The organism is Bacillus sp. FSL W7-1354 (genome assembly GCF_038002405.1).
GTDB classification, from domain to species: Bacteria; Bacillota; Bacilli; order Bacillales; family Bacillaceae; genus Bacillus; species Bacillus paralicheniformis.
Genome location: NZ_JBBOCL010000001.1, coordinates 2,914,156 through 2,971,826 on the forward strand (window position 1 = coordinate 2,914,156; position 57,671 = coordinate 2,971,826).

59 protein-coding genes (2 of these 59 only partly in view) are annotated in these 57,671 nt (G+C 46.9%); 9 read left to right on the forward strand and 50 right to left on the reverse strand.

The genetic code is table 11. The features are described from left to right. The 21 genes from atpD to MKZ04_RS14975 all read right to left on the reverse strand — a co-directional run. Positions 1-925 carry the 5' portion of a F0F1 ATP synthase subunit beta gene (gene atpD / locus MKZ04_RS14875; protein WP_020453255.1) on the reverse strand. 497 nt of this gene lie to the left of the window's left edge, so 925 of the gene's 1,422 nt are visible here — the first part of the coding sequence; it begins with the start codon at positions 923-925; its stop codon lies beyond the left edge, outside the window. Positions 926-950: 25 nt separating this feature from the next. After that, positions 951-1,805, reverse strand: a complete 855-nt coding sequence (gene atpG, locus MKZ04_RS14880; protein WP_020453256.1) for an ATP synthase F1 subunit gamma — start codon at positions 1,803-1,805, stop codon at positions 951-953. Positions 1,806-1,893: 88 nt separating this feature from the next. Next, the gene (gene atpA, locus MKZ04_RS14885) at positions 1,894-3,402 is read right to left on the reverse strand and encodes a F0F1 ATP synthase subunit alpha (protein ID WP_020453257.1); all 1,509 of its coding nucleotides are present in this window, start codon (positions 3,400-3,402) and stop codon (positions 1,894-1,896) included. A gap of 7 nt (positions 3,403-3,409) precedes the next feature. Beyond that, complete coding sequence (locus MKZ04_RS14890) at positions 3,410-3,964, reverse strand: F0F1 ATP synthase subunit delta (protein ID WP_020453258.1); 555 nt, start codon at positions 3,962-3,964, stop codon at positions 3,410-3,412. Then, positions 3,961-4,479 carry a F0F1 ATP synthase subunit B gene (atpF, locus tag MKZ04_RS14895; RefSeq protein WP_020453259.1) on the reverse strand — a complete coding sequence of 173 codons (519 nt, stop codon included), beginning with the start codon at positions 4,477-4,479 and terminating at the stop codon, positions 3,961-3,963. The genes MKZ04_RS14890 and atpF overlap by 4 nt, the downstream gene beginning before the upstream one ends. Before the next feature lie 174 nt (positions 4,480-4,653). Beyond that, the gene (atpE, locus tag MKZ04_RS14900; RefSeq protein WP_243941745.1) at positions 4,654-4,866 is read right to left on the reverse strand and encodes a F0F1 ATP synthase subunit C; all 213 of its coding nucleotides are present in this window, start codon (positions 4,864-4,866) and stop codon (positions 4,654-4,656) included. A 49-nt stretch (positions 4,867-4,915) separates the two neighbouring features. Then, positions 4,916-5,647, reverse strand: coding sequence for a F0F1 ATP synthase subunit A (gene atpB, locus MKZ04_RS14905; RefSeq protein ID WP_023857083.1), 732 nt, complete (start codon positions 5,645-5,647; stop codon positions 4,916-4,918). A 7-nt stretch (positions 5,648-5,654) separates the two neighbouring features. Beyond that, complete coding sequence (locus tag MKZ04_RS14910; protein ID WP_020453262.1) at positions 5,655-6,038, reverse strand: ATP synthase subunit I; 384 nt, start codon at positions 6,036-6,038, stop codon at positions 5,655-5,657. 400 nt (positions 6,039-6,438) lie between these two features. After that, a complete protein-coding gene (gene upp, locus MKZ04_RS14915) occupies positions 6,439-7,068 on the reverse strand; it encodes a uracil phosphoribosyltransferase (protein WP_020453263.1) in 630 nt (209 codons plus the stop codon). A gap of 127 nt (positions 7,069-7,195) precedes the next feature. Then, entirely contained in the window at positions 7,196-8,443 is a 1,248-nt protein-coding gene (gene glyA, locus MKZ04_RS14920) for a serine hydroxymethyltransferase (RefSeq protein WP_025810647.1), read from the reverse strand. A gap of 226 nt (positions 8,444-8,669) precedes the next feature. Then, positions 8,670-9,212 carry a TIGR01440 family protein gene (locus MKZ04_RS14925; RefSeq protein ID WP_020453265.1) on the reverse strand — a complete coding sequence of 181 codons (543 nt, stop codon included), beginning with the start codon at positions 9,210-9,212 and terminating at the stop codon, positions 8,670-8,672. A gap of 15 nt (positions 9,213-9,227) precedes the next feature. Further along, positions 9,228-9,677 (reverse strand): ribose 5-phosphate isomerase B, encoded by a 450-nt coding sequence (gene rpiB, locus MKZ04_RS14930; protein WP_020453266.1) that lies wholly within the window; start codon positions 9,675-9,677, stop codon positions 9,228-9,230. Positions 9,678-9,814: 137 nt separating this feature from the next. Next, positions 9,815-10,270, reverse strand: coding sequence for a low molecular weight protein arginine phosphatase (locus tag MKZ04_RS14935; protein ID WP_341046235.1), 456 nt, complete (start codon positions 10,268-10,270; stop codon positions 9,815-9,817). A gap of 150 nt (positions 10,271-10,420) precedes the next feature. Then, complete coding sequence (locus MKZ04_RS14940) at positions 10,421-10,981, reverse strand: manganese efflux pump MntP (protein ID WP_020453268.1); 561 nt, start codon at positions 10,979-10,981, stop codon at positions 10,421-10,423. A gap of 74 nt (positions 10,982-11,055) precedes the next feature. Next, positions 11,056-12,099, reverse strand: a complete 1,044-nt coding sequence (locus tag MKZ04_RS14945; RefSeq protein WP_025810646.1) for an L-threonylcarbamoyladenylate synthase — start codon at positions 12,097-12,099, stop codon at positions 11,056-11,058. 157 nt (positions 12,100-12,256) lie between these two features. Continuing rightward, positions 12,257-12,700 (reverse strand): GNAT family N-acetyltransferase, encoded by a 444-nt coding sequence (locus tag MKZ04_RS14950; RefSeq protein ID WP_023857076.1) that lies wholly within the window; start codon positions 12,698-12,700, stop codon positions 12,257-12,259. 343 nt (positions 12,701-13,043) lie between these two features. Then, positions 13,044-13,703 (reverse strand): stage II sporulation protein R, encoded by a 660-nt coding sequence (gene spoIIR, locus MKZ04_RS14955; RefSeq protein WP_020453271.1) that lies wholly within the window; start codon positions 13,701-13,703, stop codon positions 13,044-13,046. 120 nt (positions 13,704-13,823) lie between these two features. Continuing rightward, the gene (locus tag MKZ04_RS14960) at positions 13,824-15,008 is read right to left on the reverse strand and encodes an MFS transporter (RefSeq protein WP_020453272.1); all 1,185 of its coding nucleotides are present in this window, start codon (positions 15,006-15,008) and stop codon (positions 13,824-13,826) included. A 74-nt stretch (positions 15,009-15,082) separates the two neighbouring features. After that, entirely contained in the window at positions 15,083-16,129 is a 1,047-nt protein-coding gene (locus MKZ04_RS14965; protein WP_341046239.1) for a Gfo/Idh/MocA family protein, read from the reverse strand. Positions 16,130-16,142: 13 nt separating this feature from the next. Then, a complete protein-coding gene (locus MKZ04_RS14970; RefSeq protein WP_025810643.1) occupies positions 16,143-16,991 on the reverse strand; it encodes an HAD-IIB family hydrolase in 849 nt (282 codons plus the stop codon). Further along, positions 16,978-18,291, reverse strand: coding sequence for a DegT/DnrJ/EryC1/StrS family aminotransferase (locus MKZ04_RS14975; RefSeq protein WP_144497868.1), 1,314 nt, complete (start codon positions 18,289-18,291; stop codon positions 16,978-16,980). The genes MKZ04_RS14970 and MKZ04_RS14975 overlap by 14 nt, the downstream gene beginning before the upstream one ends. 106 nt (positions 18,292-18,397) lie before the next feature. Between MKZ04_RS14975 and MKZ04_RS14980 the strand changes: the two genes are divergently transcribed. Next, a complete protein-coding gene (locus tag MKZ04_RS14980; protein ID WP_020453276.1) occupies positions 18,398-19,387 on the forward strand; it encodes a LacI family DNA-binding transcriptional regulator in 990 nt (329 codons plus the stop codon). 768 nt (positions 19,388-20,155) lie between these two features. On the opposite strand, the gene prmC is transcribed toward MKZ04_RS14980, so the two are convergent. Together prmC and prfA are read right to left on the reverse strand one after the other, a co-directional pair. Beyond that, the gene (gene prmC / locus MKZ04_RS14985) at positions 20,156-21,022 is read right to left on the reverse strand and encodes a peptide chain release factor N(5)-glutamine methyltransferase (protein ID WP_095291441.1); all 867 of its coding nucleotides are present in this window, start codon (positions 21,020-21,022) and stop codon (positions 20,156-20,158) included. A gap of 1 nt (position 21,023) precedes the next feature. Next, complete coding sequence (gene prfA / locus MKZ04_RS14990) at positions 21,024-22,094, reverse strand: peptide chain release factor 1 (RefSeq protein ID WP_020453279.1); 1,071 nt, start codon at positions 22,092-22,094, stop codon at positions 21,024-21,026. 135 nt (positions 22,095-22,229) lie between these two features. On the opposite strand from prfA, the gene gloA2 reads away from it, so the two are divergent. Both gloA2 and racA read left to right on the forward strand, forming a co-directional pair. Next, positions 22,230-22,613: an SMU1112c/YaeR family gloxylase I-like metalloprotein gene (gene gloA2, locus MKZ04_RS14995; RefSeq protein ID WP_341046241.1), complete on the forward strand. Its 384-nt coding sequence runs from the start codon at positions 22,230-22,232 to the stop codon at positions 22,611-22,613. A 135-nt stretch (positions 22,614-22,748) separates the two neighbouring features. Then, entirely contained in the window at positions 22,749-23,309 is a 561-nt protein-coding gene (gene racA / locus MKZ04_RS15000) for a chromosome-anchoring protein RacA (RefSeq protein WP_095291436.1), read from the forward strand. A gap of 51 nt (positions 23,310-23,360) precedes the next feature. Here racA and MKZ04_RS15005 read toward each other — a convergent pair whose 3' ends face one another. The 10 genes from MKZ04_RS15005 to MKZ04_RS15050 form a co-directional block, all read right to left on the reverse strand. Continuing rightward, positions 23,361-24,317, reverse strand: coding sequence for an AEC family transporter (locus MKZ04_RS15005; protein WP_341046242.1), 957 nt, complete (start codon positions 24,315-24,317; stop codon positions 23,361-23,363). 177 nt (positions 24,318-24,494) lie between these two features. Beyond that, positions 24,495-26,198, reverse strand: a complete 1,704-nt coding sequence (gene malS / locus MKZ04_RS15010; protein ID WP_023857066.1) for an oxaloacetate-decarboxylating malate dehydrogenase — start codon at positions 26,196-26,198, stop codon at positions 24,495-24,497. A gap of 339 nt (positions 26,199-26,537) precedes the next feature. After that, positions 26,538-27,122 (reverse strand): thymidine kinase, encoded by a 585-nt coding sequence (locus tag MKZ04_RS15015; protein ID WP_020453284.1) that lies wholly within the window; start codon positions 27,120-27,122, stop codon positions 26,538-26,540. 78 nt (positions 27,123-27,200) lie between these two features. After that, on the reverse strand, positions 27,201-27,401 hold the full coding sequence (rpmE, locus tag MKZ04_RS15020; RefSeq protein ID WP_003186051.1) for a 50S ribosomal protein L31: 201 nt from the start codon (positions 27,399-27,401) through the stop codon (positions 27,201-27,203). 127 nt (positions 27,402-27,528) lie between these two features. After that, on the reverse strand, positions 27,529-28,812 hold the full coding sequence (rho, locus tag MKZ04_RS15025; protein WP_003186053.1) for a transcription termination factor Rho: 1,284 nt from the start codon (positions 28,810-28,812) through the stop codon (positions 27,529-27,531). Positions 28,813-29,262: 450 nt separating this feature from the next. Further along, entirely contained in the window at positions 29,263-30,228 is a 966-nt protein-coding gene (glpX, locus tag MKZ04_RS15030) for a class II fructose-bisphosphatase (protein ID WP_080131527.1), read from the reverse strand. Positions 30,229-30,294: 66 nt separating this feature from the next. Beyond that, complete coding sequence (locus MKZ04_RS15035; protein ID WP_023857064.1) at positions 30,295-31,584, reverse strand: UDP-N-acetylglucosamine 1-carboxyvinyltransferase; 1,290 nt, start codon at positions 31,582-31,584, stop codon at positions 30,295-30,297. A gap of 247 nt (positions 31,585-31,831) precedes the next feature. After that, entirely contained in the window at positions 31,832-32,467 is a 636-nt protein-coding gene (gene fsa, locus MKZ04_RS15040; protein WP_020453287.1) for a fructose-6-phosphate aldolase, read from the reverse strand. 229 nt (positions 32,468-32,696) lie between these two features. Continuing rightward, positions 32,697-33,554 carry a class II fructose-bisphosphate aldolase gene (locus MKZ04_RS15045; RefSeq protein ID WP_020453288.1) on the reverse strand — a complete coding sequence of 286 codons (858 nt, stop codon included), beginning with the start codon at positions 33,552-33,554 and terminating at the stop codon, positions 32,697-32,699. 202 nt (positions 33,555-33,756) lie between these two features. Next, positions 33,757-34,134 carry a response regulator gene (locus tag MKZ04_RS15050; protein WP_094777382.1) on the reverse strand — a complete coding sequence of 126 codons (378 nt, stop codon included), beginning with the start codon at positions 34,132-34,134 and terminating at the stop codon, positions 33,757-33,759. A 173-nt stretch (positions 34,135-34,307) separates the two neighbouring features. Here MKZ04_RS15050 and MKZ04_RS15055 point away from each other — a divergent pair, with 173 nt between their 5' ends. Next, positions 34,308-34,838, forward strand: a complete 531-nt coding sequence (locus MKZ04_RS15055) for a DUF2529 domain-containing protein (protein WP_023857063.1) — start codon at positions 34,308-34,310, stop codon at positions 34,836-34,838. Between the two features lie 136 nt (positions 34,839-34,974). Here the strand turns inward: MKZ04_RS15055 and MKZ04_RS15060 are convergent, their stop codons facing one another. The 7 genes from MKZ04_RS15060 to MKZ04_RS15090 all read right to left on the reverse strand — a co-directional run bounded on the left by MKZ04_RS15060 (position 34,975) and on the right by MKZ04_RS15090 (position 44,224). Then, positions 34,975-36,582, reverse strand: coding sequence for a CTP synthase (locus MKZ04_RS15060; protein WP_020453291.1), 1,608 nt, complete (start codon positions 36,580-36,582; stop codon positions 34,975-34,977). 256 nt (positions 36,583-36,838) lie between these two features. Continuing rightward, positions 36,839-37,357: a DNA-directed RNA polymerase subunit delta gene (gene rpoE / locus MKZ04_RS15065; protein WP_023857062.1), complete on the reverse strand. Its 519-nt coding sequence runs from the start codon at positions 37,355-37,357 to the stop codon at positions 36,839-36,841. 301 nt (positions 37,358-37,658) lie between these two features. Continuing rightward, a complete protein-coding gene (locus MKZ04_RS15070; protein WP_341046247.1) occupies positions 37,659-38,798 on the reverse strand; it encodes an acyl-CoA dehydrogenase in 1,140 nt (379 codons plus the stop codon). Positions 38,799-38,810: 12 nt separating this feature from the next. After that, positions 38,811-39,941 carry an acyl-CoA dehydrogenase family protein gene (locus MKZ04_RS15075; protein ID WP_101561360.1) on the reverse strand — a complete coding sequence of 377 codons (1,131 nt, stop codon included), beginning with the start codon at positions 39,939-39,941 and terminating at the stop codon, positions 38,811-38,813. 12 nt (positions 39,942-39,953) lie between these two features. Next, on the reverse strand, positions 39,954-40,817 hold the full coding sequence (locus MKZ04_RS15080; protein ID WP_023857058.1) for a 3-hydroxybutyryl-CoA dehydrogenase: 864 nt from the start codon (positions 40,815-40,817) through the stop codon (positions 39,954-39,956). A gap of 16 nt (positions 40,818-40,833) precedes the next feature. Next, a complete protein-coding gene (locus MKZ04_RS15085; protein WP_023857057.1) occupies positions 40,834-42,012 on the reverse strand; it encodes an acetyl-CoA C-acetyltransferase in 1,179 nt (392 codons plus the stop codon). Positions 42,013-42,109: 97 nt separating this feature from the next. After that, positions 42,110-44,224, reverse strand: a complete 2,115-nt coding sequence (locus MKZ04_RS15090; RefSeq protein WP_025810633.1) for a (Fe-S)-binding protein — start codon at positions 44,222-44,224, stop codon at positions 42,110-42,112. Between the two features lie 149 nt (positions 44,225-44,373). Between MKZ04_RS15090 and cls the strand changes: the two genes are divergently transcribed. Next, on the forward strand, positions 44,374-45,564 hold the full coding sequence (gene cls / locus MKZ04_RS15095) for a cardiolipin synthase (protein WP_145929969.1): 1,191 nt from the start codon (positions 44,374-44,376) through the stop codon (positions 45,562-45,564). Positions 45,565-45,637: 73 nt separating this feature from the next. Then, positions 45,638-45,904: a hypothetical protein gene (locus MKZ04_RS15100; RefSeq protein ID WP_023857054.1), complete on the forward strand. Its 267-nt coding sequence runs from the start codon at positions 45,638-45,640 to the stop codon at positions 45,902-45,904. A gap of 85 nt (positions 45,905-45,989) precedes the next feature. Here MKZ04_RS15100 and argS read toward each other — a convergent pair whose 3' ends face one another. The 4 genes from argS to speE form a co-directional block, all read right to left on the reverse strand. Further along, complete coding sequence (gene argS, locus MKZ04_RS15105; RefSeq protein WP_023857053.1) at positions 45,990-47,660, reverse strand: arginine--tRNA ligase; 1,671 nt, start codon at positions 47,658-47,660, stop codon at positions 45,990-45,992. Further along, positions 47,657-48,085, reverse strand: coding sequence for a DUF1934 domain-containing protein (locus tag MKZ04_RS15110; protein WP_023857052.1), 429 nt, complete (start codon positions 48,083-48,085; stop codon positions 47,657-47,659). Before MKZ04_RS15110 ends, argS begins: the two co-directional genes overlap by 4 nt. Positions 48,086-48,240: 155 nt before the next feature. Then, positions 48,241-49,113, reverse strand: a complete 873-nt coding sequence (gene speB / locus MKZ04_RS15115) for an agmatinase (protein ID WP_341046253.1) — start codon at positions 49,111-49,113, stop codon at positions 48,241-48,243. 54 nt (positions 49,114-49,167) lie between these two features. Beyond that, positions 49,168-49,998 (reverse strand): spermidine synthase, encoded by an 831-nt coding sequence (speE, locus tag MKZ04_RS15120; protein ID WP_035337912.1) that lies wholly within the window; start codon positions 49,996-49,998, stop codon positions 49,168-49,170. A 368-nt stretch (positions 49,999-50,366) separates the two neighbouring features. Between speE and MKZ04_RS15125 the strand changes: the two genes are divergently transcribed. Then, complete coding sequence (locus MKZ04_RS15125; RefSeq protein WP_328066977.1) at positions 50,367-52,439, forward strand: transglycosylase domain-containing protein; 2,073 nt, start codon at positions 50,367-50,369, stop codon at positions 52,437-52,439. A gap of 60 nt (positions 52,440-52,499) precedes the next feature. Here the strand turns inward: MKZ04_RS15125 and MKZ04_RS15130 are convergent, their stop codons facing one another. Both MKZ04_RS15130 and MKZ04_RS15135 read right to left on the reverse strand, forming a co-directional pair. Beyond that, complete coding sequence (locus MKZ04_RS15130; protein ID WP_020453305.1) at positions 52,500-53,015, reverse strand: YwhD family protein; 516 nt, start codon at positions 53,013-53,015, stop codon at positions 52,500-52,502. 12 nt (positions 53,016-53,027) lie between these two features. After that, a complete protein-coding gene (locus tag MKZ04_RS15135) occupies positions 53,028-53,711 on the reverse strand; it encodes a site-2 protease family protein (protein ID WP_035400430.1) in 684 nt (227 codons plus the stop codon). A gap of 86 nt (positions 53,712-53,797) precedes the next feature. Here MKZ04_RS15135 and MKZ04_RS15140 point away from each other — a divergent pair, with 86 nt between their 5' ends. Beyond that, on the forward strand, positions 53,798-53,983 hold the full coding sequence (locus MKZ04_RS15140; RefSeq protein ID WP_025810627.1) for a 2-hydroxymuconate tautomerase: 186 nt from the start codon (positions 53,798-53,800) through the stop codon (positions 53,981-53,983). A 42-nt stretch (positions 53,984-54,025) separates the two neighbouring features. Here the strand turns inward: MKZ04_RS15140 and MKZ04_RS15145 are convergent, their stop codons facing one another. From MKZ04_RS15145 to MKZ04_RS15160, 4 genes are all read right to left on the reverse strand, one after another. Continuing rightward, positions 54,026-54,832 carry a zinc-dependent metalloprotease gene (locus MKZ04_RS15145; protein ID WP_075212891.1) on the reverse strand — a complete coding sequence of 269 codons (807 nt, stop codon included), beginning with the start codon at positions 54,830-54,832 and terminating at the stop codon, positions 54,026-54,028. A gap of 185 nt (positions 54,833-55,017) precedes the next feature. Next, the gene (locus MKZ04_RS15150) at positions 55,018-55,521 is read right to left on the reverse strand and encodes a YwgA family protein (RefSeq protein WP_023857045.1); all 504 of its coding nucleotides are present in this window, start codon (positions 55,519-55,521) and stop codon (positions 55,018-55,020) included. A gap of 30 nt (positions 55,522-55,551) precedes the next feature. Then, entirely contained in the window at positions 55,552-56,850 is a 1,299-nt protein-coding gene (locus MKZ04_RS15155; protein ID WP_023857044.1) for an HD domain-containing protein, read from the reverse strand. Positions 56,851-57,089: 239 nt separating this feature from the next. After that, positions 57,090-57,314: a DUF1450 domain-containing protein gene (locus MKZ04_RS15160; protein ID WP_003186096.1), complete on the reverse strand. Its 225-nt coding sequence runs from the start codon at positions 57,312-57,314 to the stop codon at positions 57,090-57,092. Between the two features lie 219 nt (positions 57,315-57,533). Here MKZ04_RS15160 and MKZ04_RS15165 point away from each other — a divergent pair, with 219 nt between their 5' ends. Beyond that, positions 57,534-57,671, forward strand: partial view of an RsfA family transcriptional regulator gene (locus MKZ04_RS15165; RefSeq protein WP_341046255.1) — the 5' portion only. Its footprint extends 651 nt past the window's final position; only the first 138 of its 789 coding nucleotides appear in the window; the start codon lies at positions 57,534-57,536; the stop codon falls past the right edge of the window.

Genomic DNA, 57,671 nt, shown 5'->3' on the forward strand with positions numbered 1-57,671 from the left:
GAACGTAGATCGCCTGAATCGATGTAACGGAACCGACATTTGTAGAAGTGATCCGTTCCTGAAGCTGACCCATTTCAGTTGCAAGCGTCGGCTGATAACCAACCGCAGACGGCATGCGTCCAAGAAGTGCAGATACTTCAGATCCGGCTTGAGTGAATCGGAAGATGTTATCGATAAAGAACAATACGTCCTGGCCTTCTTTATCACGGAAATGCTCTGCCATTGTAAGTCCTGTCAAGGCAACGCGCATCCGCGCACCAGGCGGCTCGTTCATCTGACCGAAGACCATTGCCGTTTTGCCGATAACGCCGGAATCTTTCATTTCATAGTAAAGGTCGTTTCCTTCACGCGTACGCTCGCCGACACCCGCGAATACAGAGATACCGCCATGCTCTTGAGCGATGTTGTTGATTAGCTCCTGAATCAGGACGGTTTTTCCAACTCCCGCCCCTCCGAAAAGACCGATCTTTCCGCCTTTAATATATGGAGCGAGCAAGTCGACGACTTTAATACCCGTCTCTAAGATTTCAACCTCTGTTGATAGCTGATCAAATGTTGGAGCTTCTCTGTGAATCGGATCTTTGGCAGCATCAGCCGGAAGCGGCTCATCCAAATCGATGTTTTCCCCGAGTACATTAAATACGCGGCCGAGTGTCACGTTTCCGACCGGAACGGAGATCGGCTCTCCCAGGTCGATGGCTTCCATTCCGCGTGTAACACCGTCAGTTGAAGCCATTGCAATCGTCCGAACTGAATCATCACCCAAGTGAAGCGCTACTTCAAGGGTAAGTTCGATATCTACTTCATTCTCGTTCTGCGCTTTATGTGTAACTTTAATCGCATTATATATTTCAGGCAAGTGACCGTCTTCAAAACGAACGTCTACGACCGGTCCCAATACCTGGCTAACGCGTCCTTTTTTCATCTCTATCCCTCCTGACAAGCTTTTTCTATTCTAAGGCAGCTGCACCGCCGACAATTTCCGTAATCTCCTGCGTAATCGCCGCCTGACGAGCACGGTTGTAAGACAGTTCGAGGTCAGCGATAAGCTCTTTCGCATTGTCCGTTGCGTTTTTCATCGCTGTCATCCGCGCAGCATGTTCACTCGCTTTACTGTCCAGAATCGCGCCGAAAATCAAGCTCTCAGCGTACTGAGGCAGAAGCACTTCCAAAATTTCTTCTTCGTCCGGTTCAAATTCATAGGAAGTTCTTTTTTTGTTTGGCGCGATATCTGATAATGGCAGCAGCTTTTTCTCCGTCACCTCTTGAGAAATCGCGCTGACAAAGTGGTTGTAGAACAAGTAAAGTTCATCAAATGTCTCATCGATAAACATTTGTATCGTACTGTTCGCCAAATCCTTAATTTCTGGAAAGGAAACTTCGTCCCTGATGCCGGTCATTTCGGAAATAACCGGGATGCCGCGTTTTTTGAAGAACTCGCGTCCCATTTTTCCGATCGCGATGACCGCATATTCGTCTTTTGACTGATGGCGCTCCTGGATTTTCTGGTACGCTTTGCGGAGAACGTTAGCGTTAAAAGCGCCGGCAAGTCCGCGGTCAGATGTGATGACCAGATAGCCGGTCCGCTTCACGGGACGGCTCGACATCATCGGATGCGTTCCGGTGTATCCAAGCGCAATATCAGCAACGACTTCCTGCATTTTCTCCATGTATGGAACGAACGATTTCGCTTTACTCTCAGCGCGGTTCAGCTTTGAGGCAGAAACCATTTGCTGAGCTTTGGTGATTTGACTCGTTTTTTTATTTGAAGTAATTCTGGATTTAATATCCCGTAATGAGGCCAAAAGGTTTCACCACCTTTTTGTTTTCAAATTCACTCCGAATTTACGTGAAAAAGAGAGAAAAAGAAGATCTTTTTCTCACTTCAAATGTTTAGTTGCTGGGTGCAAACGTACGTTTAAAGCCTTCGATCGCAGCCTTCATGTCCTCGTCGGCCGGAAGGTTTCCTGTCTGAGCAATTGAATCAAGGAGATCTTTATGGTTTTGATCAAGGTACATAAAGAACTCTTCTTCAAAGCGTCTGATGTCCTCTACAGGCACATCATCAAGGAATCCACGGGTCAGGGCATAAAGAATGGCAACCTGCTTTTCGACGCGGAGCGGCTGGTTCAGATCCTGTTTCAGAACTTCCACTGTACGGGCTCCACGGTTCAGCTTGGCCTGCGTCGCTTTATCAAGGTCAGATCCGAACTGTGCAAATGACTCAAGCTCGCGATAAGATGCCAAGTCAAGACGAAGGGTACCGGCTACTTTCTTCATCGCTTTGATTTGCGCAGATCCGCCGACACGGGATACCGATAATCCAGGGTTGACGGCAGGGCGCACGCCTGAGAAGAACAAATCAGACTGCAGGAAGATCTGTCCGTCTGTGATTGAGATGACGTTTGTCGGAATATAGGCTGAAATGTCGCCAGCCTGCGTTTCAACAAACGGCAATGCTGTTAAAGATCCTCCGCCTTTAGCGTCGCTCAGTTTCGCAGCGCGCTCAAGCAAGCGGGAGTGCAGGTAGAATACATCTCCAGGGAATGCTTCACGGCCTGGAGGACGGCGCAGAAGCAAGGAAAGTTCACGATAAGCCGTCGCTTGTTTTGAAAGGTCGTCATACACAACCAGCACGTGTTTTCCGTTGTACATGAATTCTTCACCCATCGTAACACCCGCATACGGCGCTAGATACAATAGCGGTGCAGGCTGTGAAGCGGAAGCTGTGACAACGATGGTATAGTCAAGAGCGCCTTTTTTGCGCAGCGTTTCAACGACACCGCGAACAGTCGATTCTTTCTGACCGATCGCAACATAGATACAAATCATGTCCTGATCTCTTTGGTTCAAGATCGTGTCAATCGCAATCGATGTTTTACCCGTCTGACGGTCACCGATGATCAGCTCACGCTGACCGCGGCCGATAGGAATCAGCGCATCGATCGGTTTAATTCCCGTTTGAAGCGGTTCATGAACGGATTTACGATCCATAACACCAGGTGCCGGGCTTTCGATCGGACGGGTTTTGCTTGTGAGAACCGGGCCCATTCCGTCTACAGGCTGACCGAGCGGATTGACAACGCGGCCGAGCAGCTCTTCACCGACGGGAACTTCCATGATCCGTCCGGTTCTTTTGACTTCGTCACCTTCACGGATGTCTTTGTAAGGTCCCAAAATAACGATACCTACGTTTGATTCTTCAAGGTTCTGAGCTAAGCCCAGCACACCGTTTGAAAATTCGACAAGCTCACCTGCCATACAGTTATCAAGGCCGTGCACGCGTGCGATACCGTCACCGACCTGAATTACCGTACCTACGTCGTGAACTTCTATTTCAGACTGATAATTTTCAATTTGCTGTTTAATAAGAGTGCTAATTTCTTCAGCTTTGATGCTCACTTAGGTTTCACCCCTTCTTTCGATTTTCGCCTGCTAATTGACGTTCTATCCGGTCAAGCTTTCCTCTTACACTGCCGTCATAAATACGGTTCCCGATGCGGATTTTCACTCCGCCGATCAGATCCGGATTCACTTCGTTTCTGACGCGCAGTGAAGCGGCGCCTGCTTCTTTTGCAAACACTTGAGAAAAAGAGGAAATTTCCTCTTCGCTGAGCGGTTTTACAGAGTATACGATCGCGTCTTCCGTCCCGCGGAACCGATTCGCCATTTTAACATAATCGTCCGCGAGATCCGGGACGATTGACGTGCGGCTGCGGTCAACGAGAAGATAAAGCGTATGTAAGACTGCAGTCGAAACAGATCCGAACGAGTCTTTTAAAATCTGCTTTTTCTTTTCAGCGGGCACTTTAGGATGACTCAGAACGGCATTGAGGTCTTTATGATCAATAAATATCTTCTTAACGACGGTCAGCTCTTCTTCTATTTCATTGACCTTCTTGGATTCAAGGGCAATGTCAAACAAAGCGGCTGCGTAGCGTTTGGAGACAGCTGATTGGCTCATCGGCTTTCTCCCACTTCTTTAAGATAGTCTTGGATCAATTTTTCCTGGGCTTGTTCGTCAAGCTCTTTTTCGATCACTTTCGAAGCGATCATCACAGACAGTGATGCAACCTGCTCGCGCAGCGCGCTGACAGCCTGGTCTCTTTCTTTGACAATCTCGCTTCTGGCTGATTCTTTCATGCGTTCTGCTTCCTGGCGCGCAGCCTTGATGATTTCATCCTTTTGCTGTTCTCCCAGTTTTTTCGCGTTTTCAATCAGAGAATGGGATTCTTCACGCGCTTCTTTCAAAAGCGCCTGCTGCTCTTCAATGAGCTTCTTCGCTTCTTCATTCTTTTTCTCGGCAGAGGAAATCTCTCCGGTAATGTAGTCTTCACGCTCTTTCATTATATTTAATAGCGGCCCTAAAGCGTATTTCTTCAAGAGCGCTAACAAAATCAGCATGGCAACAAGCTGGAACAGCATTGTTCCGGCATTAAACCCTACTCCTGCACCCATAACCTGTGGTAAAAAAGACATCGAATACGGCAACTCCCTTCTTGCAGATTATCTCTCCGCGGCCATCGAAAAAATGTTCTCCCTCTTTTTTCAGGAGGTTGTTTCTTCCGGCCGTTATGACAGTTCAAGCAACCATAAAGCAATGGCGAAGGCCTCTTGCAGTGATCTTCGCCATTTTACTAGTTATATAAGTTTTTAGCGGAAGAATGCTAAGAACGCGATAACAACAGCGATAATCGGAAGGGCCTCAACCAATGCTACCCCGATGAACATAAGCGTTCTTAATTCTTTACCAGCCTCAGGCTGACGTGCGATTCCTTCTACTGTACGTGATACGATAAGTCCGTTACCAATACCTGCACCAAGTGCACCTAATCCAATTGCGATTGCAGCTGCTATTAAATTCATGAAAAAGTTCCTCCTTTAAATTGTTATCCTTTTCGGATATGTCTTGTTTTTAGTGTTCATGACTTACTTTGTGAGACATGTAAACCATTGTTAACATCGTGAAGATGAATGCCTGGATTGTACCTACGAACAAGCTGAACGCCTGCCATAAGATCATCGGCACAACCGCTCCAATGGTTCCAACCAGCCCCATGAAAATGCTTTGAGAATAGAAGTTGGTTGCCATTCCGGCAAGAAGGCCGAGCAGAATTTCGCCGGCGAAAATATTACCGTAAAGACGCAATCCCAATGTTAATGTATTCGCAAATTCTTCAATAATTTTGAGCGGCACTAAATACGGAATTGGTCTGAAGAAATCTTTGGTATACTCCCCCAACCCTTTTCTTTTCACTCCGTAGTAATGAGTGAGGCCTACTACCATGACGGCGAGGGTTAAAGTAACCGCCGGATCGGCTGTCGGGGATTTCCACCATAATTCATGGCCTACTGTAATGGAAAACGGAAGGCCGAGCATGTTGGCAACAAATATGTACATCAGCAGGGTTATGCCAAGGGCGAGAAAGTCTCTGCCGACTTTAAGATCCATTGTGCTGCCGATAATATTGCGAACAAAGTCGACAATCCACTCCATAAAGTTCTGGGCTTTCGTCGGCCGGATCGCAAGTGTTCTTGTGGTCAGCACCGCTATCAGAAAGACGATGATGCTTGTCACAGTAATCATTAAGATACTTGATACATCAAAGTTAAGGCCTAAAAAGTTAACAACTCTTGATTCGTGCAAAGGGTCTTCACCTCTCTTCCATTGATGAACGTTTTAGCTGGATAAAGGAATCTATCATAATGACAGGATAAATTGTCATCAACCCCACAATGACGCCTGCCAAATGAATATATTCAGGGTATTTATAAGCAATGGCCGCCGCGATAATGGCGTTGCACAATCTGGAAGCAGTCCCGAGAGAACGGATCATTTTGCCTTTTGCCACTGCTTTATCGAAGGCCTGCATCCTTTTGGTCAGCAGCCAGAGATTGAAATAGCTGAAAACAGTGCCGGTAATCAGGCCTAAAAAAATCGCCTGAAATGGCAGAAATCCATAGCCTAACACGCAGACTGCTAAAATATATAGGACATATTTTTGTTGCCTACGGAATGAAAGACTCGCATCGGTCATCAAATACGCTCCTGATGTGAAAATTTTAAATCTATCTTACGATTACGGTAAACTAGGCGGTCTGACCATTTTACAGAACGTAGTGTTCTGTTCAAGACTTCACACACTCCGAAAATTCTCGGGCCGGTGATCTGTCTGTCGCCTGCAAATATGGGGTTTTCAAAGGATTTTAACAGAGGACTGGTCATTATGATAACCGCTATGAAAACCTTATCATAATAGCCTATTTTAGCATACAATAGCCCCCCTGAGGTGTCAATCTGTTTAAAGTTAAAAAACTATTCATAATCACAGCGTCTCTCACAAAATGTTCACAAATTCGCCCCATTTAAGACGCACACATGTTTAATTATGGTATAAAACACAAAAAAAGAAAACCCTTTTTCAGGATTTTCTTACATTATTTCGTTCCGAACATGCGGTCTCCGGCGTCGCCCAATCCGGGAACGATATATCCTTTTTCATTTAGTTTCTCATCCAAAGCGGCAATGTAAATGTCAACATCAGGATGATGCTTCTGAACTTCGTCTACACCTTCCGGAGCAGCGATCAGACACATAAAACGGATATTTTTTGCGCCGCGTTTCTTCAAGCTGTTCAGCGCCTCTACCGCCGAACCTCCGGTAGCCAGCATCGGATCGACGACGATGAATTCGCGTTCTTCAACATCGGATGGAAGCTTGACATAATATTCAACAGGCTTCAATGTTTCAGGATCACGGTAAAGCCCGACATGTCCGACTTTTGCAGCGGGAATCAGCTTCAAAATTCCGTCTACCATTCCCAGTCCCGCTCTTAGAATCGGAACAACCCCGAGTTTTTTTCCGGCGATGACGTTTGACTTTGCCATTTGCACAGGAGTTTCTACATTCACTTCCTCCAGCGGCAGGTCCCGCGTAATCTCAAATGCCATCAGCGTTGCAACCTCATCAACAAGCTCTCTGAATTCTTTTGTTCCGGTCTCTACATCCCGGATGTATGTAAGCTTATGCTGTATAAGAGGGTGGTCAAACACGTATACCTTTCCCATATCCGTTTTCAGCTCCTTTTTTTCACACACTTCTATTGATTCTACATAAAAAAACAGCTTGTTTCAACAAAAATCAGGAGACAATTTTATGAAAAAAGCCGCCCCTTTTGGGAGCGGCACAAATATCTTAGTAATCAAGCCCGGTATATAACGGGTATTTGCTTGTCAGCGCTTCTACGCGCTGTTTTGCTTCTTCCAGCTTCGCTTCGTCTTCATGGTTTTTAAGGGCAAGCGCGATGATCGCTCCCACTTCTTCGATCGCTTCCAGATCAAAACCGCGGCTTGTCACGGCTGCTGTACCTACGCGGATTCCGCTCGTTACGAAAGGTTTTTCAGGATCATAAGGAATCGCGTTTTTATTGACGGTGATGCCGACTTCATCAAGAACATTTTCAGCCACTTTTCCGGTCATGCCGAGAGAGCGCAGGTCGACCAGCACAAGATGGTTATCCGTTCCGCCTGATACGAGCTCGATGCCCTCTTTTTTCAATGTTTCAGCCAAGTGCTTCGCATTATTGATGACATTTTGGGCGTATGTTTTGAATTCGTCTTTTAAAGCTTCGCCAAAGGAAACAGCCTTTGCAGCGATCACGTGCATTAACGGTCCGCCTTGAATTCCAGGGAAGATCGACTTGTCGATTTGCTTTGCAAACTCTTCACGGCAAAGAATCATGCCGCCGCGCGGTCCGCGAAGCGTTTTATGAGTTGTCGTCGTCACAAAGTCAGAGTAAGGAACAGGATTCGGGTGAAGACCTGCTGCTACAAGTCCGGCGATATGCGCCATGTCTACCATCACATAGGCTCCGACTTCATCAGCGATTTCGCGGAACTTTTTAAAATCGATGGTGCGCGGATACGCGCTTGCCCCGGCCACGATCAGCTTAGGCTTATGTTTAAGCGCTTTTTCACGTACATCTTCGTAGTCAATATACTGCGTCTCTTTATCAACACCGTATTCAACGAAATTGTACTGAACACCGCTGAAGTTGACAGGGCTGCCGTGCGTTAAATGTCCGCCGTGAGCAAGGTTCATTCCCAATACGGTGTCACCGTGCTCTAAAATCGTGAAGTATACCGCCATGTTCGCTTGTGCGCCGGAATGCGGCTGAACGTTGACGTGCTCGGCGCCGAAAATCTGCTTGGCGCGGTCGCGCGCGATATCCTCTGCGACATCTACATGCTCACATCCGCCGTAGTAGCGTTTACCAGGATATCCTTCCGCATATTTATTTGTTAAAACCGAGCCTTGAGCTTCCATAACCGCTTCGCTTACAAAGTTTTCAGAAGCGATCAGCTCAATCTTCGACTGTTGACGTTTCCGCTCATCTTGAATGGCGCTAAAAACTTGTTCATCTTGCGCAGGTAAATGTTTCATCAGCGAGATCCTCTCCTATCTGTTTCCATTTCGTTAATTATACCATCTCATTGTACACGGTTTTTCATGCAAATGTAAGAGATTATTTTTAAAAATCGTTTTTTATTATTGGAAAAACCGAATATTAAACGAATAGACAAATCATATAGTTCGACATATCATTTGTTCAAAAAATTATTTTAATAAAGAAAAAAAGCCTGTCCGGCTCTTCCCCCCGCTTCTTCCGCTACTCCGCTTCATAGACGGCGCGGACGCCTCCAATCAGCTTCGGCCTTGTCCGCGCAAGCGTCACATGCGCTTCGCCCAGCTGTTTTTGAGAGACGCGGACAGGAACGGCCACAGGCTTTAAATGCATCCCTATAAACGTGTCGCCGATGTCGATCCCCGCATCGGCCTCTATTTGTTCAACAAGGACAGGAGCCTTCATATGTTGATAGGCATATGAAGCCATGGAACCCCCCGCTTTCGGAACAGGAACAGCAAAAACAACGGGAAGACGGTATGCTTTCGCCGTTTCTTCCTCGACAACCAACGCCCTGTTTAAATGCTCGCAGCATTGAAAAGCAAGGGCGACTCCTGTTTGATCCCTGAGCTCTTCTAAGCCTTTGTAGACCGCTTCAGCGATTTGTCCGCTTCCCGAAGTGCCGATTCGCCTTCCGGCCACCTCGCTTGTGCTGCATCCGATGACGACGATGTGGCCGTCGCGTAAATTTGCCTGCTGATGAAATTCATCTAATATAGAACGCCATGTTTGTTCGAGATTCTTCATGATTGACGACACCCTTTATTCATGCTTGTCTTCATAATCGGCGATTTTTCCGATGCGGACAGCGTGCCGCCCGGCTGAAAACTCAGTCGTAAGCCAAACCTTTGCAATCTCTCTCGCTAAACCAGGGCCGATCACCCGTTCACCCATCGCAAGAACATTCGTGTCATTGTGCTCTCTTGTCATTTTCGCGCTGAAAACGTCGTGGACAAGGGCGCAGCGGATGCCTTTTACTTTATTGGCGGAAATGCTCATGCCGATTCCTGTTCCGCATATTAAAATGCCTCTGTCAGCTTCCCCGTCCGCCACTTTTTGCGCGACCGGAAACGCATAATCCGGGTAGTCCACAGATCCTGAACCGCATTCGCAGCCGTAATCTTCGTATTCGATGTTCAATTCATCCATCAATGCCATAATTTCTTTTCTGATATTGATTCCGCCGTGATCTGAAGCAATGATTACTTTCATTGGAATGACTCCTCCTCGTTTGATGTGCCGCCAAAAGTCTCGTGCAGACCGTTAAGCAGTATACAGCCGCTATATATTTCTGATTGATCATGTCTATTGTACCCGCTGCCGCTCGATTTGCAAACGCTCCTTAGCTTCTATTCCCGAGATTTTCCCGCCAGCATTTCTGCCAATTTTTTCAGCAGCTGCTCCAGCTCATCTCTCGTTTTTTGATAGTCGCTGAGAGATCCGCCGAACGGGTCAATGATGTCCCCGCTTTCTCCTTTGACATACTCTTTCAGCGTATAGATTTTATCTCGGCTCTTTGAAAATTCATGTACTGCCACCTGTTTGTGCTGCTCCGTCATCGTCAACACGAGATCCGCCCATTCAACCTTCTCCTCGGAAAGCTGTGAAGATGTATGATTCAGAGCGATGTTTTTTTCAAAAAGCGCTTCGACTGCATTTAAAGAAGCTTTTCCGTTTTCAGGAGCAAACAACCCGGCAGATTTGACGGAGACATCCAGTTTTTTTTCGGCAGCCGCAGATTTAAAAAGCGCTTCCGCCATCGGGCTGCGGCACGTATTTCCAGTACAGACAAATAGTATGTTCAATCCTGTTCACTCCTTTGTTCATATTATAAAGGATTCAGCCGGAAAATAATAAAATCCGCTCCAGAAATCAAAAAAGAGAGGATCTCTCCCCTCTTTTTCTAAGTTTCATTATGTTATGCAAAGCGGGAAAAAGATTTTCTCCTCTTTCAATTAAATGGGCAGCAAAAGCTTCAGGCCGAAGCTCAGTAGGATGGCTCCTCCGAGCGCTTCGCTGTAAGCTCCAATCCACGTTTGAACCTTTTTTCCAAGCAGCAGACCCGCCCAAGTTAACACCATGCTGAACAAACCGAACAAAAAGATCGTTAATAGCGGTTTCGTCCCGTAGAGGCCGAGGCTGAGACCGACTGAAAAGCTGTCGAGGCTGACGCCGACGGCAAAAATGAATAAGCCGAAGCCGTGCGGAGAGATGATCTGCTCCCCGCTTTTATTAAAAGATGCGGCAATCATCTGAATGCCCAGCACCAATAAAAGCGCTCCTCCAAGATACCCCGCAAGCGCACCAAGCGCGCCCGAAAGAAACTGTCCCGCAATCATACCGCCAAGCGGCATGATGACATGGAACAATCCAATAATGACGCCGATTTGAAAGATTTGGTTCCTTTTCAGCTTGGCCATTCCCATTCCAAGACCGACTGAAAAGGCATCCATGCCGAGTGCAAAAGCCATGATCGAGAGCGTCAGGATTTCGCCTATTAACACATCAACATTCATGCAATTCCCCCTTGGACACGCCAGCTTTTCTAGCTTATGCACGTCCAAAGGCGGATAGAACAACCCTGCTTAGGCTACGCTTCGATTACGCGATGGCCTGCCGCTTTCAAGAGCCGGTTCATAATCGCCCGGCCCACCCCTTCCTCAGGGAAAGACTCAGCAAAAATAAAATCGAGCTGTTCTTCGTCAAAGCTGCGGAGAATGTCATACAAACCGGCGGCAACCGTTTCAAGACGGTCTCTTCTGCCGCAGATGCGGACGGCATCCGCCTGATAGGCACCGGCCCGTTCCTCTGTCGTAAGGACGCCGACTTTCATGCCGTCTTTCTGATATTGGCCGATCAGCCGTTGAATATCTTCAACGCTTCCGTTCACAATGGCAAGCGGGGCTTCCGGTGCATAATGCGCATATTTCATCCCGGGAGACATCGGCGCCTTTTTTTCGTCGGTGAGGCCCTGGTCAATCAAGACAGAGCCGGCCGCTTCTTCGAGCTGCTCTTTTGTGACGCCGCCCGGCCTCAAAATGACCGGAATTTCCCCGGTGCATGAAACAACTGTTGATTCAACCCCTACTCCTGTAGGACCGCCGTCAACGATACCTGCAATCCTTCCATTTAAATCGTGAACGACATGCTCGGCTTTCGTCGGACTCGGCTTCCCGGACAGATTGGCGCTCGGGGCGGCCACCGGAACGCCGGCCTGTCTAATCAGCTCAAGGGCAACAGGATGATCAGGCATTCTGACCGCGACCGTATCGAGCCCCGCCGTTACCTTTGTGGATAACACCCCGGGTCTGCAAGGCAGCACAAGGGTCAGCGGTCCGGGCCAAAAACGCTTCATCAGCATTTCGGCCTGAGGCGAATCAACCTCTGCAAATTCTCCGAGCTGTTCAATTTCAGCGATGTGGACAATGAGCGGATTGTCGCTCGGACGCCCTTTCGCTTCGTATATTTTAGCTACTGCTTCGCTGTGTTTGGCGTTTGCACCAAGACCGTAAACCGTCTCTGTCGGAAAAGCAACCGTTTCATTTTGCTTGAGCAGTCTTGCCGCTTGTGCAATTTGTGGACAGTTTGTGGACAAATCACGTTTTACATCCACAGTCCATACTTTTGTTTTCATTAACATCAAAACTCCCTTAACAAAACACTAAAAACGTTAATCATTCATGTAAATCCTGTTGAAAGTATAAAAGATGAAGAAAAAGAAAACAAGCGTTGTCCACATTTTGTGGATAACGCTTTTGAATCCGTGGATATCTCTGTGTATAAGTTAATGGCTAATTAGACGTTTTCTCCATCAAAACGGCTCCGTTTACGCTCAACGAGTCTGAAACATGCTCTGATCCATCAAGCTCTTCCGGAATTGCCGCAGCTTGTTTAAAACCGAGCACTTCAAGGAAATCCATCGATGTTCGTTTATTGGCAACTAAATACAGGGTTTGGATTCCCCGCTTTTCACACAATACCTGCATGCTTTGAAACAGGGAAACGATGTGGCCCTGGCTGAGCTTGTCAGACACGACAAGCGAGCGCAGCAGCCCTTTTTTGTTTTCAAATTCCTCCATTCCGAGGCAGGCGACGATTTCATCGGGAGGGTCTTCCATCATGATAAACTGGCTCTTCGCTTCCTCAATGCCTTTATGGCTTGTCCCCGCCTTTTTTAAAAACGCTTCGATCGCATTCATGTCTTTCATTTCCGCTAACCTCAATTGGTAGAACATCTTTTCACCCCGTTTTTTAACTTCTCTATCCAATCTATGAGGGCGACAGTAAAATATACCTTTTGATTTGGAAGAAAGCCGGCAATTCATTTTTCAATTTTGATTAGCAGGAACTAATGCTTTGAATGAGTATGCAAATGAACTCTGTACTGGTGATAAGACAGTTTCTCTTTCTACCGGGCAATGTAATTGACACATCAGAAAGGGGCAGAAGGTGTATATTCGAAAAGCAGTATTTTCCCTGAACCGTTTTGGAAAATTATATCATATTCAAAAGCGTGAATAACCATCATGAAAAAACAAACAGTAAAAAACCGCCCTGCACGAAAGCACGGCGGTTCCTTTAAGAAAAAAGCCCGGTAATCCATTCGACAAGAAAAAATTTCACTTCTTTGTCTTCTTTATCTTTGCCAGATACCGCTTCATCTGCAGCGACTGTTTTTTCTTCCCGGGCGTTTTCCCCGGCATCGGTTTGTTCGTCTTCAGGCGACTTTACGGCTTCTCCATTGGAAAAATCAAGAAAGCAAAGCGGCGGAAACAGGACACACCACCAGTTGGCTCCCTCTCCCTTGCCTAATGTAATTAAAACAGCCTCATATTCTCCGGCTGGATACACCATATTGCCGTATAGCTTTGTCGGAAATGAAACTCGATCAAAACGGACAGACACGGATTGCCGGACATTTTCGCGCTTCATAACATCCTTGGCAACCTCTTTGATTTCGGGCAGCTTCGACCTGATGACTTGTCTCGCTTCCTCAACCGAGGTCAGGTTTTCCACCCATTTCGTAATTTGTTTATTGACCTCATCTCTGATTTTACGTTTGACGCTTTGGTCGCTCCCGCTGTCGCTGTTTGCCAAAATCCGCAGCCGAATCGCTTCATCTGGAATCACGGCAGGCTTCCCGTCTGATGATTGGGCCGTCTCTTCCGTCGTGAGATTTGCAAGCGCTCCTATTAATAAAAGAAAAATATACATACAGGCAATGTTTGATTTCTTCATTTTCCCCACCGTTCCTCTCCGTTCTTCAACCTTTTCTAGCAATATTATGGTCAAAGATGGAACGGTTTAAACGGATGCTGAAAAAAATTCTACTAAGCTTGTAATCTCTTCCTAAAAGGTCTACATATCCAAATGGCTCTGCTTGTTTTTTTGCAGGCCGGATAAAAAAATCACCGCGCTGATCACGAGCAACAAGCCCCCCAATCCGCCGAACAGCAGAAACGGGAAGACAGCCGCTGCACTTGCATCAATCGCCCAGCCGATCAAAAATGAAAGAAGCGCTCCTCCCAGACTTGCGGATGAAATGAAGAGACTGGTGATTTCCTCTGTAAAAGGCTTTCCAGCCAACGAGGCCAGAGTGACGGCGCACGGAAAAATGCCGGCTGCCGAGAGCCCGATGAAAAATACGAGAAGCAGCTGTGTTTGATGAACCGGAAACCATGCCAGAATCAAAAGCAAAACAGTCAAGGCTCCGGCACTGAAGATCAGAAAGGCAACGGAAGTCAAGCGTCCGCCAAAAATACTTGTCAACAAACGCCCGCACACCATTCCCGTCCAAAAAAACGAAACGCTGATCACGCTGATTTCTTCTGCTCCTTTTTCCAGCATCAACGCCGGCAAAAAGTTTGCGAAATTGGTCTCGATACCCGCATATACAAAAGCGAATATGAGAAAGAGGAAAATGCTTTTTTCTTTCCTTCCGGTTTCAAATATGGCTGACACAGTCGGTTTTTCCTGATAAGTCATTTGACCGGAAGCAGTGTCAGGGGTTTTTCTGCATAAATACCCCCCCCACATACACGCAAGCACAAAAACGAAGATAAATAAAGCATACAAGGGGAAATGCCAGGCATATCGTTCCGTAAGGATATAAATAAGAAAAGGAAACAGCAAAGCGCCCAATCCGAAAAAAACCTCTAAAATATTCATCCCCTTCGCATTTTTATCTTGGGCAATCACATACGCTCCCATCGTCGTTTCTAAAGTACCGGCGCCAAAGCCGAGCAAAAACCCCATGATGACAAAAAAGATGAACATATCAAAAAGGAACACGCCTAAAAGCGTTACGAGAATAAGAAGAAGGCCAAACGTCAATACAGCCGCATGAGAGGTGCGCCTGACAAATATCGGCGCAAGCAGGACACCGATTAGAAAACCGGTGAATTGGAAAAAGATCAGGAAGGATAGATCATGAACATCCCGGTGATATTCTTGAATGATATAAGGTGACAGGCTCCCCAGCAGGATATGGATAACCCCTACGAGAAAATAAAACGAACAGCCGAATAGAAATATTTTTTTCATTAGACTCACTCCTTCGTTGCAGACCATAAAACCCTTGCGGCTATTGGCACGGCCGGCAAGGGCTTTTCGCAATGCTAGTTTGCTTGTTTTGAAAGGGACAGCTGCTGACCTTTATTGAAAAATTCATTTAAGTAGAACTGCGTCTTGTATCCATCATCAAAAGTGGCAAGAGGTGCGAAATTGCGATTCCGAATTCCGTTCATCCATTGAATCAGCTGAACTCTGAAGGAATCGGCCCATCCGTAAAATTCATTTTCAGGGTCTGTCAGCCACGTGTCCGGCATTGTTATCATCTGTTCCGCCAATCCGGTCCTCAGCAAAAACTGATTTTTCTGCCGTGAATGATAGTAGAATACGCCGTTTTGGCCATTGACCTCGATGCTAAAGCCGCACTCATCCGCTTTTGTGCATTTTGACGTAATCATATTGACAAACACATGATTTTCAAGCTGGCCGTATACTTCAGAATGATCATCAACATATACCTGTTTTTGTTCTTTTTCTTTGACGACCGTCATCATTTTGACTTTTAAACTGTCCAGTTTAAACGGGCTGTCGAACAAATAAAGAATGAGATCGATTAAATGCACACCCAAATCTCCTAATGCCCCGCTCGTTTTATTGCTTTTCGAATGATCGCGCCAAGTATATTTTTTTCTTCTCAAGGCGCTGTTTTTCTTAAAATGGACATTGATAGACAAGATATCTCCAAGTTCATTGCCGGATAGCATATCTTTTAGGCGCTGAACAAATGTGAGATGGCGGTAATTGAAGCCCATGATCGGAATATAAGCAGATTGAGAAGCCCTGTTTTTCATCTCCTCCGCTTCTTCCATTGAGACAGCCATCGGTTTTTCACACAATACATACTTACCTGCGGCCATCGCTTCAAGCACATGTTCTTTATGGCAAAAGTTCGGCGATGAAACGATGACTGCCGTCGACTGATTCAACAGCTCCTGCATACTGTTAAATGTGGTTCCTCCATATTCAAACGCACATTTTCGCGAGGCAAGCGAGTTGATATCAAAAAACCCGGAAAGCTCGGCACCTTTGACTGTTGAAAGAGCTTTCGCATGAGCTTTTGCAATTCCTCCGGCTCCAATAATTCCGATTTTCATCTAAGGACACTCCTTATCTTTTGATATGGGCTTTTAGCACTTCTAAAATTCCAGCCGTATAGCTGCCTTCTGTCATACGGGAATGGAGCGACTTTGCTTCTGCTGTCGCATTCCCCACCAGATAACCATGTCCGGTTTTTTTAAGCATATCCACATCGTTTCCGCTGTCGCCGAAAGCAAATGAATTCTCCCTCTCTATCGCGAATTTATTCAATATAAAATCCACAATGTACGGTTTGCCTGTCCGCAAAGGGATAAAGTCCACATCATAGCTGTTTTCCGGATCGCCTGCCAAAGGGTTGCAGCGATTGATATTTACTCCTATTTCATGCTCTCTTGCAAGCCGTCTGATGGCTTCAAGCGCCCTCTTATCTGTGTTCTCATCCGACGATCTATAGTAATAGTTGATTTTATAGCGGGAAAAACCATGCTGAGTCTGAGGCACAAGCTCAATCTCATATTTTTTAGAGAGAGTCTGCTTGATTTCTTCGACCAGATCATGGGAGAAATTCGATTCTTGCAATCGGGCTTCCCAATCTTTATCAGAGACTTGGCCTTCTTCAGAGAAATACGTGATCTCAGTGCCAAGGTCACTGGCGACAAAATGCGGAAGATATCGAAAGCCTCCCCGCTTCATTTTTGCAAGAACAGATGACAGGCTGCTCCCGGTCACCCAGCCGAGCAAAATCTTGTGATCGAGATGGTTCGAATGAATAAATGTTTCAAGGTCCATGAGCGCTTTCCTCGATTCATCGGTGATGCTGTGGGCGAAATATGTCTCATCAAAATCGCAAAATACGGCGTACTTCGGCTTGTTTACTTGCTGCAAAGTGTGAAAAGAAAGTGTTTCATGATACGACATCAATTAAGGCCTCCATTACTTTGTCTTGTTCTTCTACGGTGAGTCCCGGATAGAGAGGAAGCTGAAGCATTTGTTTATGCACTGATTCAGTGACCGGCAGCGATGTATGCTGATAATCGGCTTTTACAAGTGGTGTGTTTTGATGATGGGATAAAATCGGGTAGTATATATCTGTTTGGACATTATGAAATTTAAGCATCATATCTTTGACTTGGTCTCGATTTCCGCTTATCATTTTAATTGTAAACAAATGCCATACATGATCATCGGTCATTTGAGGCAATTGGATCAGACCTCTGTCTTCATACTGCTGCAAATGCGTAATATAACGATCTGCTAAATATAAGCGCTTCAGATTATTTAATGAAAGATGTTTCATCCTTGCCAGTCCAATAGCGGCTTGCAGATTATCAATCTTAGCGTTAAAGCCGTAATCAGCAGCCTTTTTATTTTTTTGATTCAGTTCAAAGCCGTGGTACATATATTCCATGCATGCGGATGCAAATGATGGATCATCCGTCACAATTGCGCCTGCTTTTCCGCAAGTGCCGAGATTTTTATACGGATTAAAGCTTAATATGGAGCAAAGGCTGTTTTTTCCCAGATCGGAAACGCCGATCGACTGGCAGGCGTCTTCAATAATCGGGATGCCGTATTTATCAGCGATTTTTGCAATGGCTTCCATGTCTGGCAGCTTTCCATAAAGGTGTACAGGCAAAATGCATTTCGTTTTCAAAGTGATGCATGCTTCAAGTTCAGAAGGATCCATGCAAAATGTAACAGGGTCAATATCGCAGAAAACCGGAGTGCCTCCAGCTGCAAGCACGGCGTTTTCCGTTGCAGCAAAGCTGTTTGCAGGCATAATGACTTCATCACCTTGTCCAATACCCGCAGCTTTCAGTGCGACAATCATGGCATCGGTTCCGCTGGAGGAAGCCATGACATGCTTTTTTCTCAAAAGAGCGGCTATTTCAGCTTCAAATACACCGACATAAGAACCGCTTGTAAATTGCCCGGTCGGCAGCACGCCTTTCACCGCATGAATCACGTCATCTACTTCTTCTTCTGTGATCAGTCGATGAAGCGGCATAAAATCAACTCTGGAGGGCGGAGAATCCATTCTGTTTAGCAAATTGGCGGTCAAGTCGAATTGATCCTGCTGCAATGTCTCTTTTAATTTTTGATTGGCCAGTGTGTCGTCTATACGGCATTCACCAGCGTGCTTCCCTTCCTTCAAATCATTCAGAAGGACAAATAGCTGTTTGCTTGTGCAAGTCATGTTTTCGCTTGCGGTTTTCATCAATTTCACCCCATTTTTATTATTTTGGGAAATTGTCATATTTCATGACATATCTTAAATGATGGAATCGATACCATAACAACTCTTTTTTTCAGGAAGTGACTTTATGCCTACGATTGACGAAATTGCAAAATTAAGTAATGTGTCAAAAACAACTGTTTCAAGAGTACTGAACGACCATCCTTATGTATCTGAAGAAAAAAGGAAGCGTGTTTTGGAAGTCATCGAAAAATTGGACTACATTCCGAACACCTCTGCACGAAAGCTCAGATCCAACAAAACGATGTTTCTCGCAGTGTCTGTCCCTCACGCGGACCATCCATTCTTCGCGCAGCTCATGAAGCATGTGTCCGCTGAAGCACTGAAACACCAATACAAAGTCATTGTGTTTCAGACGTTTTATCAAAAGCAGAATGAACTGAAAGTACTGGAGCTGCTCAAGAGGAAAGAAGTCGACGGGCTTATGTTATGCAGCCTTGAAAATGAGTGGGAAGACATCAAAAAATACGTCAAATACGGTCCTGTGGTCTTGGCAAATGAATTCCACGCCGAAGCGGACGTGCCGGTGATCTGCTATGACGAATTCGAAGCCGGATATAAAGGAACGGAGCTTTTTATTCAAAAAGGGCATCATTTAATGGCCTTCTGCTGTGACACGATACACAGCAAGGCCCAGATTATGAGAAAAGAAGGGTTTATGAAAGCATTGTCTGATGCGGGTTTACATTTCCAGGAGAAGTGGATGTTCAGCCACGCATTTACCATTCATGACGGCTTCCGTATTATGGACCAGATCCACAACATGTCCGAAAAGCCGACCGCCATTTTTACGGGAAACGACCAAGTGGCCGCAGGAATTATTAAAAGGGCCCGCTATTATCAATATGAAGTGCCAAAGCAGCTTGCAGTGCTTGGATATGATAATCAATCGATCTGTGAGGTGACCGATCCGGAAATCACGACAATCGATATACCTGTTGAAGAGCTGGCTCAAAAAGCCGTATGTGCAATGGTAAACCACCTAAATGGGGAAAGCGGATTACAGAGGGATGTCGTAACTCTGTCTCCTACATTAAAAATCAGACAATCTGTTTAGGGTATATATTAATCTTGAACTATTTTTTATTTTATTCAGATAAAATTTTTGTTAAAAAATGGTGAAGAAGGCCTTCTGAACGGTCATGGCTGCAGTTGCTGTTTTTCAACAAAAAAAGACCGCCGGGAATTTGAACTGCCCCTCTTTTGTTAGACACACTTAACAATTGAAGGTGCAGTTTTTAAAATTTACAGTTGAGGAAATTCGCACAGTGTCTTTCATCGGTGGATTCGCAATACCGATATCATGGAGAAGACGCGTCTAAAAAGCCTATACAAGCTATTCTGCCGAAGATAAACCAAAAGGTACTTCACTCGAAAATGGGACATCTATCCGTGAAACAGCTTGAAACCGGAGGAATAGGTACCCTAAAAAGCGGCGTTTACCTATGAAGAAGGATCAGACGAAGAGACCCAAGCGGAAATTGAACGCCTGCGGATGGAAAATGCCTGCTTAAAAAAGTTGAAAGCCTTAGTTCAAAACAACGAAACATCACATAAAGCATGTCCCGTAAAGGCAACTGTCACGACAATGCGGTGGCGGAAAGCTTCTTGTAGCATTTTAAAATCAGAATTCATTTATTTTAAAGAATTTGGAGCGTCGAACATTTCAAAAAAGGACCCGCATAGTATATTGATTCTCTACAATCACAAACGGATCAAGATCAAATTAAAAGGCATGAAACCTGGTACTATACCGGAATCATGCCAGTCAAACTGCTTCATGAGATTTTAACTTTTTAGGGTCGCTTCATTTCCGGCGGTTTCCTTAACGATGTTGCTCAATTACCGCGCAGACGATGCGGTCTTTTCCATTAAGATCCTTTTTCACCCGTACGTCAGCATCAGGAAAGAACCGGTGAAACATGTCTTTGACGGCATTCCCCTGAGTCCAGCCGATTTCAAACACCACCAGTGCCTGATCTGCGATGACAAATGGAATTTCTTTCATGAAACGCTTATAAAACTGCAATCCGTCAGCACCGTCCGTCAAAGCCCCGGCGGGTTCATGAAGACGTACGACATCTGACAGCGTCTTCATGTCTTCCTCAGATATATAAGGTGGATTTGAAACGATGACATCAGCTTTCTTCTGTCGCTTGATAAGCGGCTCAAGCAAATCGCCGCCGATGAAATCCACTTTCGCCCCAAGCCGGTCAGCGTTGTGTCTTGCCGTGCTTAAAGCTTGTTCCGAAATATCCGTCGCCGTGACGGAAAAACGCGGGCTCTCAAGCGCAAGAGTCACCGCAATCGCCCCGCTTCCTGTACCGATATCGACGGCTTTAAGGCGATCTGTTCCGTGAAAAACTCTTTCCGCTTCAGAAAGAACAGCTTCAACGACTTCCTCTGTTTCAGGACGCGGAATCAGAACGTGTTCATTTACCAAAAATCCCCGTCCGTAAAAGGATTCTTTTCCGGTGATATATTGAACAGGCACTCCTTGATGATGAAGCTCGACAGATTTTTTAAACCGCGAAAAATCAGACTCTGATATGACATCATGGAAGCTTGCCAACAGTTTGCTGCGGTCGATGTTCAGCTGATCTGTCAGCAAAATTTCCGCGGCATTCCGGTCTCTTCCCGCTTCGGCCAAATAAGAAGAAGCCCATTTAAGGGCTTCAAATACCGTCTTCATCTCAGCTTTCCGCCTCTTGCAGCTTGCTTGCCTGGTCTTCTACGATCAGCGCGTCGATGACTTCGTCAAGTTTGCCTTCAAGGATCTGGTCGAGTTTTTGGATCGTCAAGCCAATCCGGTGATCAGTGACGCGGTTTTGCGGAAAGTTATACGTGCGGATGCGCTCTGAACGGTCCCCTGTTCCGACTGCGGATTTTCGGTTTTGATCATATTCAGCCTGAGCTTCCTGCTGAAATTTGTCGTAAATTCGCGCGCGCAGAACTTTCATCGCTTTTTCTTTGTTTTTGATCTGAGATTTCTCATCTTGGCAAGACACGACAACACCTGTCGGAAGGTGGGTCAGACGGACGGCTGACATCGTCGTATTGACGCTTTGCCCTCCCGGACCGCTCGACGCGAAGGTGTCGACACGGATGTCTTTTTCATGAATATCCACTTCTACCTCTTCAGCCTCAGGAAGACAGGCTACCGTTGCCGTGGATGTATGGATGCGCCCGCCGGATTCGGTCTCTGGAACGCGCTGTACGCGGTGTGCGCCGTTCTCATACTTCAGCCTTGAGTATGCGCCGTTCCCATTGATCATAAAAATGATCTCTTTATATCCGCCTGTGCCTGTCATATTCGCTTCCATCACTTCTGTTTTCCAGCCTTGGAGCTCTGCGTAGCGGCTGTACATGCGGTACAGGTTGCCCGCAAACAAAGCAGCCTCTTCTCCGCCCGCTGCGCCGCGGATTTCCATGATAACGTTTTTGTCATCGTTCGGATCTTTCGGGATCAGCAATACCTTCAGCTGGTCTGTGAGCGACTCGATTTCTTCCTGCAGTTCGGAAATTTCCTCTTTAACCATCTCGCGCATATCGGAGTCCAGCTTTTCTTCAAGCATCGCTTTGGCATCGCTCAGCTGTTCCGACGCGCTCCGATAACGTCTGTATACTTCAACTGTTTCCTGTAAATCAGATTGTTCTTTCGAATATTCTCTAAGCTTCTTCGGATCGTTGACAACTTCCGGATCGCTTAATAGTTCATTTAATTTTTCGTACCGGTCCTCTATCGATTTTAAACGGTCTAACACGCTATTCACCTCTGTTTGCTGTGCGTAACATTCTAATTATAGTACAGGGACTCCTCCCCGTCAAAACAACTTCGCCGTTATCGGCAGCTGCCGCATCTTTTTGCTATACTTTTAAGAAAAAAGGAGCTTAACTCAATGCTGGAATCGATTCATCACATCGCTATCATATGCTCGGATTATGAAGCATCCAAAACATTCTATGTCGACAAGCTCGGACTTGAGATTCTGAGCGAAACGTACAGAAAGGACTGGGTTTCTTATAAACTGGATCTCTCATTAAACGGCCGCTATGTCATCGAGCTGTTTTCTTTTCCAGATCCGCCCGAGCGCCTTACCAGACCAGAAGCTGCCGGGCTCCGCCATTTGGCTTTCACAGTGGCCGATCTTGATCAGACCGTCAAGGAGCTCAAGCAAAAAGGCATCATTGCCGAACCGGTTCGCACCGATCCCGGAACAGGCAAGCGCTATACGTTCTTCTCCGATCCGGACGGCCTGCCTTTAGAGCTTTACGAGGCATAGCAACGCCTTCGCCATCTGTGGAAAAACCGCTTTCTTTGCCGAATCCCTTCTTCTTTTGTCTAACAGGAAGGAAGCTTTTCATTCAGGTCGAATACCCTTTTTAATGAACAGTTACAGGTTAAAAGGAGGTATCATATGAATACTGCTGATGCGGCAAATGAACTCGGGGTATCAACCAAAACGGTGCAGCGCTGGGTCAAGCAGCTGCAACTGCCCGCTTCCCGAAATGAGCTTGGCCACTACTTTTTCACGAAAGACGATATCGCCATTTTAAAAGAAGTAAAAGAGCAGTTAAAAAACGGTACGCCTATGCAGGATGTCACGGTCAAACGCCCGAAAAAAACCTTCCTCATCAAGAAAAACGAAATGGTTCAAACGGAAGAGCCGGCACCGCCGTTGAATGAGCGGCTCGAAGAAAGGCTGCAGCGTTTTTTAGAGCACGAACAGCTTGAACGCGAGCTGCTCCAAAAGAAAATCGCCGAGCTGGAAAGAAAGCTTGAACAAAAAGCGGACGATGTCGTCTCCTATCAGCTTCTGCAGCAAAGGCGCGAACTGGAAGAAGAACGGCAGCAGATCAAACATCTCGAACAGAAAATCAGTGAATTGGAAAGCATGAACCGCCACGAAAAAGATACAGCCGGCAGAAGAGAAGAAAAAAAACCGAAAAGCAAATTGAAATCGATCTTCTCTTTTTAAAGCGCAAAAAAGCTTGCAAGGCCATAAAACGGCTTCTTGCAAGCTTTTTCATTATGCTGTAATGGCAATCAATAACGGCAGTGAAATAATTGACAGCACCGCACTGATCACAAACGCGGATGCCGTTTCTGCTTCCTGGCTTTCAAAGTTTGTAGCAATCATAGCCGCCACGGCAGATCCAGGGAATGCCACAAGCAGAACCGCTTTTGTCATGTCGGCGGAAGAAAGGCCCACGACCATCGCGATCACAAACATTAAAGCAGGCTGAGCAGCGACTTTTAATAAAGCGATGCTCAAAGCAGGCATGCTGAATTTGATTTTACGGATTCCAACAGTCACCCCGACTGCGAAAAGAGCGATACCTGAAGTCGTATTTCCGAGCATATCAAGCATTTTCTGCGGCAATTCAGGAATTTGCAGACCGAATAATACAAGAATGATACTTGCAAGCGGTGCAAAAGCGAGCGGTTCAGACAAACCGTGTAAAATTGATTTTCCTGTTACCTTCCAAATGCTGTCTGTCGTTTCCGCTTGTTTTTTAGAAGAACGGCCGACAGTTCCGACGATGATCGCAAGAGGATCAAGCATCGCATTCACGACAATTCCCGTAATCGCGATCGGAATCGCAACTTCCTGCATGCCGAACAGGCTGCCCAATACCGGAATTCCCATAAAGGCGAATGTCGGCTGAGCTGAGTTTAATGAGAACATTGAAGCATCTGTTAAATCGTACTTAAATAAAAATCGTAAAAGAAGCAAAATAATTACGTAAAATCCAACGATACCGATGACCAGTGAAATCATCAGCGGAATCTGGCTGTAAAACTTATCTTTTGGCGTTGACAAAATGCTTGAAACAAAGTGGGCCGGAAGCGCGTATTTCGTAACGAGCGTACTTACCCCTTTTGCAGATTTAGCATCATAGCTTCCAAAGTGACCCGCGAACCATCCCAGCGCAATAACAAAAAATATTGGCGCAAGGAGGATTAAAATATTTAAAAAGTCCAAGACTGTTTCCTCCTCTATGCTGTCCCTTTCAGGGACGAATTAACAGCGGCTGATAAACGCGGTCGCCCTGTTACACAGCCGTCGATCCCATTTTTCATCTTTGATTGGTGCAGCCCGGTGACAAAATATCCGGACCCGGGCTGCTGTTTCTTTTTATCGTTTCCTCAGTATTGAATATTAGTCGCGTTTTGCAACAATAGTTTGATATTCCGGACGCCACATGGCTTCGCGAACCGCCTTTTCGACATCTTCAGGCTGAACTTGGGCCACGCCATCTTTAATGGCAGCTTTCACAACATCAATTGCCACTTGAACGGATACGTCTTGCAGGTCGTCAATTTTCGGCAGCAGGCCTGCACCCGGTTTTTCATGGTCAACCATGTTCGCGACCGCGTTTGCAGATGCTGCAAACATGCCGTTTGTGATGACTTTCGCCTTCGAAACGATTGTTCCCAGGCCTAATCCAGGGAATACGAAAGCATTATTGGATTGTCCGATTTCGTGTTTCACGCCATTGTACTCAACAGCTTCAAACGGGCTTCCCGTCGCCACAAGCGCTTTTCCGTCCGTCCATTTGAACAAGTCTTCAGGAACAGCTTCAGCCAGATGTGTCGGATTGGACATCGGCAGAATCACCGGACGTTCAGTATGAGCCGCCATCTCTTTGATAATTTCTTCAGTGAAGGCGCCGGCAACACCTGATGTACCAATCAGAATGGTAGGCTTCACTTGACGGATGACTTCCTCAAAGGAAATCTCTCCCTTTTCATTGCGTTTCCATTCTTTCACTTCTTCGGTATCGCGCAAATACGGTTCTTGGAAATCCAAAATTTGATCCATGCCTGTCGTTAATAATCCTCTGTAGTCGACTGTCCAGAATGCGCGGCTGGCTTCTTCTTCTGAAAGCCCTTCAAGCACCATGGTGTCACGGATTTGGTCAGCAATTCCGATACCCGCAGAACCAGGTCCGAAGATGACGACGCGGTGGTCTTTCAAAGACGTGCCGGTCTTTTTAACAGCTGCTAAAATCGCTGCCAGCGTGATAGCCCCTGTTCCTTGGATATCATCGTTAAATGTTGAAATTTTATGGTTATATTTACTCATAATATTGCGAGCGTTTTTATTTCCGAAATCTTCCCAGTGAAGAAGCGCATTAGGGAAAAACTTCAATGCTGTTTCGACATAAGCGTCGATAAATTGTTCGTAACGCTCACCTTCTACACGCGGATGACGGTTTCCGATATAAAGCGGATCGTTTAGCAGTTTTTCATTATTCGTTCCGACATCCAGTACGACTGGGATGACGCGGCTCGGATCGATTCCTGCTGCCGCCGTATATACTGCAAGCTTACCAATTGCAATGTTGATGCCTCCGACGCCCCAGTCGCCGATGCCCAAGATGCTTTCGGAATCGGTCGCAACGATCAAATCGATGTCATCAGCAGACGCCTGCAGGTTTTTAAACGCCGTTTCGATTCCGTCTATATCATCGATTGACAAGTAAACACCGTGCGGTCTGCGGTATTCGTGGCTGTATTCCTGAATCGCTTCACCGACAGTTGGCGTATAGACAACTGGAAGCATTTCACGCAGATGGTTTTGCAATAATTTATAGAAAAGCACTTCGTTTCTGTTTTGCAGATCGTTCAAATATACATTTTGACGAAGTCTGTCAGGTTGACGGGAAAATTGTTCATAAGCCCGTTCCGCCTGCTGATCAAGGCTGAGAACAGTCGGCGGCAGAAGCCCTTCAAGACCAAGGTTCTTTCTTTCTTCAAGCGAAAATGCAACACCTTTATTAAGCGTCGGAATGGAAAGAACGTCTTTTCCCCGCAAAGAAGTCTCCAAATATCCTTCCTTCGTTCTTCTCATGTTGTTCACACTAATTACCTTCTTTCTTAAAATATTAATGAAGTGAAATAAATACGGTAAACAATATAGAACATTTGCCTTTTTTACACATGTAGATTGTCAAATATGTAACGCGCGTTTTTGACAAAAAACTGAACATTTCTTAAAACCTATTTACTTTTTACTGACTACAGTAAGTCATTTTATGCCTGACTTTGTCAAAATTCAAGCGATGAAAATTAGTTAATTTTTTCGTATTCTTAATTAAGTTTTTTAATTACATTAATTCCTATAAAAAGGATTCAATAAAAAAAACACTTGTTTTTACCAAGTGTTTTTTGCGTGAAAATCTTATGTGTTTGTCCGATTTCATTTTGGCTTTCCAGGCACTTCATGATGGTGGCGGCAGCGTGCTTCATATGCTTCGGAAGCCCCCACCAAAATGACCGGATCGTCATAAGAAGCAGGTTTTCCATTGATCAGCCTCTGCGTACGGCTGGCCGGAGATCCGCAGACAGAGCACACCGCTTGCAGCTTCGTCACCGTTTCCGCTAAAGCCATAAGATCTGGCACGACACCGAAAGGCTCGCCCCGGAAGTCCAAATCAAGACCTGCTGCAATCACACGGTAGCCCTGATCAGCCAGAGAAGTTAACGTGCCGACAATCGATTCGTCAAAAAACTGGACTTCATCGACGCCGATGACATCCGTTTCTTTGCTTATGTATTGAAAAATTTCTTCCGGAGATGCGATGGCATGGCAAACAATGGATGTCCCATTATGCGAAACAACCGATTCACTGCTGTAGCGATTATCAATGGCTGGTTTAAACACTTTGACTTCCTGTCTCGCAAACGTTGCCCTTTTGATCCGGCGGATAAGCTCCTCTGACTTGCCCGAAAACATGCTTCCGCATATGAGCTCAAGCCATCCGCTTTGCTTCATGATGTACATCCGACTAACTCCTCTCCAGCGATTATTGCAAGTAAAAAAACAGGCAAGAAAAATCCTGCCTGTTTATCATATCTATTATTACTTAAGACCGTATTTTTTGTTAAAGCGATCAACACGACCATCAGCAGAAGCGAATTTTTGGCGGCCAGTGTAGAACGGATGGCATTCAGAACAAATCTCAACGCGTACCTCTTCTTTTACTGAACCTGTTTCAAATTCGTTTCCACAAGCGCATTTGACTGTTGCTTTTTTGAACTCAGGATGAATTCCTGCTTTCATATCTGTCATCTCCTTCCGCCCTGAATCCAATTCGGAAACAGAGTTATTATTCCGGGACAAAACCTCCGGAACGCACATGATGAAATTATAACAGCGATTCGGACGTTTTGCAAACTAAAGTTTTAAATCAGCGCCTTGCAGCCGACATATTCGCTTGCTTCCATTCCTGGATCAGAATATCGAAAAACTCCTGATTCGTTTTCGTCTTTTTCATTTTTCTCATGAATTTTTCGACGAAATCAGGCGTGTCAGACATCGTTTTCCGGATGGACCACAGACGGTCAAGGTGCTCTTTCGGAACGAGAAGCTCTTCTTTACGCGTACCCGAACGGCGAATATCAATGGCAGGAAAGATTCTTCTTTCCGCAAGAGAACGGTCAAGATGAAGCTCCATGTTCCCTGTCCCTTTAAATTCTTCATAAATGACGTCATCCATCCGCGAGCCCGTGTCGACAAGCGCGGTCGCCAAGATCGTTAAGCTGCCGCCCTCTTCGATGTTGCGGGCTGCTCCAAAGAAACGCTTTGGACGGTGGAAAGCGCCGGGATCGATTCCCCCTGACAACGTTCGGCCGCTCGGTGGAATGACTAGGTTATAAGCGCGGGCAAGCCTTGTAATGCTGTCCATTAAAATGATGACGTCCTTTTTATGTTCGACAAGCCTCATCGCACGTTCCAATACGAGCTCGGCCACCTTGATGTGGTTTTCAGGCACTTCGTCAAACGTGGAGCTGACGACGTCTCCTGCAACCGAACGTTCGATATCGGTCACTTCCTCAGGCCTTTCATCGATAAGAAGCACGATCAGCTCCGCCTCCGGATGGTTGGTTGTGATACTGTTCGCGATCTCTTTCAAAAGCATGGTTTTACCTGCTTTAGGCGGAGCGACGATCAGACCGCGCTGTCCAAATCCGACCGGCGCCATCATGTCCATGATCCGTGTTGACAGGTGATTCGGTTTCGTTTCAAGCACCATCTGGCGGTCTGGATAAAGAGGCGTTAATGCTGGAAAGTGCACGCGCTCTTTTGCCGATTCAGGATCGTCGCCGTTAACCGCTTCAACATGCAGAAGGCCGTAATACCGTTCGTTTTCTTTTGGAGGACGGACCTTTCCGGACACTTTGTCACCGTTTCTCAAATCAAAACGGCGGATTTGCGAAGCGGAAATATAGATATCCTCTGAACTAGGGGAGTAATTGATCGGTCTGAGAAAGCCGAACCCTTCAGACTGGATGATTTCCAATACGCCTTCCATGAACAGCAGATCTTCCTGTTCGGCGTTCGCTTTCAGAATGGCAAAAATCAGTTCCTTTTTTGTCAGTTTGCTGTAATAAGAGACTTTATAATGCCTTGCAAGCTCATACAGCTCTTTTAATTTCATATTTTCCAAAGATGAAATGGATACATCTTTCACTAAGAACACCACTCTTTTCTAATCGAATAATTTACTTTGTCTCATCAATTTCATGAAAGACGCTTGATTATACTGCCGATTCGTTTACCGGCAACGCTTCTACCCATATATATCGACGTATTGAAAAGGATTATAAGTATGAGTCGAGAAAGAAGCGAGGACTTAACAAGAGAAGATAATCGCATATCTGATAGATGCGGCAGGATTTTGGCTCTCTAAGAACCAACATGTGCAGAAAATTTCGCAGCACTCTTTAGTTTTACCTCATTTGTCGTACATATTCAACTTCATTTACGATTTGACATGAAATTGATAGAGATGACCCTGTTTTGAAAATGCCTTGACATAAAGAAGAAAAGCCGTTAGCTATTGTATCAGAGTATGAACCTTGATTCAATTTGTGAAGTGAAATACAAGGGAAAAGCGGGTCGTCTATATCCCCGCTTTTTCTTATGGCCGGATGACCAGGTTAGGTTTTTTCTTGAGACTGTGTCTTCCGTCCACAAACCGCACCGTACCGGATTTCGCTCTCATGACTATACTGTGGGTCGTTCCAACAGATCCTTTGAATTGCACGCCTTTCAAGAGCTCTCCGTCTGTGACACCGGTTGCAGCAAAAATCGCGTCGTCTCCTTTGACGAGGTCTTCCATGCGGAGCACTTTGCCCGTATCAAGCCCCATCTTTTCACAGCGTCTCAGTTCTTCTTCGTTTTGAGGAAGAAGCTTTCCGTGAATTTCTCCTCCGAGAGCTTTGAGTGCGACAGCAGACAAGACGCCTTCCGGAGCTCCTCCTGAGCCGAATAAAATATCGACGCCTGTATGATCAAAAGCGGTGTTAATGGCACCGGCCACGTCCCCGTCGTTGATCAGCTTGATTCGGGCGCCTGCTTCGCGAAGCTCATGGATGATTTTCTCGTGCCGAGGACGGTTCAAAATCGTGGCTACGACATCTTCTACATCTTTATTTTTTGCTTTTGCCACAGCTTTTAAGTTGTCAATCACAGGCGCTTCAATATCGATGCAGCCGACAGCTTCAGGACCTACAGCGATTTTATCCATATACATGTCAGGCGCATTCAGCAAGTTTCCGTGATCAGCCACAGCAATGACTGCGAGTGCGTTCCATCCGCCGCTTGCGACGATGTTCGTCCCTTCGAGAGGATCTACTGCTACGTCTACGCGAGGGCCGTAGCCGTTGCCGAGCTTTTCTCCAATATAAAGCATCGGCGCTTCGTCCATTTCCCCTTCTCCGATTACGACCGTTCCCTTCATAGGAATGGTGTCAAATACATCCCTCATGGCGCTTGTCGCAGCGTCGTCGGCCTCGTCCTTTTTACCTCTACCCATCCAGCGCGCTGACTTAAGCGCAGCCGCTTCTGTCACACGCACCAGTTCCATCGATAAGCTTCTTTCCATTCCTATCTAATCTCCCCTCACCCGTATGAAATCGTTTTATGTTTGATCTATCACAGCATTTGTCCATCAGGAATTTTGCAGCTGTTCAATTTCCTGGTCTGTCAATTTTTCGCGCCAGACAGTGGCCCCAAGCTTTGCCAGCTTTTCTTCAAGCTGGCTGTAGCCTCTGTCAAGGTGCTCCAAACCGGTGATTTCCGTGACTCCTTCCGCCATTAGACCCGCAACAACGAGACACGCTCCCGCCCGCAGATCGCTCGCTTTCACCTTGGCGCCCTGCAGAGGAACGGGACCGGTAATAATCGCCGATCTGCCTTCGACCTTCATCGACGCGCCCATGCGCCTCAGCTCGTCAATATGTTTGAAGCGGGCGGAATAAATGGTGTCAGTGACGACGCTCGTCCCGTTTGCCTTCGTTAAGAGCGATGTCATCGGCTGCTGCAGATCTGTCGGAAAACCGGGGTATACGAGCGTTTTTAAATCGACGGGTTTCAGCTCTTTCTGTCCGCCGACCATTAAAATCTGCTCGCTGCTTTCTTCGATTCGAACTCCCATTTCGCGGAGCTTGGCGATTAACGATTCCAAATGCGTCGGAATCACATTATCAATCAGCACTTCTTGTCCCATGGAAGCAGCTGCGATCATGAAAGTGCCGGCTTCGATCCGGTCCGGAATAATCGAGTGTCTGCACCCGTGAAGCGACTCAACGCCTTCGATGCGAATGACATCCGTACCGGCACCTTTTATTTTTGCTCCCATGCTCGTTAAAAGGGTCGCAACATCGATAATCTCAGGTTCTTTCGCAGCATTTTCAATTACGGTTCTGCCTTTGGCAAGCACGGCGGCAAGCATGATGTTGATCGTTGCTCCAACACTGACGACATCAAGATAAATGCGCGCGCCTTTTAATTCCTCCGCACGCAGATAGATCGCACCCTGTTCGTTCGTCACTTCGGCTCCGAGCGCCTCGAAACCTTTGATATGCTGATCAATCGGTCTCGGACCGAGGTGGCAGCCGCCTGGAAGGCCGATGACCGCTTTCTTAAAGCGTCCGAGCATCGCGCCCATTAAGTAATAAGAAGCCCGAAGCTGTTTCACTTTTCCATTCGGCAAAGGCATGCTGATCATCGGCGCAGGATCAACGACCATTTCTCCCTTTTCAAAGTGAACGTTTCCGCCGATCTCTCTCAGCAGATCGCGCAGCGTCAAAATGTCTGAAATATGGGGAAGGCCTTCAAGCGTAACCGTCGAATCAGCCAAAATCGTCGCAGGTATGAGAGCGACAGCGCTGTTTTTCGCTCCGCTTATATGTACTGTGCCATTGAGAGGATCGCCGCCGGCTATATTTAACTTTTCCATGATCGTCTCCTTCCTAGCTAATGGAGCGCTTCATAATGAGATTTCCTTCAGACTCAAAATAAATGGTTCATTTCAAAATCTATCCAATTAAAAGAGAAAGAATACAACACATTTTAAATTTATCGGGAAGAAAAGTAGCGAAGCAGACTGCGGCAAGGTTCTCTTCTGCAAAACATTCATTTCTCTTTGTAAGACAAAATGGTGACAAACGGAGGGAGCCCCTCCACTTGCCACCCACATGAAGCAATTATTTATTCCAGTCAGCTAAAAACTGTTCAATCCCTTTATCAGTCAGCGGGTGCTTTGTAAGCTGATGAATGACTTTGAGAGGCATCGTACCGATATGCGCTCCCCTTAGCGCGGCTTCAGTCACATGCTGCGCATGGCGGATGGACGCGGCGATGATTTGCGTGTCCAAACCGTGCACATCGAAAATTTGTTTAATTTCACTGATCAAATCGAGGCCGTTGTGGCCGATATCGTCAAGGCGTCCCAGGAACGGGGAAACATACGTAGCTCCTGCTCTTGCGGCAAGAAGCGCCTGGTTTGCGCTGAAGATCAGCGTGACGTTCGTTTTAATCCCGAGATCGGTTAATGCTTTAACAGCTTTCAGGCCGTCAGACGTCATCGGAATTTTCACCGTAATATTCGGCGCGATTTTCGCAAGCTCTTTTCCTTCTTCAATCATCTCTTCAGCCTTCAGAGAAATAACCTCGGCGCTGACTGACCCAGAAACCACTTCGGTAATTTCACGCAGACGGTCATGAAACGAAATGTTTTCTTTTGCTACTAAACTAGGATTTGTCGTAACTCCTGCAAGCACGCCGAGAGCGTGTGCCTCTTTGATTTCGTCTAAATTTGCAGTATCAATAAAAAACAGCATATTGATAAAACCTCCTGTCATGAAAATGTCTGAACTGTGGAACATGTTTGCGCTTTCCGGATGATATGGATAAAACCGCCTGTCGCTATCAGGCGGCTTTTTTGACTGAACGGGAAGCAAAAGAGCCTCATGCCGTCAAAGGCATGTGTTAACAGCACTTCCCTAAAACATCAGAAAAACATCCTGTTCCCCCGGCTTTGCGGGAAAACAGATGCTTTTCCAATCGTCATTATGCTTTGTTTGAAGAACCAAATTCACGCATTTTGCCGATCACTGTTTCTTTGATAGCTTCGCGTGCAGGTCCGAGGTATTTGCGCGGATCATACTCTTCAGGCTTCGCAGCAAGCGTTTCGCGAACAGCTTTCGCAGAAGCGATTTGGTTTTCAGTGTTGACGTTGATTTTTGCCGTACCTAAAGAAATAGCTTTCTTGATGTCGGCAGTCGGAATGCCTGTACCGCCGTGAAGTACGAGCGGAAGACCAGTTGTGTTTCCGATTTCTTCCATTTCTTTGAATCCAAGGTTTGGTTCGCCTTTGTAAGGGCCGTGAACAGAACCTAATGCAGGTGCAAGGCAGTCGATTCCTGTGCGCTCAACAAGTTCTTGACACTCTTTAGGGTCCGCGTAGATGACGCCTTCAGCAATTACGTCGTCTTCCTGTCCGCCTACAGTTCCAAGCTCAGCTTCAACTGATACACCGTGGAAATGAGCAAGCTCAACAACTTTTGAAGTCGTCGCAACGTTCTCCTCGAAAGGATGGTGGGAAGCGTCGATCATAACGGAAGTGAATCCCGCATGAATCGCTTTTGCACAAGATTCAAAGCTTGAGCCGTGGTCTAAATGAATCGCAACAGGTACTGTTACGTTGTATTCTTCCATCAGCGCTTTAACCATTGCCACAACGGTTTTAAATCCGCCCATATAGCGTCCTGCACCTTCTGATACACCGAGGATAACAGGAGATTTCTCTTCTTCAGCGGCTTGTAAAATCGCTTGAGTGAACTCAAGGTTATTTAAGTTAAATTGTCCGACAGCATATCCGTTTTCTTTTGCTTTATTCAACATTTCCGTCATTGATACTAAAGGCATGTCGAAAGTCCTCCTTATGTAGCCTGATTTGCTTTTGCGAAAAAAGCCTCCACACCTACCTAGCATGACCAGAAAAATCCGCCATATGTAAAATGTTTTGGTTTTTTAAAAACGTTAGATAGCTTTTCTCTACTTATATAGAATAACAATTAATCAACAAATCGGCAACATTGTGACTGTGACAACATCAAAAACTTTTCAGCTATCCGTTGGACTTTATAGGCAGATAGGTTTTAACGGCATCGCGAATTTCGTCGATGTCAAAAGGCTTCGCAAAGTGCGTCAGGGCTCCGAGCTCCTTCGATTCCTGGATCATGTCGAGCTCTCCGTAGGCCGTCATAATGATGACCCGGATCCCCTCGTCAATGACCTTCATCCTTTTCAAAATTTCAATTCCGTCCATGCCGGGGATTTTCATATCGAGCAAAACGAGGTCGGGGCGCTGGTTTTTCACAATGTCAAGCGCTTGAATCCCGTTCGCAGCCTGGAAGGTTTTGTATCCTTCTTTATTGAAAACTTCATTCAGCAGAACCCGAATCCCGTACTGGTCGTCTACGATTAAAATCTTCTCATTCATGATTTACACCTCTATATTTATAATTTTCGCCAAAATTAAGCAGTAGTTTATCTATTCTGTTTTGTTTTTCTCTTTTCCTTTAATTAAAATATTTAAGTTTGCGACATATTTAGAGGATTTTTCCCATTATTCTCTTTTGTTATATAATGATAGTCAGTAAAAAAGGAGGAGTCAGCTTGCTTAAAATTTTCACCACTCAATTGACGGGAATCTTCAACCGGATTCAAGAGGGCGAGGCCCAATCGATAGAGGACGGCGCCCGCTTGTTGGCTCAGGCGGTCATCAGTGATCATTCGGTTTATGTATACGGAAAAAATGAATTGGAAGGCATTTTGAAAGAAGCGATGTACAGTTCTGAACCGTTCCCCTCAGTCAAAGTGCTGCCGAAGAACGAAGAAAACTGGCCCGATTTTGAAATGACGGACAAAGTGCTGATGTTCTGCGCCGGTTCAGCGGATGACGAAGAGCTGAAAATGGCGGAAAAACTGTATGAAAGAGGAATCGGACTTGTTGTCGTCTCCCCTTCGGGAAAAGACGGCGCCCCGATCGCATCATTCGCCGATGTCCATATCGATTCAAAGCTGAGAATGCCGCTTCTTCCCGATGAAGACGGAACAAGGTTCGGATTTCCGTCCCTGATGGTCAGCCTCTACATTTATCATGCCCTATCCTTTACATTAAAGGAAATTCTTCAGGAATACCAATAAAACAGGGTTGCCTAAAGGAAATTAATGACGGTGGGGCCGGCCTTAATGAATATAGTACCAGTTCGGGCCGCCATTATCACCAGAAAAATCCAAAAAAGGCCTGCCGGCGTGATGTGCCGGCAGGCCTTTTTCTTTTTTACAGCTTTTCCGAAGTCTTCAGCGAAGCATGTACGAAGTCTCTGAACAGAGCCTGAGGTCTTGTCGGTCTTGACGTGAATTCAGGGTGGAACTGAGACGCGACAAACCATGGATGATCTTTAAGCTCGATAATCTCCACGAGACGGCCGTCAGGGCTTGTCCCGGAAAATACAAATCCGGCTTCTTCCATCTGCTGTCTGAATTCGTTGTTGAATTCATAGCGGTGGCGGTGGCGTTCATAGACCACTTCATTTTCATATGCCTGATACGCTTTCGACCCTTCTTGAAGCTTGCATGGATAAAGTCCGAGACGCAGTGTTCCGCCAAGGTCTTCAATGTCCTTTTGTTCAGGGAGAAGGTCGATAATCGGATACGGTGTGGAAGGATCGATTTCGGCTGAGTGCGCTCCTTCAAGACCGAGCACATTTCTTGCGTATTCAATCGATGCCACCTGCATTCCGAGGCAAATGCCGAAGAACGGAATCTTTTGTTCGCGGGCATATTTGACTGTCGTGATTTTCCCTTCAACACCGCGGTCTCCAAATCCGCCCGGCACAAGAATACCATCCGCATTCTGAACAAGATCGGCAACGTTGTCTTCCGTCACTTCTTCCGCATTGATCCATTTAACCTGAATGTCTGCGTCAAACGCATAACCCGCATGGCGAAGCGATTCCACAACTGAAATGTAGGCATCCGGGAGCTCGACGTATTTACCAACCAAAGCGATTGTCACCGTTTTGGACAGACTTTTCACCTTTTTGACAAGTTCTTTCCATTCTTCCATATCGGCTTCTCTGCAATCCAGCTTCAAGTGGCTGCAGACTAAGCTGTCCAGCCCTTGTTTTTGCAGGTCGAGAGGAATGGAGTAGAGCGTATCCGCATCGCCGGCCTCGATGACGGCTTTAGGATCGATGTCGCAGAACAGCGCGATTTTATCTTTCATGTCCTGAGAAATCGGCATTTCTGTTCTCACGACGATGACATTTGGCTGAATGCCGAGGCTGCGCAGTTCTTTTACGCTGTGCTGAGTCGGCTTTGTTTTCATTTCTCCCGCCGCTTTAAGATATGGAACTAGCGTACAGTGAATGTACATCACATTGTCGCGGCCGACATCGCTCTTGATCTGGCGGATCGCTTCAAGAAACGGCAGCGATTCGATATCACCGACGGTTCCGCCGATTTCGGTGATCACGACATCAGCGCCCGTTTCTTTTCCGGCGCGGAATACGCGGTCTTTAATTTCATTTGTGATATGAGGTATAACCTGTACGGTACCGCCTAAATAATCGCCTCTGCGCTCTTTTTTCAGCACCGTGGAATAGATTTTTCCTGTTGTCACGTTGCTGTATTTATTTAAATTGATGTCGATGAAGCGCTCATAGTGGCCGAGGTCAAGATCCGTTTCCGCACCGTCGTCGGTTACGAACACTTCACCGTGCTGATACGGGCTCATTGTCCCCGGGTCTACGTTGATATACGGGTCAAATTTTTGAATGGTGACATTCAAACCTCTGTTCTTCAGCAGGCGGCCGAGCGAAGACGCCGTAATTCCTTTTCCAAGCGAGGATACAACTCCTCCGGTTACAAAGATATATTTTGTCATTTCTGTACCCCTCTCTTCGATTAACGCTTATTCCTTAAAATGCTCTTTTTATGAAAAATCATTTAGATCTTTTCTAAATGATTTAAATGATAAGGAGGCGGAAAAACAAGAAAGCTCCCTTTCAATTTCTTGAAAGGGAGCTGATAGTCCGTATCACTCGAATCTCTTCGTTTTGAAGAGCCCAAAATACATACTACATAGTTCGCCTGTGAAAGTCAAGATCGATTTAAACATGAATTCCGTTCAGGCGGCAAAATTACTCCTCGTCTTCCTCTTCTTCAAAATCTTCATCATCATCGTCCAGGATCTCGTCTTCAAGATCATCCAGTTCATCATCGTCGGCTTCATCGATTTCTTCGAATTCATCGGCGGCAATGTCCAAGTCGTCTTCGACATCGTCAAGAAGAATATCATCCTCGTCGATTTCTTCGAATTCGTCAAGATCAAGATCTTCTTCAACCACTTTTTTCGCTTTTTTCTTTTTCGCTTTTACAGTCGGTTGTGTTTCTTCATCAAGCTGATCATACGGATACCAGCTGCGCAGGCCCCACGTTTGGTCTGACAGCGCCAAAAAGCGTCCGTCGATATTTAAATCTGTGTAGAACTGGGCGATGCGGTCTTCCAGCTCTTCTTTCCCCATTCCAAGCAAGGAAGCCACTTGATCTGTTAGCTCCTGGAATGTAATCGGTTTTTTGTGTTCCGAAAAAATTTCGTATGCGATTTCAACTAAAGCCATTTCCTTTAGCTGTTCCTCTGAGTATTGTTTCAAACTCATCGCCAGACACTCCCTTTCTATCTTCATGTATGTATCTACTATCTCTGTCATAGAAAATAAGCATGTAATCCCTGTCTTTACGACAAACCATACCTCTCATTATAAACAAAAGAAATCACTTTATGCCACCTTTATTCCCGTTAATTCAATAATTTTTACCTGTTGCATTGGAAATCGGCGGCAAGCGGGATTGAAACATAGAACAGCCGGGAGCGTCCGGCCCCTTGAAAACGAAAAAACTGCGTCGGCGGCCTGTCCGCCGGCAGCAGTCCAAACCGTGCCAGACGGCTGTTTTTCGCCCTTATTTCATCAGCATTCGCGAAATGACGAGCTTCTGTATTTCCTGCGTTCCTTCATAGATTTGAGTGATTTTTGCATCGCGCATAAAGCGCTCGACCGGATAATCCTTTGTGTAGCCGTATCCGCCGAATATTTGCACGGCCTCCGTCGTCACTTTCATAGCCGTATCCCCTGCATATAGCTTCGACATCGCGGAAGCTTTTCCATAAGGCAGCCCCTCTGATTCCAGCCATGCCGCCTGGTAGGTTAAAAGCCTTGAAGCTTCAATCTCCGTCGCCATATCAGCCAGTTTAAAAGCGATGCCCTGCTGCTCGGCGATCGGCCTGCCGAATTGCTTCCGCTCTTTCGCATACGCCTTCGCCGCCTCAAATGCACCCTGGGCAATCCCGACGGCTTGAGCGGCAATTCCGTTTCTTCCTCCATCAAGCGTCTGCATTGCGATTTTAAAGCCTTCACCTTCCCCGCCAAGGCGGTTTTTTAAAGGCACGCGGCAGTCCTGAAAGATAATTTCGGTTGTCGGCGATGAACGGATGCCCAGCTTCCTTTCTTTTTTCCCGACAGAAAAACCGGGAAAATCCTTTTCAACGATAAAAGCGGTTGTGCCTTTGTGCTTCTGTTCCGGCGCAAGGTTGGCAAACACGATGTAGATGTCTGCAATTCCGCCGTTTGTGATAAAGATCTTCGTTCCATTTAAAATATAATCATCACCATTTCTGACCGCGGTCGTTTTCATGCCGCCGGCATCAGAGCCTGAACCGGGCTCCGTCAATCCGTAGGCGCCTATCTTTTCACCGCGGGCCATCGGCTTTAAGTATTCCTGCTTCTGTTCTTCCGTTCCAAATGCATAAATCGGCCAGCCTGCAAGCGAAGTATGGGCTGACAAGGTGACGCCCGTTGAGGCGCAGACTTTCGAAAGCTCTTCTACTGCGATGACATAGGCGAGGTAGTCACTGTCGATCCCCCCGTATTCCTCAGGCCACGGTATTCCCGTCAACCCCAATTCCGCCATTTTGGAAAACAGTTCCATGTCAAACCGCTCTTCCTCATCCCGCTCCTTTGCAGTCGGCTCCACCTCTTGACGGGCAAAGTCGCGCACCATCTTCTGTATCATTTGGTGCTCTTCACTCAGCCTAAAGATCATTCTTTTCCCCCCTTATAAATGCTTACCGATGACGATCCGCTGGATCTCGCTTGTGCCCTCATAAATTTCACACACTTTCGCATCCCTGAAATATCGTTCAGCGCTGAAATCCTTTGTATATCCAAAATCTCCGAGCAGCTGCACGGCCTCTCCGGCGACATACATTGCCGTTTCCGAAGCGAACAGTTTGGCCATTGAAGCAGCCTTTCCCGTCTGGACGCCTTGTTGTTTCAGCGAAGCGGCCTGATAAACGAGAAGCCTGGCAGCCTCTGTCCTCGCCGCCATGTCGGCCAGCTTAAAAGCAAGCCCTTGTCCGTTCTTATACAGCTCTCCGTCCGGATACCGTATTTTTAGAAATTCGATGGCTTCAGAAAGCGCTCCTTCGGCGATGCCCAGAGCCTGCGCCGCAATTCCGATCCGCCCGGTATCCAGATTGGAAAGGGCCATTTTGAATCCTTTACCTTCCTTCCCCAGCAGCTGCCGGGCGGGAATGACAGCGTTATCAAAATTTAAAGTGACCGTCAGCGAACCGTGAAGCCCCATTTTCTCTTCATTTTTCCCAATAAAAAAGCCCGGCGTGCCCTTCTCCACGATAAAAGCCGAAATGCCCTCCGTTCCCGCTTTCGGATCGGTTGAAGCAAAAACAAGATAAATGTCGGCGGCTCCGCCGTTTGTGATAAAAACTTTCGTACCGTTGAGCACATAGGTATCGCCGCGCTTTTCGGCCCTGGTTTTTAGACTGCCCGCATCGGAACCGGCACTCGGTTCGGTTAAACAAAAGGCTCCCAAGTACTGCCCTGCTGCAAGCTTTTTAACATAATGTTCTTTTTGCCGCTCATTTCCGTATAAAAGAATGGGAATGGTGACAATTGACGTGTGTACAGATAGAACCGCGCCAAGAACGGCGCTTTTCTTTGACAGCTCATGGATGATCATTATATAGGTGATAAAGTCATGACCGGCCCCGCTGTACTTAGCCGGAATCGGAAGCCCCATCCAGCCGCGCTCCGCCATTTTCTTCAAAAGAGAGGTTGGAAAACGCCCTTTCTCCATTTCAGGTACAAAAGGAGCGACCTCCTGTTTAACAAATTGCCTGACAATCTTCTGCATGCGGGTCTGCTCTTCTGTAAACTGAAAATTCAAGGTCACCCCTCCTTATGTCGGCTGCTTTTCGTACGTATAAAACCCTCTGCCCGTTTTCTTTCCGAGACGTCCTGCGCTGACATATTGTTTAAGGAGCGGACAAGGCCGGTATTTATCATCGCCAAAACCTTCATGCAGCGTCTCCATAATATACAGACACGTATCCAGACCAATCAGGTCAGCGAGAGCCAGCGGGCCCATCGGATGGTTCATGCCAAGCTTCATGATTCCGTCTATGCTTTCTTTCTCGGCGACGCCTTCATAAAGCGCAAAAACCGCCTCGTTAATCATCGGCATTAAAATGCGGTTGGAGATAAATCCCGGAAAATCCCGCACCTCGATCGGAACCTTGTTCATCCGCTCCGCCGCAGCCACGACGGTTTCATATGTTTCGCCGCTCGTCTCAAGCCCCCTGATGACCTCGACAAGCTGCATGACCGGAACCGGGTTCATAAAATGCATGCCGATGACATTTTGAGGTTTTTTCGTGACGGAAGCGAGTTCCGTAATCGACAATGACGATGTATTTGATGCCAATAGGGCTGAGTCTTCGGTCACTTCATCAAGCCGTTTGAAAATCTCTTTTTTTACATCCATTTGCTCAACAGCCGCTTCAATGATGAGAAAAGCTTCCCGCGCATCGTCGAGCGAAGCCGAAGGAGAAAGACGCTGGTAGATTTGCTGTACGTCTCCATGTGGAAGCTTGCCTTTTTCCGCCTGTCTGACTAGCTGGCCGGAAATGCGCTTCATTCCCTTTTCAATTTGGTCAGGTGATACGTCGTACATGTAAACATTGTATCCGGCCTGGGCAGAGACCTGGGCGATCCCGGCCCCCATCTGGCCGGCTCCGATGACCATGATCGTGTCTTTTTTCATTTAAAATCCCCCTTTTTTATACCTCGATCATCACGGCGTCTCCCTGACCGCCGCCGCTGCAAATGGCAGCAATACCTGTACCGCCGCCGCGCCGTTTTAATTCGTACATAAGCGTCAAAATGATTCTTGCCCCGCTCGCGCCGATCGGATGACCTAGCGCAATGGCGCCGCCGTTGACATTGACCTTCTCCATGTCAAGGCCCACGATCTTTCCGCTTGCCAAAGCTACCGCGGCGAACGCTTCATTGATTTCAAACAGTTTGATATCAGAAAGCTCAGCTCCGGTTTTGTTAAGCAGTTCTCTGATGACAAGCCCTGGGGTTTTCGGGAAGTCTTTGGCTTCGACTGCAATGGATGTGTGCGCTTTAATGACGGCGGACACATTCACATTGAGTTCCTTTGCCCTGTCTTCATTCATCACGATAAGCGAGCATGCTCCGTCATTTACCCCCGGCGCGTTTCCCGCAGTAATTGTCCCGTCGTGGTCAAAAACCGGAGCAAGCTGTGACAGCCTTTCCAATGACGTATCGCGCCGCGGAGCTTCATCTTGATCAACCGTTAATTCGCCGCCCCGCTTCTGCGGTATACAAACAGGGACGATCTCTTCTCCGAGCGCACCTGAAGCTGCAGCCTGTACGGCCCGCATGTGGCTCCTGAGCGCCCATCGATCCTGTTCTTCTCTTGCAATCTCCAACTCTTTCGCAGCGGCATTTCCGTAGGAGCCCATATGAACACCCGTAAATGAGCATGTCAGCCCGTCTGTGATCATCAAATCTTTAACCGCTCCGTCTCCCATTCTCAGCCCCCATCTCGCTTTTTGAAGCAGATAAGGGGCATTTGACATCGATTCCATACCTCCTGCTGCAATGACCTCCGCATCACCGGCCCGGATGATCTGATCCGCCATTGTGACGCTTCTTAAACCTGAAGCGCACACTTTATTAATCGTTTCCGTTTTGACGTCCCACGGCAGTCCCGCAAAACGCGCAGCCTGTCTCGACGGCAGCTGCCCCTGTCCGCCTTGAAGAACGGAACCCATAATGACTTCATCGACATCCTCAGGATGTACACCGGAACGTTTTAATGCTTCTTTTACGGCGATTCCGCCGAGCTCCGCTGCCGTCTTTGACTGAAGCGCGCCCCCGAGTTTTCCAAAAGGCGTGCGCGCGCCGCCTGCAATAACCGATCTCGCCACCTGACATCCTCTCCCCTTATCATGATTTGTGCATACCGAAGATAAAAGAAGGCGGAGATCCGGCTCACACCTTCTTTATTCAAAACCTGAAATCCGTCTATGAAGCATGTTCTTTTTGTTCTGAGCCGAATACGGCGCGTTCAAGCAGCTCCGCCACATCGTAGGTGCCGACCTGATCCTCCATTTCCTTGGCTTTTGTTCCGTCGCCTAGCATCGTCAAACAATACGGACAGCCCGAACTGATGACAGAAGGTGAAGCGCTGAGCGCCTGCTCCGTTCTGGCAACGTTGATCCTTGTGCCCGTCTCTTCCTCCATCCACATGAGACCGCCCCCCGCTCCGCAACACATTCCGTTTTCACGGCTGCGTTCCATTTCCACTAAATGGATGCCCGGAATGGAGTGCAGAATATCGCGCGGCGGTTCGTAAACCTCATTGTAGCGGCCCAAATAGCATGAATCATGAAAGGTGACGGTTTCGCGAACCGGAAACTCAGGTTTCAGCCTTCCTTCTTCAATAAGGGCAGCGAGAATTTCTGTATGATGATACACCTCCGCTTTCAGACCAAAATCAGGATATTCATTTTTAAAAATATTGTATGCATGCGGATCGATGGTTACAATTTTTCGAACATCATTTTTTTCAAATTCTTCAATGTTTTTTGCGGCAAGCTCCTGGAATAAAAACTCGTTGCCAAGCCGCCTCGGCGTATCGCCTGAATTTTTTTCTTTATTGCCTAAAATCGCGAACGTGACCCCGGCTTGATTGAGAAGGCGCGCGAAAGCCATGGCGATCTTCTGGCTTCTCCGGTCATACGATCCCATCGACCCGACCCAGAACAGGTATTCAAAGGCCTCGCCTTTTTTCTTCATTTCTTTCACTGTCGGCACCTTAACGTCGTCTCTCATGTCACGCCAGTTTTCGCGTTCTTTTCTGTTTAATCCCCAAGGGTTACCCTGTCTTTCAATGCTCGTCATGGCGCGCTGGGCATCTGCATCCATTTTTCCTTCTGTGAGCACGAGATAGCGGCGGAGATCGATGACCTTGTCGACGTGCTCATTCATGACCGGGCACTGATCTTCACAATTGCGGCACGTTGTGCATGCCCAAATTTCCTCTTCGGTGATGATGTCGCCGATTAAGCTCGGATTGTATAGCTCTGAAGCAGCCGCTTCTCTTGATCCTTCTCCTCCCGCCGCCATGGCCAGCTGGTTGCCTTTCGTATGCTGAAAGAGAGGCGCGGGAACCCAAGGCGTTTTCGATGTTACTGCTGCTCCCTTTTCTGTCAAATGGTCTCTGAGCCGCAAAATCAGATCCATCGGCGAAAGCATCTTGCCTGTTCCGGTAGCCGGGCACATATTGGTACAGCGCCCGCATTCAACGCACGCGTAAAGATCGATCAGCTGGGATTGCCTGAATTCCTCGATCCGTCCGACGCCGAACGTTTCTTTTGTTTCATCTTCAAAATCGATTTTTTGAAGCTTTCCCGGGTTTGTCAGCCGGCTGAAAAATACGTTTGCCGGTCCGGCAATTAAGTGGGCGTGCTTTGACTGCGGCACATAGACTAAAAATGTCAGTAAGATAAGAAGATGCGCCCACCATGCCGCATAGAACACTGCCGCTGAGGCGGTTTCTCCCATGAAGCCGAGGGCAAAAGCGATGCCTGATGCCATCGGTTCGTGCCATGATAATGAATGTTCATGCCAGATCATGTTCATACCGTTTCCGAGTAAAACGGTAAACATCAAGCCGCCGATCAGCATGAGCACGATCCCCGACTTCAAATTGCGCTTCAGTCTGACGAGTTTTTCAATATAGCGCCTGTGAAAGGCCCAGACCACCGCAATTAAAATCATCAACGTGACGATTTCCTGAAAAAACGTAAACGCCGGGTAGACGCTGCCAAGCGGAAGTCCTTGATCGGGAACGAGCCCTTTCAAAATAAAATCGATCGCTCCGAACTGAACGAGAATAAAGCCGTAAAAAAACATGACGTGGATAATGCCGCTTTTTTTATCTTTAAGCAGTTTCTTTTGGCCGAACACGTTCTCCCATATCTTTTGAAGGCGCTCCTTCGTCCGCTTATCAAAATCCTCTTTTTGTCCGAGCCTGATGTAACTGATTCTCGTTCGGATCAAGTAGACAAACAGATAAACGGCGTAAGCGGTTACACCTAAAAACGCAATGAAATTCAACCACAATAAGACATTCATCAGCTGCTCCCCCTTTCATTTCCCCAACCTTAAATCCCCTTGAACTACCTTTATCTTAAATAATGAATGAGTGTTCAGTCAATATGTTTTCATAAATGCAGGAAATTAGGGGGACACTATTCTTTACACGAAAAAAGGGAGTGTCTTCATTGGTGCCGCTTATGATTATGGTATGTTTTCTCATCCTGCTTCTTGCGCTCGATTTCCGTTTCGGCCGCAAAGCCTTTGAAAGGAAAGCCTACGAACCCGTTTTTTCAGAGAAGAAAAGCGATATTGAACTGATTCATAACGGAGAAGACTTGTGTGAGCGGCTGCTGGATGACATCCGCCAGGCCGAATCGTCGGTGCATGTCATGTTTTATATTGTGAAGAACGATGATATCAGCCTTGAATTTTTAAAAATGCTGAAGGATAAAGCGAAAGCCGGCGTATGCGTACGCTTGCTGATTGACCGGATCGGCGCGATGAAGGTAAAGAAAAAAACGCTGTCAGACTTGAAACAAAGCGGAGCGCACGTTTTTTTTGTCAACAATCCGGGCTTCCCTTATTTCTTTTATCGACTGAATGCAAGAAATCACAGGAAAATCGCCGTCATAGACGGAAAGATCGGCTATGTGGGCGGATTTAACATTGCGAAAGAATACCTTGGTAAAAAAGCGGAATTCGGCCCGTGGAAGGATTACCATTTGCGAATGACGGGGGAAGGTGTTGCCGACTTGCAGCACATTTTTTTATCAGACTTCAATAGAGAAGCGCCGCTATCACAGCCGGACAGCGGCATGTTCCCGCCGCTCCATCAAGGAGCTGTCACCCATTCGATACATGCGACAAAGGGGTTTTCTCTGGAAGAAAAATATATTTCATTTATTGATCAGGCAAAAGAAAGAATCATGATTTGCACGCCGTACTATATTCCGAGTCCGGCTTTGCAGCAAGCAGTTCTTTCAGCCAGGGAAAGAGGCGTGATCGTCTCGGTTCTCGTGCCGATGAAAGCCGACCATCCGCTTGTCAAAGAGGCCGCCTACACGAACTTTCCCGCACTTTTGGAGGCGGGTTGCTATATTTACCGGTACTACAGAGGCTTTTATCATGCAAAAGCATTGATCGTCGACGACCGGCATGTGATGATCGGAACATCAAATTTTGACAATCGAAGCCTGTTTCTCAATGATGAAGTGAATGTCGTCATCCATGATAAAGACTGGACAAAACAATTCTTTGACGTCGTCAAGGAAAGTATTGAACACGCCGAGCTTCTGACAAAGGAGCGGTATGCGAAGCGGCCGGTGATGCAGCGGCCCATCGAATGGCTGGCGAAATCGATTTCATATTTTTTATGAATCGTACGTTTATCCTGCATAACATGCGGGTAACATTTCACCAAAGTGATGATTACATACGGAGGGATATATGATGAACCAAGCAGAGTCGATTAAGCTCCGCGCACAATCGATGACATTAAAAAACTTGATTGAGCTGTACAGACTTTGCCGCTCAGCCAGACATCAGCTTTATATATGCTCAAGAAAAACAATGTGCAAAATTAAAGATTTAATTGAACTGGAAATGTTCAGAATGGCCAATCGCGAAAATGAGTGCCTGATTGTCATCGAAGGGAAGATGGCGCAGGAGTTAGTAAGAAAAGCACAATCGATTCTTTCTGACGCTCAAGTTCAATAAGGGAAGGCGACGGACCTTCCTTGTGTGAGACGCCTCCTCACCAAATCAAGAAAAAATCCCCCGTTCAAAGGACGGGGGATTCGTTTTACATTTTTTCAGGAGCTGATACGCCGATCAGCTTGAGTGCATTATTTAATGTGATTTGTGTTGCCTTCATCAATGATAAACGCGCCCGGCTTTTTTCTTCATCTGCCGGATCGAGAACTTTCTCAGCATTGTAAAAGCTGTGGAGCACAGATGCCAATTCAAAAATATAGTTTGTAATGCGGTGCGGAATCCGCTTCTCTGCGGCATCGGCGACAGCCTCAGGGAACGAGCCGATCACTTTAAGCAGATCATACTCTTTTTCAGAAGCGATTTTCGTCAGGTCAAGGTTCCCTTCAAATGAAATACCTTTTTCTTCGCCTTGTCGCAGCATGCTGCAAATTCTCGCATGAGCGTACTGCGCGTAGTAAACCGGGTTTTCATTCGATGTGGAGACAGCCAGGTCAAGATCAAAGTCCATGTGCGTATCGGCGCTGCGCATCGCAAAGAAGTAACGCACCGCGTCAAGGCCGACCTCATCAATGAGATCGCGCATTGTCACAGCTTTTCCGGTTCTTTTGCTCATCTTCATTTTTTCGCCGTTCTTGTAGAGATGGACGAGCTGGATGATCTCGACCTCAAGCGTTTCTTTGTCATAACCGAGCGCTTCAATGGCCGCTTTCATGCGCGGGATATAGCCGTGATGGTCCGCTCCCCATACGTTGATCAGCTTTTGGAAGCCGCGGTCAAGCTTGTCTTTGTGATAAGCGATGTCAGGCAGAAGATACGTGTAGGACCCGTCTTTTTTGATCAGGACGCGGTCTTTGTCATCGCCGAACGCCGTCGAGCGGAACCATGTCGCCCCGTCTTCTTCATAGATGTGCCCTTTTTCGCGAAGGGCTTCGAGCGCCTGATCGATCTTTCCGTTTTGGTAAAGCGATGTCTCTGAGTACCAGACATCAAATGGGACACGGAAATTCTCGAGGTCTTCACGAAGTTTGCCTAATTCGTACTTTAAGCCGTATTCACGGAAAAACGCGAGGCGTTCGCTCTCTTCTTCATGAACAAAACGGTCGCCGAATTCATCGGCGAGCTTTCGGCCGATTTCCTTAATGTCTTCGCCGTGATATCCGTCTTCAGGCATCGGCTTGTCTTTTCCAAGCGCCTGAAAGTAACGGGCCTCGACGGATAATGCGAGGTTGTTGATTTGATTGCCGGCATCGTTGATGTAATATTCGCGGCTCACTTCATACCCCGCTTTTTCAAGTACATTGCAGAGAGAATCTCCGACAGCGGCTCCGCGGGCATGTCCAAGATGCAGGTTGCCCGTCGGGTTTGCTGAGACGAATTCCACCTGAACGCGTTCTCCGCCTCCGATATTTGTTTCACCGTAGGCCTCTCCTGCTTCAAGCACAGCCGGAATGAGCTTCGTTAAATATTGATTGTTCATGTAGAAATTGATAAAACCCGGTCCTGCGATATCAAGTTTGTCGATCGACGCTTTTCCTTTATCAAAGGATGCGACGATTTCCTCGGCAATATTCCGCGGCGCTTTTTTGGCGATTCTCGCCAGCTGCATCGCCATGTTAGTGGAATAGTCTCCATGCGACTTGTCTTTCGGGACTTCCAATACGACTTCGGGAATCTCGCTTTCTGCGGCGAGGCCGGCTTTCATGACAGCTTCTTTAATTTCCTGCTTCAGCACATCTTTCATTTGTTCGACTATGTTCATGACTCGTGTCCTCCTCTATATGAAATCGACATCATATGTAAATGCTTTTGTTCATCGCTTACAATCATATCGTACTCAACACTGATCTTTCCGTCTGGCGGCTGCCGGGTGACTGATACGGATTTTGTATCCACGCCAAGCTCGAGCCTGCCGAAAGGCATTTTATAATGAGTGACGGTGCGGCTGCCCGGCCTGAAACGCTGTTTCATTTCAATGGCGCCGGAACGCATCACCAGAACTTCGTTTTCGCTTGCTTTTACGATCGTCTTCACCTTTCCCGCATCATGCTCTTCATGATAAGAAAGATATATTTTATCTTTTTTCATATAATAAAACCCAGTTGTCCGGAACTCGATCGTTTCCGTGTCCGATCCTTCCCGGATAACAGATTTCACATGGATATTAACGGGTGTCTCCTGGTTCATTCCGACACTTCCTTTTTTGATCCGATTTGACTTGATTAGTATAATCATTCGGGAAAAAAAGTTCAACCGCTGCTCCTTTATACCATCTTAACAGAACGGACGGGAAGATAAACCATTTTCTAAGAAAAAAGCCGTCCCGAAAAAGGACAGCCTGTTTATTTCACCCAGCCGAGCAGCATTTCGCGAATCAGCTTGCTTGCCGTATTTGCGGTTTGTTCCGAATGGTCGTAGACCGGAGCGACCTCAACCAGGTCTCCTCCAACGACGTTGACGTCTGAGCGGGCGATTTCGTGAATCGAAGCGAGCAGCTCTTTTGATGTGATGCCTCCGGCGTCAACCGTACCGGTTCCCGGCGCATGAGCGGGATCTAAGACATCGATGTCAATCGTTACATAAACCGGACGCCCTGCGAGTTTCGGCAGGACGGATTTAAGCGGCTCAAGCACTTCAAATTTGGAAATGTGCATACCGTTTTCGTTTGCCCATTCAAACTCCTCTTTCATACCGGAGCGGATGCCGAATGAATAGACATTGCCGGGACCGATCAGTTCCGCTGCTTTGCGGATCGGCGTCGAATGCGAGAGCGGCTCTCCTTCATAGTCGACGCGGAGATCTGTGTGCGCATCCATATGGATGATGGCAAGATCGGGATATTTTTTATACATCGCTTTAATGACCGGCCATGAAACGAGGTGCTCTCCTCCCATTCCGAGCGGGAATTTTCCTTTTTCTAAAATGCTGTCAACATATTCTTCAATCATGTCGAGGCTCTTCTGCGGGTTCCCGAAAGGCAGCGGGATGTCGCCGGCGTCAAAGAAATGAACCTCGTCAAGCTCCCTGTCCAAATAAGGGCTGTATTCTTCAAGCCCGATGGACACCTCGCGAAGTCTCGCCGGACCGAAGCGCGATCCGGGACGGTAGCTGACCGTCCAATCCATCGGCATGCCGTAAAGGATGGCGTCCGCCTCTTCCCAATCGGGGCGGCTTGCGATAAACACCTTGCCGGAATATGCTTCATCAAATCTCATCTTCAAAAACCTCCCTGAAAAAAAGCGCAGAATACCATCCTGCGCCAAACTGTTTTATTTGATTAAATCGCTGACGAATTTCGGAAGGACGAATGCCGCTTTATGAATTTCTTTTGTATAGTATTTCGTCTCAATATCGAAGAAGCGACTGTCCTCCACTTCAAGAGGATCGTATTTTTTCGAACCGATCGTAAACGTCCACAATCCGCTTGGATATGTCGGAATGTTGGCCAAATACAGCTTTGTAATCGGAAAGATCTCTTTTACATCGCGCTGAACGTTAGTGATCAGTTCAGGTGTAAACCAAGGGTTGTCCGTCTGAGCAACAAAAATGCCGTCTTCCTTTAGCGCATTTGCTATGCCGGCGTAAAAGCCTTTTGTAAACAAGTTGACAGCCGGCCCTACAGGCTCGGTTGAATCGACCATGATGACATCGTACTCATTTTCAGATTCTGCAATGTGCATAAAGCCGTCATCGACCTTTACTTCGACGCGCGGATCGTCAAGTTTGCCTGCAATGGAAGGCAAAAATTTCTTAGAGTATTCGATCACCTTGCCGTCGATATCGACAAGCGTCGCTTTTTTGACGCTCTGATGCTTCAAAATTTCACGGATGACGCCGCCGTCTCCGCCGCCGACCACAAGTACATGCTCAGGGTTCGGATGCGTAAACAGGGGCACATGCGCCACCATTTCGTGGTAGACAAATTCATCTTTTTCAGATGTCATGACCATGCCGTCAAGAAACAGCATGTTGCCGAATTCTTCCGTCTCGGCCATTTCGAGCTTTTGAAAGTCCGTCTGCTCTGTATGTAAAGTCTTGTTGATTTTCATCGTAATGCCGAAGTTTTTCGTTTGCTTCTCTGTGTACCAAAGTCCGCTCAAAGCGTCATCTTCCTTTCGTGATAAGCTGTATTTCCATCTATTTTTCTCGCCTGCGGCGACGATTATTCTGCACTGAAGCATCGGCTTTTGCCTAAGGAAAAAGTATAGAGGAATTGCAGGTGATTGTAAAGACGGATCGATTCATTTTCAGGAGTCATTCCATTCCCGACGGCCGTTTTGGGCTGAGCTTGCCACAGATGTACATAAGCTTATTCTGCAGCGGCGACTGCCAAAACTGAGGATTCCTCCGGTTGCTCTGTTAATCGCCTCCTAGAGGGTCTGCTGTTTTTTCCTTCCCGCTTGTTTAAACCCTCCTCTTTTTCCTCATAATGATAAGAACATTTATTTATCCGGGAGGAGATTTGAACATGGACATGATGACGGACAAGCGGGTCCGTTTAACTATCAAGACGATACGCGCATTTTTGTTCATGGGAGCATTGATGCTGATCTTCCTTTCAATCGTTGTCATGACGGTGGTCCTGGCAGCCAAATGGCAAGGCGCTCCTTCGATTCAGGTGCCGAGGTCTACCGTGCTGTATGACGGAAGCGGAAAGCAGATAGGGGAGACGCATTACGGGCAAAAGCGGTACTGGGTTTCGCTGAAGAGCATCAATCCCGCCGTCATCGATGCCACACTTGCCGTTGAAGACCGGAACTTCTTCCGGCACCACGGCTTCGACTATATGAGGATGGGCGGCGCCCTCATCGCCGATCTAAAGGCGATGTCCAAAGTTCAGGGAGCCAGCACCATTACACAGCAATATGCGAGAAACCTCTACCTCGGCCACGATAAAACATGGAAAAGAAAGTGGAATGAAGCTTTTTATACGATACGGCTCGAACAAAACTACACAAAGAAAGATATTTTGGAAGGCTATTTAAATACGATTTATTACGGGCATGGAGCCTACGGAATCGAAGCTGCTTCCCGGATGTATTTTGGCAAACGGGCCAAGGATATCAATGCGGCGGAAGCTGCGATGCTTGCCGGCATTCCAAAGGGTCCTTCCGTTTATTCGCCTTTTGTTAATGAAAAAAAGGCGAAAGAACGCCAAGAAATGATCCTGACAATGATGGAGAAAGAAAACAAGCTGACGAAAAAGCAGGCGGCAGAACTGAAAAAACTGCCGCTCCGCTTTGAAAAACAGGATAAGCAAACAACCGCTAAAACCGCTCCGTACTTTTATGACGAAGCGGTTAAAGAAATCGCGCGCTTGCTGCATTTGACACCGGAGCAAGCAGAAACCGGCGGCTACAACGTATTCACCACGCTCAACCCGCGTCTCCAAAAAATTGCCGAGGACACGATCGAACGCACGATTGATTCGTCATCTGACATTCAGGCAGGGTTTGCAGCGATCAATCCGTCCGACGGCAGCGTTCTTGCGCTTGTCGGAGGACGCGACTACGAAAAAAGCCCGTTTAACCGCGTAACCCAGGCTATGCGGCAGCCCGGCTCCACTATGAAGCCTTTCCTTTATTATTCGGCTGTTCAAAACGGTTTTACGCCGGCCACCCGGATGAGGAGCGCGGAAACGACATTTGAGCTCGGGCAAGGCAGCGCTTATTCGCCGAGCAACTATCACGGCTATTACGCAGACGGCCCGATCACTCTTCTTCAGGCCCTGGCTTTGTCCGATAACATTTACGCCGTGAAAACGCACCTTTTCCTCGGCATGGACAAACTGATTGATGCTGCAAAACAATTCGGCATCACGAGCCCGCTGCAAAAAGTGCCGTCGCTTGCGCTCGGAACATCCCCCGTGAAGCCGATTGAAATGGTGAATGGATACGCCATGTTTGCCAATGGCGGAAAAAAAATCGAACCTTCCTTTATTACGAAAATTACCGATTCGAACGGGGAGATTCTTTACGAAAAGCCGAAGCGAAGCAAACAAATCCTTGACCCAAGAGCGGCTTTTATCACGGCCAACATGATGAGCGGAATGTTCGACAAATCACTCAACGGCTATACATCTGTTACCGGGCGGACGATCGCAGATCAGCTGATGCGCCCATACGCCGGAAAATCGGGAACGACCAGCACCGACAGCTGGATGATCGGCTTTTATCCCGGCCTTGCTTCAGGCGTGTGGACGGGATATGACAAAGAGCGGACAATCGATGCCGTCGCAGAGAAAAACTATGCCAAACAAATTTGGGCCAAATTTATGGAAAAAGCGCTTGAAAACGCGCCCGCCGCAACTTTAAAGCCGCCTGAAGGCGTGAAAGGGATGTATATTGACCCTGCTACAGGCTATGCGGCGGCGCCCAGCTGTCCGTCCAAATATTTCGCTTATTTTATCGAAGGTACTGAACCCGAGCAGGTTTGCTACGGAAAAGAAATCTATAAGGATCAAAAAGCCGGGCGCGAAAAACCCGCCGCTCCCCACAAGCGGAAAAAGTGGTGGGAAAAATGGTTTAAAAAAGAAGAATAAACTTTTTTGGGCGGGATAGACGAACCCCCCGGACTTCACGGCGGTCCGGGGGGTTTTTTCCTATTGCTGAAGCAATCCCTTTTTCAGCTCGTCTGATGAACGGTCCCAAAGCCCTTGATCATGATTTTTCAGAAAATCGGCCAGAACGCGCTTGGAACTTTCATCCATGTGCTCGACGATAATCTTCCGCTTCATCGACTTATCCATTAAATTCACGTGCTCCGGAAGCGATTTGTAGCCGCGGCGGATGCTTCTGTCCACCGTCATTTCGCAAGCCGTCACCCCCGCATAATAAGGGCCTTCTTCCCTGCGGTCGATCGTAACCCACACAAGCCAGTAAGGTTTTCCGTTCGGCACCTCTTCCTTGTTCGGCAAAAATTTGATTCCTTTTTCAACCGTGCTGCGGGCGTGCATGGCGCCGATATCAACAAACGCTTCTTTCTCTTCGACATCGACAAAGACAGGCGAGATGTTGTCAAGGCTTAAAGCCCCTGCACCAAATCCCCCGTGTCCGTCCGTCGGATCGCTTTTAATAATATTGAATCCGATTGTTTTTTTCTTTTTTCCTTGTTCCATCAAAAATACCTCCTACATCAGCGGCCGGAAAACGCTGTTAAATATCGAGATGATATATTCCCGCCCTTCATTCAAAAACGGCCAGAATACATATTGGCCAAGCGGCGTAATGACGATGATCAGAAACACGATCGAGCCGTACGCTTCATATTTCGACAGCTTCGCCCGCACATCGGGGGCGACCACATCCTGTATAACCCGAAAACCGTCAAGGGGCGGGAACGGCATTAAATTAAACAGAAATAAAAGCAGGTTGAGATTCACCCAAATCGTAAAAAATTGAAGCAAGCCGCTGTAAAAACCGGAAGGCAGCGTCCCGGACAGCTTCACGGACAAAAGCAGCAATATAAAACCGATGAAAGCAAGGATCAGGTTGCTGATCGGTCCTGCGATTGACACGAGAAATCCGGCCAGCCTCGGATTTTTAAAATAAAAGCGGTTAACGGGCACCGGCTTTGCCCATCCGAATCCCAAAATAAAGATCAAAATCGTTCCAAACGGATCAAGATGCTTGAGCGGGTTGAGCGTCAGCCTGCCCTGCCGTTTGGCCGTCTCATCACCGAATTTGTATGCCACATATGCATGGGCGACCTCATGCACAGTGAATGCGGCAGCAAGTGTCAAAACAACATACGGAATCATTTCCAGCGGATAAATAAGAAAACGGTCTAAAATGTGGCTTTCCCTCTTTCTCATATACAAAGATTTACTATCTCCAGTATACTATAAGAGCAGCTGATGCTAAAGTAAGCAGCCATTTTTTAAAAGGAGGAGGAGAACATATGCCGTACGTAACGGTTCAAATGCTGGAAGGCCGCACAGATGATCAAAAAAGAAATCTGGTGAAAAAAGTGACCGAAGCCGTCTCCGAAACAACAGGCGCACCTGCAGAAAAAATCGCGGTCATCATTGAGGAATTGAAAAAGGAAAACTACGGTGTCGCCGGCAAACGAATGAGCGATATGTAATAAAAACGGCGTCTGCCGCTTACATGCGGGACGCCGTTTTTATTATTTATACCAAGCTTTATTTCTTGTGATCTGGCTATTGTGAGCCGAATCCCAGACATCGACCGTGTAGGCGTAGTCGTAGTTCATAATGCAGCGGATTCCGCTTCCTTGCGCATCGTGGTTCAAGCCGAAGTTATGGGAAAATTCGTGGGTCGCCGCTTTTGCCGTGTTGGCCGTTCCCTGGTCGAGGTTTACGCTGAAGGCGCTGCCGTTCGGCTTGCTGTTGTATACGTATGCGATGCCGCCGGCGTCAAAATTGCTGTTCGCCGTAAATCCGACGACAAATTTATAGCTGCGCCCGCTGAAATTGCTCTGAAGGTTTGATAGAATTTGAGAGCTGTTGCTGCCTGAAGAAGTCCAAGGCGCCACGGCTTCGACGACAAAATCAATATCGTGGTCCCTGTTGAACATGACATCCGCCTGCTCAATAATTTGGACGATTCTCGTCTGCCAATCGCTGTATTTCGCGCGATACTGAGCGTCAGCCACAGCCAGGACGCTCACTTTCTGACTGCCCGTGCCTGCCTGGGTTGAAAATGTCCCTTTGCTCGTATTCTTTTTAAACGTTTTTGTCCCCGTCACATTTCCTTTCTCATCCAATATTTTCGTATTGACCGTTCTTTCTATTTGAACTTTTCCTTTCAAGTCTTTAAAGTCTTTCGCTTTAGGCAAAGAATCGATATGAGTGCCTTTTACTTCATGGCCGTGGTCATGATCGTGCCCGTCAACCTGGGCGGCGCCTGCCGTCAAACCGGGGATGAGACTGACGGAAAGTAATAGAGATAAGAATATAGAACGCTTTTTCACTGCTAATTCCCTCCTTTTTTTTGAACGAATGAAAGATTCTGCTAGTTGTCTAAAAATTCCTTCAATTCATCCAAAAAGAGGAAATATTGCACGCGTTCTGTTTACTGCTCCTTTCTATTTCCCCACAAAAATTCCAAAATGTTTACAATAAAACAAAACAAAAAACCTACCGTTTTCCGGCAGGTTTATGAACAAAGGTCTCTGAGCTTTTTTATGTAAGCGACGGCTTCATCGAATTCTTCGTCCGTATACCGCTGCTTGCTTTTTACGGTAAACACTTTTTCTCTGATCTCTTCCTGCTCCAGTCCTTCAAAATACAGAATCGTCGACACCAGTTCCAAAAAGCGCGATGACTGGCCGTTCACGTCGTCTATATAGGCTTTAATATCCCGCATATCCAGCTCACACTGGCTCAAAAACTGCGTTCCCGCTTCAGTGGGCGAATAGCGGTATTGATAATAGCCGCCTTTTTTTTCTTTGACTTCATGAAGAAATCCGAGATTGCAAAGTTCTTCGACTTGAAGCGTCAGCTCCTCTGAATAGGGCCCGTAAAAATGAAAATCATACTTTTCATAAAAGGGAAGCTCCAATTTCTTTGCGATATAAATGATTTTCTGCAGCTTTTTCCGCCCGACAATCTCCCCCGAATCCGAGAAGACCTTCATCAGCTTTGCATGTTCTTTTAACAAATCTCCGCCATCTCCTTCATCCTTTTCTTTCTATATCAGTCCGAGCAATTCTTTCATTCTTTTCGCATGACGGCCGTCAGGCAATCCTTCGATTAAATCGAGCGGGAAATACAGCTTATGGTCCGTTCTCCGCTTGCCTGATATCGCATCGACAATATCGGATTGCCGCGACAGCTCCTTAATCTGGCCGTTGTGCGTCAGCAATTGAATCGGGAGGCGCTCCTCTTCTTCCCCCGGTCTGTAGAAATCATAAGGAAGGTCTGAGGACGAATCCACCACAAGGTAATAATCGGGATCAATCCCTGATTCTTTAAACAAGGCGGTCAGTTCAAAGTAAGTCGCCATTTCCTCATTCGGATTGAATTCCGCATACTGGAACAGCCTGCGGTTGATAAACCGGCGGCATAAATCAGACAAAACTTCATCCTCTTCTTTTTCCCAGGCCTGAAAATAATAAAGAATGATTGCTTCATCAAGACTCAAATAATCTTCCAATGTGACATTGCCTTCAAAAATAGAATAAAAATGCACAGGCGCATACGTGAAAACATAGCCTTCCTCATGAAGCTGCTTTGCACGGTGAAGAATCTTCGTCAAAATCACTTCCGCGCTTCTTGTCACAGGATGGAAATAGACCTGCCAGTACATCTGGTACCGGCTCATAATATAATCCTCAACGGCATGCATTCCGCTTTGCTTAATCACGATTTGGTCTTCGCGCGGCCGCATCACGCGGAGGATCCGCTCCATATCGAAATGGCCGTAGCTGACGCCGGTATAATAGGCGTCTCTCTGAAGATAGTCCATGCGGTCAGCGTCAATCTGGCTTGAGATCAGGCTGACGACCTGCTTGTTCTGATAGGTTTTCGCGATGACCTCAGCGACATCCTTTGCAAACGTCGGGCTCACCTTGTTTAACACCTGGTTAACTTCTGTATCGCCTAAAATGATCGCTCTCGTAAAATCTTCATGATCAAGCCGGAAGACCTTTTCAAACGAATGGGAAAACGGGCCGTGCCCCAAATCGTGCAGCAATGCGGCGCAAAGGCACAGATCACGCTCGCTGTCATCCCATTCCTCCCTGCCTTTAAAAACGTCATCAACCATTCTTCTGACAATTTCATAGACGCCGAGAGAATGGTTGAAACGGCTGTGTTCGGCTCCGTGAAACGTCAAATAGGTCGTTCCAAGCTGTTTGATTCTGCGCAGTCTCTGAAATTCACGGGTTCCGATCAAGTCCCATATCAGCTTGTCCCGTACATGGACATAGCGGTGAACAGGATCTTTAAACACTTTTTCTTCTGATAATTTTCCGTTTGGATACGCCATTTTTGTCCCTCTTTTTTTCAAACGTGAGGCAAACTGATCGCTGCCCATCCGTCTCTTTTTCTTCGGAGAACTAAATGTATATTGTAAGTATTGCCCGATCTGCTTGTTTTCTTTTAGGTCTGTTTCTATTATATCGAGTCTGCTTTTTTGAAAACATCCTTGAATTTACCCGGCTATTTGTTCCAGACTGCAAAAAAGCCGGCAAACAAGCAAAAACGCCTGACCCGTTAGGGAGGCGGTTATTTTTTGAGTTTCTTTTTCACTTTTTCGATCAGCTCGTCTTCATCAGGAGCTGACAGCGGACGATTATTGACAAACGCGAACGATTTTTTTCGTCCCGGCCCGCAGTAAGACTGGCAGCCGATTTCCACTTTTGCATCCGGATCGATTTCTTTCAGACGGGGCAAAAGCGTCTTTAAATTAGTGGCCTGACAATCGTCGCATACTCGAAATTCATTAGCCATTTCATACGCTTCCTTTCGTTTTGTTCATCTGTCTTTATGAAAGGCATTCAACCGTGCCGAACTTTGATAAAAAATGACACCATCCTTCATTTTACAAGGATTCTTTCATTCCTGCAAGGATCGCGCTAAAAAAATCAGTTCCTATTCTTTTAGCAAACTTGTATAAATATTTTCCAAAATGGACAATCTAATACCAATACTGACAATGGGAGTTGAGAAGTGATGAAACAAAGACAAGACGCTTGGTCTGAAGAGAATGATTTACTGCTTGCTGAAACGGTATTGCGGCATGTCAGAGAAGGCAGCACACAGCTGAACGCCTTCGAGGAAGTCGGAGACAGACTGAACAGGACATCA

Excerpts from the sequence above, each read along its gene's own strand:
- prmC (WP_095291441.1), bottom strand. The coding sequence starts at position 21,022 with ATGAAGACGGTATTTGAAGCCCTTAAATGGGCTTCTTCTTATTTGGCC.
- atpF (WP_020453259.1), bottom strand. The coding sequence starts at position 4,479 with ATGTCTTTTTTACCACAGGTTATGGGTGCAGGAGTAGGGTTTAATGCC.
- MKZ04_RS14970 (WP_025810643.1), bottom strand. The coding sequence starts at position 16,991 with ATGTCGTATCATGAAACACTTTCTTTTCACACTTTGCAGCAAGTAAAC.
- rpiB (WP_020453266.1), bottom strand. The coding sequence starts at position 9,677 with ATGAAAGTAATCATTGCTTCAGATCACGGCGGAATCAATATCAGAAAA.
- MKZ04_RS15130 (WP_020453305.1), bottom strand. The coding sequence starts at position 53,015 with ATGGAACAAGGAAAAAAGAAAAAAACAATCGGATTCAATATTATTAAA.
- MKZ04_RS14910 (WP_020453262.1), bottom strand. The coding sequence starts at position 6,038 with ATGACCGATGCGAGTCTTTCATTCCGTAGGCAACAAAAATATGTCCTA.
- MKZ04_RS14980 (WP_020453276.1), top strand. The coding sequence starts at position 18,398 with ATGCCTACGATTGACGAAATTGCAAAATTAAGTAATGTGTCAAAAACA.
- MKZ04_RS14965 (WP_341046239.1), bottom strand. The coding sequence starts at position 16,129 with ATGAAAATCGGAATTATTGGAGCCGGAGGAATTGCAAAAGCTCATGCG.
- MKZ04_RS14925 (WP_020453265.1), bottom strand. The coding sequence starts at position 9,212 with ATGAAGAATCTCGAACAAACATGGCGTTCTATATTAGATGAATTTCAT.
- MKZ04_RS15135 (WP_035400430.1), bottom strand. The coding sequence starts at position 53,711 with ATGAGAAAGAGGGAAAGCCACATTTTAGACCGTTTTCTTATTTATCCG.
- MKZ04_RS15035 (WP_023857064.1), bottom strand. The coding sequence starts at position 31,584 with ATGGAAAAGTTAAATATAGCCGGCGGCGATCCTCTCAATGGCACAGTA.
- glyA (WP_025810647.1), bottom strand. The coding sequence starts at position 8,443 with ATGAAACATTTACCTGCGCAAGATGAACAAGTTTTTAGCGCCATTCAA.
- MKZ04_RS15125 (WP_328066977.1), top strand. The coding sequence starts at position 50,367 with ATGGACATGATGACGGACAAGCGGGTCCGTTTAACTATCAAGACGATA.
- MKZ04_RS15070 (WP_341046247.1), bottom strand. The coding sequence starts at position 38,798 with ATGATCTTTAGGCTGAGTGAAGAGCACCAAATGATACAGAAGATGGTG.
- fsa (WP_020453287.1), bottom strand. The coding sequence starts at position 32,467 with ATGCTGTTTTTTATTGATACTGCAAATTTAGACGAAATCAAAGAGGCA.
- MKZ04_RS15110 (WP_023857052.1), bottom strand. The coding sequence starts at position 48,085 with ATGAACCAGGAGACACCCGTTAATATCCATGTGAAATCTGTTATCCGG.
- MKZ04_RS14960 (WP_020453272.1), bottom strand. The coding sequence starts at position 15,008 with ATGAAAAAAATATTTCTATTCGGCTGTTCGTTTTATTTTCTCGTAGGG.
- MKZ04_RS14940 (WP_020453268.1), bottom strand. The coding sequence starts at position 10,981 with ATGAATGTTGATGTGTTAATAGGCGAAATCCTGACGCTCTCGATCATG.
- argS (WP_023857053.1), bottom strand. The coding sequence starts at position 47,660 with ATGAACATAGTCGAACAAATGAAAGATGTGCTGAAGCAGGAAATTAAA.
- MKZ04_RS14950 (WP_023857076.1), bottom strand. The coding sequence starts at position 12,700 with ATGTTCTACCAATTGAGGTTAGCGGAAATGAAAGACATGAATGCGATC.
- MKZ04_RS15045 (WP_020453288.1), bottom strand. The coding sequence starts at position 33,554 with ATGCCTTTAGTATCAATGACGGAAATGTTGAATAAAGCAAAAGAAAAC.
- MKZ04_RS14975 (WP_144497868.1), bottom strand. The coding sequence starts at position 18,291 with ATGAAAACCGCAAGCGAAAACATGACTTGCACAAGCAAACAGCTATTT.
- racA (WP_095291436.1), top strand. The coding sequence starts at position 22,749 with ATGAATACTGCTGATGCGGCAAATGAACTCGGGGTATCAACCAAAACG.
- upp (WP_020453263.1), bottom strand. The coding sequence starts at position 7,068 with ATGGGAAAGGTATACGTGTTTGACCACCCTCTTATACAGCATAAGCTT.
- spoIIR (WP_020453271.1), bottom strand. The coding sequence starts at position 13,703 with ATGAAGAAATCAAACATTGCCTGTATGTATATTTTTCTTTTATTAATA.
- MKZ04_RS15160 (WP_003186096.1), bottom strand. The coding sequence starts at position 57,314 with ATGGCTAATGAATTTCGAGTATGCGACGATTGTCAGGCCACTAATTTA.
- MKZ04_RS15155 (WP_023857044.1), bottom strand. The coding sequence starts at position 56,850 with ATGGCGTATCCAAACGGAAAATTATCAGAAGAAAAAGTGTTTAAAGAT.
- speB (WP_341046253.1), bottom strand. The coding sequence starts at position 49,113 with ATGAGATTTGATGAAGCATATTCCGGCAAGGTGTTTATCGCAAGCCGC.
- MKZ04_RS15140 (WP_025810627.1), top strand. The coding sequence starts at position 53,798 with ATGCCGTACGTAACGGTTCAAATGCTGGAAGGCCGCACAGATGATCAA.
- atpE (WP_243941745.1), bottom strand. The coding sequence starts at position 4,866 with ATGAATTTAATAGCAGCTGCAATCGCAATTGGATTAGGTGCACTTGGT.
- MKZ04_RS14890 (WP_020453258.1), bottom strand. The coding sequence starts at position 3,964 with ATGAGCCAATCAGCTGTCTCCAAACGCTACGCAGCCGCTTTGTTTGAC.
- rpmE (WP_003186051.1), bottom strand. The coding sequence starts at position 27,401 with ATGAAAGCAGGAATTCATCCTGAGTTCAAAAAAGCAACAGTCAAATGC.
- MKZ04_RS15080 (WP_023857058.1), bottom strand. The coding sequence starts at position 40,817 with ATGAAAAAAGACACGATCATGGTCATCGGAGCCGGCCAGATGGGGGCC.
- MKZ04_RS15090 (WP_025810633.1), bottom strand. The coding sequence starts at position 44,224 with ATGAATGTCTTATTGTGGTTGAATTTCATTGCGTTTTTAGGTGTAACC.
- glpX (WP_080131527.1), bottom strand. The coding sequence starts at position 30,228 with ATGGAAAGAAGCTTATCGATGGAACTGGTGCGTGTGACAGAAGCGGCT.
- MKZ04_RS15060 (WP_020453291.1), bottom strand. The coding sequence starts at position 36,582 with ATGACAAAATATATCTTTGTAACCGGAGGAGTTGTATCCTCGCTTGGA.
- gloA2 (WP_341046241.1), top strand. The coding sequence starts at position 22,230 with ATGCTGGAATCGATTCATCACATCGCTATCATATGCTCGGATTATGAA.
- MKZ04_RS15100 (WP_023857054.1), top strand. The coding sequence starts at position 45,638 with ATGAACCAAGCAGAGTCGATTAAGCTCCGCGCACAATCGATGACATTA.
- MKZ04_RS14945 (WP_025810646.1), bottom strand. The coding sequence starts at position 12,099 with ATGAAAACAAAAGTATGGACTGTGGATGTAAAACGTGATTTGTCCACA.
- MKZ04_RS15015 (WP_020453284.1), bottom strand. The coding sequence starts at position 27,122 with ATGTACATCATGAAGCAAAGCGGATGGCTTGAGCTCATATGCGGAAGC.
- rpoE (WP_023857062.1), bottom strand. The coding sequence starts at position 37,357 with ATGAGTTTGAAACAATACTCAGAGGAACAGCTAAAGGAAATGGCTTTA.